This window comes from Mycolicibacter senuensis, assembly GCF_003284925.1.
Taxonomy (GTDB): Bacteria; Actinomycetota; Actinomycetes; order Mycobacteriales; family Mycobacteriaceae; genus Mycobacterium; species Mycobacterium algericum_A.
The window spans coordinates 1-41,196 of the sequence record NZ_QMEX01000023.1; the positions used below are offsets into that span (position 1 = coordinate 1).

The window sequence follows — 41,196 nt, forward strand, 5'->3', positions numbered from 1 at the left end:
CGGAGCCGCCGCCAGCACGCTTGCGACCAGGAACAACGCCGTGAACCGCACTGGGCCAGTTCACCCCGGCGGAGCCGAAACCGACCAGTCACCGCTGTGGACAAAGCACCTGCTCGGAGCGTGTAAACTCATTGACGCAGTTCGCGTAGGCGAGCTGACTTCGCGTGTCTGCGCCACAACCGGATGTCGACGGTCCCCGAGAGGGGTTCGGCATCTCAGCAGGCACCAGGGCCCGGCCTCACCCGACGCCGGGCGGCAACCGACAAAAAAGGATATGGCCAACCATGGCTGTTGTAACCATGAAGCAGCTGCTTGACAGCGGCACCCACTTCGGGCATCAGACCCGTCGCTGGAATCCCAAGATGAAGCGGTTCATCTTCACCGACCGCAACGGCATCTACATCATCGACCTGCAGCAGACGCTGACCTTCATCGACAAGGCGTACGAGTTCGTCAAGGAGACCGTCGCGCACGGCGGGTCGATCATGTTCGTCGGCACCAAGAAGCAGGCGCAGGAGTCGATCGCGGCCGAGGCCACCCGGGTCGGGATGCCGTATGTCAACCAGCGCTGGCTGGGCGGCATGCTGACCAACTTCTCCACCGTGCACAAGCGCCTGCAGCGCCTCAAGGAACTCGAGGCCATGGAGCAGACCGGCGGCTTCGAGGGACGCACCAAAAAGGAAATCTTGATGCTGACCCGCGAGAAGAACAAGCTGGAGCGCAGCCTCGGCGGTATCCGCGACATGGCCAAGGTGCCGTCGGCCATCTGGGTCGTCGACACCAACAAGGAGCACATCGCCGTCGGCGAGGCCCGCAAGCTGGGCATCCCGGTCATCGCGATCCTGGACACCAACTGCGACCCCGACCTGGTCGACTACCCGATCCCGGGCAATGACGACGCGATCCGCTCGGCGGCGCTGCTGACCAAGGTGATCGCCTCCGCGGTTGCCGAGGGCCTGCAGGCCCGCGCCGGTCAGGGCAACGGCGAGGGCAAGGCGCCCGAAGCGGTCGAGCCGCTGGCCGAGTGGGAGCAGGAGTTGCTGGCTTCGGCGACGACGACAGCCACCACCGCGGCCCCCGAGGCGCCCGCCGCTACCGGCACCACCACCACCGACGCATCGTAGGAAAGGCACACAACAGTGGCGAACTACACCGCTGCCGACGTCAAGCGGCTTCGGGAACTCACCGGCGCAGGCATGATGGACTGCAAGAACGCGCTGGCCGAGAGTGACGGCGACTTCGACAAGTCCGTCGAACTCCTGCGGATCAAGGGCGCCAAGGACGTCGGCAAGCGCGCCGAGCGCGCCACCGCCGAAGGGCTGGTCGCCGCCAAGGGCGGCGCGCTGATCGAGCTGAACTCCGAGACGGACTTCGTCGCCAAGAACGACGAGTTCAAGGCGCTCGCCGACGAGGTCGTCAGCGCCGCCGCGGCGGCCAAGACCTCCGACGTCGAGGAGCTCAAGGCCGCCAAGATCGGGGACCGCACCGTCGGGGAGGCCGTCGAGGCGCTGTCGGCCAAGATCGGCGAGAAGCTGGAGCTGCGCCGGGTCGCCTACTTCGATGGCGCCGTGGAGACCTACCTGCACAAGCGGGCCTCCGACCTGCCGCCGGCCGTAGGTGTCCTGGTCGAGTACAGCGGCGACAACACCGAGGCGGCCCACGCGGTGGCGCTGCAGATCGCGGCGCTCAAGGCCAAGTACCTGACCCGCGACGACGTGCCGGCCGACCTGGTGGCCAACGAGCGGCGCATCGCCGAGGAGACCGCCAAGGAGGAGGGCAAGCCGGAGGCCGCCCTGCCCAAGATCGTCGAGGGCCGGGTCACCGGTTTCTTCAAGGACGTCGTGCTGTTGGAGCAGGCGTCGGTGTCGGATTCGAAGAAGACCGTGAAGGCGCTGCTCGACGAGGCGGGCGTGACCGTGACCCGGTTCGCGCGGTTCGAGGTCGGCCAAGCCTAGGGCGGTTGCGGCGCTCTTGCTAGCGTCTGTGCATGCAACACGTCCATGCTTTCGGTGACGACGCGCTCGGCGACTGTGACGCGGTCGGTCTGGTTGAGCGGATCCGATCGGGCGACGTGTCGCCCGCCGAGCTCGTCGACGCCGCGATCGCGCGGACCGAGGCGGTCAACCCACAGCTGAACGGGCTGGCCTACCAGGCGTTCGACCGGGCTCGCGAGACGGCGCGCGTCGGCGCCAGCGGCTACTTCGCGGGTGTCCCGACGTTCGTCAAGGACAACGTCGACGTCGCCGGGATGCCGACGATGCAGGGCACCGACGCATGGCAGCCGCGGGCCGCCACCGCCGACGGCGATTTCGCCCGGCTGTACCTGGCCACCGGCCTCATTCCGCTGGGTAAGACCCAGCTGTCCGAGTTCGGGTTCAGCGCGGCCGCCGAGCATCCGCGGCTGGGTGCGGTACGCAACCCGTGGAACACCGATCACACCGCAGCGGCGTCGTCGTCGGGATCGGCGGCATTCGTCGCCGCCGGGGTCGTGCCGATCGCCCACGCCAACGACGGCGGCGGCTCCATCCGGATCCCGGCGGCGTGCAACGGGCTGATCGGCCTCAAACCATCGCGGGGCCGGTTGCCGCTGGACCGGGATATGCGCGCCATGCCGCTGCGCATCGTCTACAACGGGGTGGTCACCCGCTCGGTGCGTGATACGGCGGCCTTCTACGCCGAAGCCGAACGGATCTGGCGCAACAGCAAGCTCCCACCGGTCGGTGACGTCAAGGCTCCGGTCGCCGAGCGGCTCAGGATCGCGGTCATCACTCAGTCGATCGCGCGAGAGACCTCGACCGAGATGCGTGAGTTGACCCTGAAAACCGCCGCATTGCTTGAGGAACTCGGCCATCACGTCGACTACCTCGACCGGCCGCCGGTGCCGGCGTACTTCGCCGACGACTTCCTGCTCTACTGGGCGTTCTTGGCGACGGCGCTGGTGCGCGGCGGGCGGCGGATGTTCGGGCCGAGCTTCGATCGCAGCCGGCTGGACAGCCTGACGCTGGGGCTGGATCGTCACGCCACCCGGCGCCTGCACAAGCTGCCGTTGGCGATCGCCCGGTTGGCGAGCGTGCGCCGGCACACCGCCCGGATGTTCCGCGACTACGACGTCGCGCTCACCCCGACACTGGCCCACGAGACGCCGCGCGTCGGCCACCTGGACCCCACCGCCGGCTACGAGCAGGTCATCGACCGGCTGATGGACTGGGTGGCGTTCACCCCACTGCAGAACGTCACCGGTGATCCGGCAATCTCGCTGCCGCTGGCCCAATCCGCGGCCGGACTGCCGGTGGGCATGATGTTCAGCGCCCACCTCGGCCAGGACGCCCGGTTGCTGGAATTGGCCTACGAACTGGAGGCGGCGAAGCCCTGGCCCACCATCACCGACCGGGGCTAGCGGCGATCGCGAGCGCGGCGAAGCGGGCCGCCGCCATCAACCTGGCGTCACTGGTCGCCGATGCGCTCCAGCATCTGCCTGAACCGCTGTTGTTCGCCCGGACTCAGCGCGGCCAGCACCCGGCCGTCGGCGACCCGCACCGCGTCCTCGGCTCGGGTCAGCAACTCCCGGCCGGCGTCGGTCAGTGTCGCGGGCAGCGCCCGCCCAGACGGCACCGATTGCGGCCGGCTCACCGCGCCCCGGTTCTGCAGCCGGTGCAGCACGGTGTTCATGGCTTGCGGTGTGACGCTGGTGTGACGAGCCAATTCGGCGCTGGAGAGTCCCGGGCGCACGGAAAGCACTCGCATGCAGACGAATTCGGGCAGAGTCAGCCCCAACGGTCCGAGCACCGCGGACACCTGTGGGCGCAGCGCCGAGCTGACCCGGTAGAGCAGATAACCCAGCGGAGCCTCGTTCACGTCACCCATATCAAACATATTGACATATATCGGGTCTGCGCCGAGCCGCTATAAGTCGTTTCCCGCGTAAGACAGGTTGAAGCTTTTATTCGTCAGCGGGAAGTCCGGGACGATGGTGTCGGTCATGGTGAGCGGCAGCGCGGGCCAGTTGAACCAGGACGGGTCGACGATCTTGGCGCGGGTGATGGCTCCGTCGGCGCCGGTCTCCACCCGGTGCACGATGCTGCCGCGCCACCCCTCGACGATCCCGACCCCGTAGCCGGCCCCAGCCGGCCCGGGGACCTCCGCCCGAACATCGATCGGCCCGTGGTGACCGTCGATCAGAGTGCGGCACAACGCCACCGAGGCGGCGAATTCGTCGCGGCGGACGGTGTAACGCGCCAGCACATCGCCGGCTGTCGCCGTCACCTCCGTCACCGGCAGATCGGTGATCGGATGGTCGAGGCGGGCATCGGTGACCAGCCCGCTGGCCCGCGCCACATACCCCAGCGTTCCGAGCGCCTCCGCATCTGCGCGGCTCAACACCGAGGTACCGGCGAACCGGTCGTAGATCACCGAGTGGCCGAGCGTCAGCTCGGCGATCTCAGCGACGTCGTCGGCGAGCGCCTGCAGTCGATCCGGATCAGGCAGTGCTTGCAGCACCACGCCTCCCGGCCGGATCGCCTTACGCAGCAGCCGATCTCCGGTCGTTTGCGCGTTGATGCGCAGCAGCTGTTCACGGGCGCGTTGGGCGTGAGCGTTGGCCAGCCCGAAACCGACGTCGTTGGCCAGGGCGCCCATGTCGGCGACATGGTTGTAAAGCCGCTCAAGCTCGACGAGCAAGGCGCGCAGCCGGTGTGCCGGATCTGGCAGTTCGACGCCGAGGGCCTCCTCGACGGCGAGGCTGTGCGCCAGCGCGTGACCGGCGGAGGTGTCACCGCTGATCCGCTCGGCCAGCTCGACCGCGCCGACCGCGGACCGGCCGGCAAAAAGTCGCTCGATTCCGCGGTGCACGAACCACAGCCTCGCTTTGAGGCGCAACACCGATTCGCCGACCACCGAGAACCGGAAATGGCCCGGTTCGATCAGGCCGGCGTGCACCGGGCCGACCGGAATCTCATAGACACCGGCCCCTTCGACGTTGAGGAACGGAAAACCGCCCGCCGCAACGAAGTCCGGCGCCGGCCCGGCGTCGTTACGCATCGGGTGCCAATCCTGTGGCCAGTGCGCGTGCCGGACCAGCCGGCGGGGTTGCGGATGGCCGAGCGGGGTGATCCCGTACAGGTCCTGCATCTCGCGTTCGAAGCGGCCGGCCTGAAACGACAACCGGGCCAGCGAGGGAATCGACGGCCGCTGCGCCGGAATGGTCAGGGTCAGCTCGGTACGACGGTCGGGTCGGCCCGCCAGGAACAGATACACCACCCGCAAGCTGTCGTCGTCGTCGTGGGCGGCCACCAGCGCGAGCCGGAAACCGTCGGCCAGCAGGGCCGCGGCCGCATCGGGCAGCTCGGCAGCGGAGACCGGTTGGCAGTGCTTGATCGGAGCCATCACAGCGCCCCCAGTTGGGTTGCCGCGGCGGTGAACAATCCGGTCAGCGGACCGGCTGTCACGCCCAGCGCAAGGGAGACCAGCACGCCTGTCACCAGTGCGGCAGCGACGGTGGCCGGCACCAGGATCGTCGGGCCGTCGGCACTGGGCGTGCCCAGCAGGATGCGGCCGGACTTGGCCATCAGCGCGGCGAAGGCCACCAGCAGCGCCACCAGCGCCAGCCCCAACGCCCACGCCAGCCGGGCGTCGGCCAGTGCGGTCGCGATCGCCAGCTCGCTGGCGAACATCGCGAACGGGGGCAGGCCGAGCAGCACCAACATCCCCACCGCGAATGCGCCGCCGACCAGCCGTGACCTGCCGAGCACCCCGGTGATCTCGCCGATCGCGGTGGTGCCGTGGGCGGCCTGCAACTGACCGCCGGCCAAGAACAGCACCGTCTTGCCGACACCGTGCGCCAGCACGTGCAACAACAGCGCCGCGACCGCCAGCCGGGTGCCCGCGGCTGCGGCCACCGCCATCAGGCCCATCGTCTCCATCGACGAATAGGCGAGCAGCCGTTTGAGATCGGTGGTGACGGTCAGCAGCAGTGCGGCGATGAGCAACGTCGCCAGGCCGGTGGCCAGCAGCGCGGCCCGCAGGAAAGCGGGGCCGGTCGCGGCGTCGATGATCGGCTTGAGGCGGATCAGCACCGAGAACGCGACCGACAGCAGCACCCCGCTCATCAACGCCGAGACCGGTGCCGGGGCCTGGCTGTGGGCGTCGGCCAGCCAGGTGTGAAACGGTGCCAGGCCCATCTTGGCCCCGTAGCCGATCAGCAGCAGCGCACCGGCCAGCCGGGTCACCGCCGGGTCCAGTGCCGCCGCGTGGGCCGCCAGCACATCGAGGTGCAGCGCGTCGTCGCCGCCGGCGCCGGCGTGGCGGGCGGCGAAGTGCAGTAACACGGTGCCCAGGAACGCGATGGTGATCCCCACCGAACACACCATGACGTATTTCCAGGTGGCCTCCAGCGCGGCACGGCTGCGATGATGCCCGACCAGAAACGCGGTCACCACAGTGGTGGCCTCCACGGCGACCCACACCACGCCGATGTTGTTGGCCGACACCGCCAGAACCATTGCCGCGAGAAACGCCGGGGTGAGGACGCCGTACATGCGTGCCCCACGCCGATCGGTCACCCCGCGGGCCAACTCGGCGTCGACGTAGCCGATGCTTGCCCAGGTGGCCAGGCTGCCGACGACGCCGATCACGATCAGCATGGTCGCCGACAGCGCGTCGGCGCGCAGCAGGCCGTTGAGCGCCAGGTGGGCCCGATCGCCCACCCGGAACCCCAGCGCCACACCACATCCCAGAATTGTCAGTGCCGACGCCAGGGTCGCCACAGCGCTGAGCCGGCGCCAACCCACGGCGAGCGAGAACAGTGACGCCACGACGGGAGCCAGCAGCGGAAGCAGCATCAGCGGTGTCATCAGTCGCGCAGCTCCCGTAACAGGTCCAGATCCACTCCGCCGAAGGTGCTGCGCAGCCGTCCGGTCAGCACGCCGAGCACGATCAGCACGAACAACACGTCCAGTGACGCGCCGAGTTCGACGATCAGCGGAACACCGGCCGTCAGCAGGAAGGCGGTGGCGGCGATCCCGTTGTCCAGCATCAGCAGTCCGACCGCCTGCGAGATGGCATGGCGGCGAGTCGCCATCATGAACAGCGCGATCAGCACGGTGGCGATGGCCGCCGCGGCGGCGGTGGTCGCCGGGTTGCGCTGCAGATCGATGACGGGCTGGGCGATCATGAACGCGACTGCCACCAGGACGGTGACCACCAGCAGTGACGCGGCGGTGCCGACCAGGGGAGTGGCCTCGCGGCGTTCCCGTCGTTCGGCCCCGAGTGCGCGGGCCAGCAGCCACGGCAGCGCGACGGCGCGCACCGCCAACACCGCGATCGCCACCGCGATCAGCGCCCGGTCATGGTCGTGCACCCCGCGAATCAGCGGGATGGCGGCCAGCGCGGCGCCCTGGGCGACCAGCAACCGCTGTACGGTCACCGACAGGTCCCGGCGCCAGACCGCCAGCACCGCGGCCAACAGCACCCCGCCGGCGGCCAGGTCCAGCATGTTGTTGTAGGTCATCCGCCGGCTCCGCTGAAGAAGTTCGCCGCGGTCACCGCAAGCAACGCCAGCAGAAACGACCCGGCCAGCAGTTCGGGCACCCGGAACAGCCGCAACCTGGCGATGAACACCTCCACGGCGGCCAGGGCGGTCGCGAGTAGCGCCACCTTGATCGCGATCGCGCCGGCGCCCACCGCCACGTCGAGCAGGCTCGGGTGCGCCCCGGCGATACCCCAGGGGAAGAACAGGTTCGCCAACAGCGCCAGCAGCACCGTCAGCCGCATGCCGCTCGCCCACTCGACCAGCGCCAACTTGGGTCCGGCGTACTCCAGGACCATGGCCTCGTGCACCATCGTCAGCTCCAGATGGGTGGCCGGGTTGTCTACCGGCAGCCGGCCGGTCTCGGCCACGATGACGATCACCAACGCGACGAAAGCCAGCGCGCTGGCCAACGAGACCACGTGACCCGGGTGCTCGACGGTGTTACCGACGATGGCGCTCAGATTGGCCGACCCCGCCGGAATCGACAGCGCGAACACCGCCACCAGGATGGTCGGTTCGACCAGCGCGGCGATGGTCATCTCCCGGCTGGCGCCCATACCGCCGAACGCCGTCGCGGTGTCGATGCCGGCGAGCGCAAGCGCCACGGTACCGAGGAACAACAGGCCGACAACGGTGATCAGGTCGGCGACCGGGTCCAGCGGCGAATCCGTCGCCACCAGCGGTGCGGCGGCGACGATGACCAGCGTGGTGGCGGCCAGCGCCCCCGGGGCGGCGGCGAACGCCCAGGTGGTTCCCCGCGGATTGAGCAGCTGCTTACCCAGCAGCTTGCGCATATCCCGCCACGGCTGCCCGATCCCCGCGCCGGTGCGGCCTTCGGCCCGCGCTCGGACCTGGCGCATCAGGCCGATCACCAGCGGGGCCCCGGCGATGACACCGGCGACCTGTAGGAAACCGGCCAGATAGGTCATGGTGTTCATCGCGCCACCAGCAGGGCGATCAGCACGCCGATGGCGCCGTAGGCCAGATACAGGTGCACGCTGCCGGTGTGGGCGCGCCGCACCAGCTGCGCGGCGGCGCCGACAGCCCGCGTCACCGGTGTGTACCACCGGTCTTCGATGACGTCGGCGATGCGCGCCCGGTAAGCGATCCGGTCGACTATGTAGGTCGACGGCGCCTGCCCGCTCACCTCGACACCGGTGTCGAACCGCAGCACGTCGTCGAACACCTGCTGTAGCGGTTGGGCGAACGACGTCGCGGTGTACTGCATGCGCGGGGTCAGCTCGTCGGCGCCGCAGGCCCACAGCGGCACGGTGGCCGGCGCGGGCCGCCGCCGCGAACGCCACCGGGAGCCGATCAGCACCAGCAGGACGGCGGCGGCCAGCGCGACGGCCAGCAGGCCCGGGGCCATGGACGCATCCAGGCCGGGCAGGCGCACGAAGACCCCGAGCGTCGGGGAGTCCCCGAAGACCGGCACGGTGGCGATCACGCGGTTGAGCATCGGGGCCACTGCGCCGGGGGCGACGGCCAGCACCACGCACGCCGCAGCGGGCAATGCCATCGCGGCGATCATCGTGTCGGGCGATTCCCGTGCCGCCGCAGCGGCATCCGAGCGCGGGCGGGCCAGGAAGCCGACCCCAAACGCCTTGACCATCGCGGCCACCCCCAGCCCAGCCGTCAGCGCCACCGCGCCCACCGCCAAAGGTGTCACCAGCGCGATCGTGACGTCGTCCCCGGGACGGGCGTTGATCAGCGACTGGATCAGCAGCCACTCACTGACGAAGCCCGCCCCCAGCGGCAACCCGGCGGCGCCGAGCGCGGCCACCCCGAACAGCGCTGTGGTGAGCGGCATTCTGCGGACCAGGCCGCCGAGCCGATCCAGATCGCGCAGGCCGGTCGCGGCCAGCACCGATCCGGCGGCGAAGAACCCGAGGCTCTTGAACGCGCTGTGGGCGATCAGGTGCAGCAGCGCCGCGGTGAGGGCCACCGCGGCGGCCGGCTGCGATCCGGCGCCCGCCAACAACGTCGCGGCGCCCAGCCCCAGGGTGATCAGGCCGATGTGCTCCGTCGTCGAATAGGCAAGCAGCCGTTTGAGATCGGTCGCGACCGAGGCCTGCAACACCCCGTACACCGCCGACACGCCGCCGACGGCCAACAGCGTCAGCGCCCACCATCGTGGGCCGGGGCCCAACAGTTGCATGTCGATGCGGATGATGCCGTAGACGCCGAGATTGACCATGGCGGCACTGAGCAGTGCCGACACCGGACTCGGTGCTTCGGGATGGGCCCGGGGCAGCCACGCGTGTAACGGCAGCAGACCGGCTTTGGAGCCGAAACCGATGAGGGTCAACACGAAGACCGTGTTGCGCACGCCGTCGGGTACCGCGCCGATCCGGGCGAAGTCGTCATCGGCGGTCGCGGCCAGTATCACCATCCCCAGCAACAGCGTCAGGAAGCCCAGCTGCGTCATCACCGCGTAGATCAGGGCGGCCGAACGCACTTCGCTGCGTCGCTGATCGGTGAGCACCAGCACCAGGGAAGTCAGCGCCATCAGCTCCCAGGCGAACAGGAAGGTCGTCACCGACCCCGCCGCCGGAACGGCCAGCAGCGTCACGACGAACACCGGCAGCGCCGTCAGCGGGACGGCGCCGAAGCCCTCGTGTCGGCTGTAGCCGATCCAATACAGGCCGGCAGCCACCGCCACCGCGCCGGTCAGCACCATGAAGAAGCCGCCGAGCGGCTCGACCCGCAGCTGTACGCCCAGCAGCGGCAGCAGCCAGCCGATCCGAACCGCGGGCAGGGCGCCGAACAGCCCGGCCACTCCGGCGCCGAGTCCCGCGGCGCCCAGACCGGCCGTCGCCGCACCGCTGATCAGCGGCCCGAAGGCAGCGCGGGGCGACAACTGCGGAGCAGCGGTGCTCACCGTTCGGTCACCGACCGTAGCGCGGTGACGATCTGGTCGGGGGTGGGCGGGCAGCCGGGGATTGCGATGTCGACCGGCACGACGTCGCCCACCGCGCCCACGGTTCCGTAGGCCTGCGCGAAGACGCCGCGATTGAGCGCGCAGTCGCCGCAAGCGATGACCCGGCGAGGCTGCGGGGTGGCCTCGACGGTATTGCGCAGCGGCTCGGCCATGTTGCGGGTGACCACCCCGGTGACCAGCAGGGCATCGGCGTGCCGAGGTGAGGCGACGAGCCGCGCGCCGAACCGTTCGGCGTCGTACACCGGACCGAACGCGCTGGCGATCTCGACCTCGCAACCGTTGCAGGATCCGGCGTCGACATGGCGGACCTGCACCGAGCCGGCCAGCCCGCTGGGTCGATCGGAGGCCGGCGGCGGGCGGTCGCCGGCCGGTTCGGCGATGCGGCCGAGCGCAAGGATCCTGCTGAGCCAGCTCATCGACGGGCTCGTAGATCGTCGAGGATCGCGACCTGATCGCTGAGCAGCCCGGTCAATGCCTTGCGGGCCACCGCGAGCAGTTCAGTGATCACCGGTGAGGCGATCGAGTAGACCACCGTGTTGCCCTCCTTGGTCGCCGTCACGACTCCGGCGCGCCGAAGCACCCCCAGCTGCTGGGAGAGGTTCGACGCCTCCAGCCCGATCCCGGGCAGCAGTTCGCCGACGCTTCGGTCGCGTTCGGCCAACAGTTCCAGTATCCGGATCCGCGCCGGGTGACCGAGCGTCTTGAAGAACTCGGCCTTCAGTTGGTGCAACGAGTTCGGCACGGCCCCGACCCTAGCAGCGAAATCATCAATTGAAAATATTTTCACCTGTTGTGATGTTCGATTGTCTGCGTCCGCACCCCCGGGCACCGTCTGACCGGCCCGGTAGGGCAGGATGGCAACTGCCGTCGCGGACGTATCTCCGCGATGGCGCTGTCATGCGCGCCAGCCCCCGAGGAGCCTGATGACGGAGCCGACGAGTACCGATCGCGTCTCACCGACCGGCCGCCCCCATTACTCCCGGGTGTTACTCAAACTCGGCGGAGAGATGTTCGGCGGCGGGCAGGTCGGGCTCGACCCCGACGTCGTCGCTCAGGTCGCCCGCCAGATCGCCGAAGTGGTCCGTGACGGTGTGCAGGTCGCGGTCGTGATCGGCGGTGGCAACTTCTTCCGCGGTGCGCAGCTGCAGCAGCGCGGCATGGAGCGGATGCGTTCGGACTACATGGGCATGCTCGGCACCGTGATGAACAGCCTTGCGCTACAAGACTTCCTGGAAAAAGAAGGTATCGACACCCGAGTGCAGACCGCGATCACCATGGGTCAGGTCGCCGAGCCGTATATCCCACTGCGCGCCCAGCGGCACCTGGAGAAGGGCCGGGTGGTGATCTTCGGCGCCGGTATGGGGCTGCCGTATTTCTCCACCGACACCACCGCCGCGCAGCGCGCGCTGGAGATCGGTGCCGAGGTGGTGCTGCTGGCCAAGGCCGTCGACGGGGTGTTCACCGAGGACCCGCGGGTCAACCCCGACGCCGAACTGCTCACCGCGATAACTCACCGCGAAGTCATCGACCGCGGGCTGCGGGTGGCCGACGCCACCGCGTTCAGCCTGTGCATGGACAATGGCATGCCGATCCTGGTGTTCAACCTGCTGGTGGACGGAAACATCGCGCGGGCGGTCGCAGGTGAGAAGATCGGAACACTGGTCACCACCTGAGAGTTCGGTGGGGCACCACCCGCCCCTGGCGGGGGAGAGGAACGGCAAAGATGATCGACGAGGCTCTCTTCGATGCCGAAGAGAAAATGGAGAAGGCCGTGGCGGTGGCCCGCGAGGATCTGGCGACCGTTCGCACCGGCCGGGCCAACCCGGGCATGTTCTCCCGGATCGTCATCGACTACTACGGGTCGCCCACCCCGATCACCCAGCTGTGCAGCATCAACGTGCCCGAGGCACGGCTGGTGGTCATCAAGCCCTACGAGGCCTCCCAGCTCGGCGCCATCGAGACGGCGATCCGCAATTCGGATCTGGGTCTGAACCCCAGCAATGACGGGTCGCTGATTCGGGTGGCGGTGCCGCAGCTCACCGAGGAGCGACGTAAGGAACTGGTCAAGCAGGCCAAGTCCAAGGGTGAGGACGCCAAGGTCGCGGTGCGCAACATTCGTCGCAAGGCGATGGAGGAACTGCACCGTATCCGCAAGGACGGTGACGCCGGTGAGGACGAGGTTGGCCGTGCCGAGAAAGACCTGGACCGCTCCACCCAGCAGTATGTGAGCCAGATCGACGAGCTGGTCAAACACAAAGAAGGTGAGTTGCTGGAGGTCTAGCGACTTCGGCAACCAATCCCCGTGGCAGACAACGACACCGGTGCAGACACCGGTAAGAGGCAGTCGCGGGCGGGACGCAATCTCCCCGCCGCGATCGTGGTGGGGGCGATCCTCGCCGGGATGCTGGTCTACACGTTGCTGTTTGCCCCGCGGTTCTGGGTGCTGATCCTGGCGGTGGCCACCCCGGTCGCGACCCACGAGATCACCAGGAGGCTGCGGGAGGTCGGCTACGACGTCCCGTTCATCCCACTGGCCCTGGGCGGCCAGGCGATGCTCTGGCTGTCGCTGCCGTTCGGCGCCAGGGGGGTGCTCGGCGCGTTCGGCGCCACCGTGGTCATCTCGATGATGTGGCGGCTGGTACACCGCGGGCTGCACATCGCCCCGGTCAACTACCTGCGGGACATGTCCGCGATGGTGCTGATCGCGGTCTGGGTTCCGCTGTGCATGAGCTTCGCGGCGCTGCTGGTCTTTCGCGACGACGGCCCCGGCCGGGTGCTGTGTCTGCTGTTCCCGGTGGTCTTCTCCGACATCGGCGGGTACGCCGTCGGGGTGCTGTTCGGCAAGCGCCCGATGGCGCCGGCGATCAGCCCGAAGAAGTCCTGGGAGGGTTTTGCCGGATCGCTGGTGCTCGGTATCGCCGCGGCGGTGTTCGCGGTGACAATGTTCCTCGACCGGCCGTGGTGGGTGGGCCTGCCGCTGGGGCTGCTGCTGGTATTCACCGGGGTCTTCGGCGACCTGATCGAGTCGCAGGTCAAACGCGACCTGGGCATCAAGGACATGGGTCGGCTGCTGCCCGGACACGGCGGGATCATGGACCGGCTCGACGCGCTGCTGCCGGCGGCCGTGATGACCTGGGTCGTGTTGACCGTCTTGCCGTGAGCCACGGGCATACTGGTACCGATCATGATGCAACAGTTGGTGTTCAGCGCACCGCGACGGGCCCTGCCGCCGCGGCACTTGGCCGATCTCGACGCCGCCGGTCGTGCCGCCGCCGTTGCTGAACTGGGGCTGCCCGCGTTCCGGGCCAACCAGCTGGCCCACCAGTACTACGGCAGGCTGGTCGCCGATCCTCAGCAGATGACCGACCTGCCGGCCACGGTGCGCGCCTCGGTGGCCGAGGCACTGTTCCCCGCCCTGCTGACCGCCGCCGGCGAGATCGAATGCGACGCCGGCGAGACCCGCAAAACTCTGTGGCGGGCCCACGACCACACCAAGTTCGAGTCGGTGCTGATGCGCTACCCCCGGCGCAACACGGTATGCATCTCCTCGCAGGCCGGTTGCGGTATGGCCTGCCCGTTCTGTGCGACCGGCCAGGCCGGACTCACCCGCAACCTGTCCACCGCCGAGATCCTCGAGCAGGTGCGTGCGGCGGCGGTGACATTACGAGATCGAGGCAGTGTTCGATCTGCTGGGGACCGGCTGTCCAACATCGTGTTCATGGGCATGGGGGAGCCGCTGGCCAACTACGCCCGGGTGGTGGCCGCCGTGCGGCGGATCACCGAGCCGCCACCCAACGGGTTCGGCATCTCGGCGCGGTCGGTGACGGTGTCGACGGTCGGACTTGCGCCGGCGATCCGCAAGCTCGCCGATGAGGGGCTCGGAGTGACGCTGGCGCTGTCGCTGCACACCCCCGACGACGAACTACGCGACACGCTGGTCCCGGTCAACAACCGCTGGAAGGTCGACGAGGCGCTCGATGCCGCGCGCTACTACGCCGACGTGACCGGCCGCCGGGTGTCGATCGAGTACGCGTTGATCCGCGACGTCAATGACCAGCCGTGGCGGGCCGATCTGCTGGGCCGCAAGCTGCACCGGGCGTTGGGACAATTGGTGCACGTCAACGTGATTCCGCTCAACCCGACGCCGGGCAGCGACTGGGATGCCAGCCCGAAGCCGGTGGAGCGGGAGTTCGTCCGCCGGGTCCGGGCCCAGGGCGTGGAATGCACGGTGCGGGACACCCGCGGTCGTGAGATCGCCGCCGCGTGCGGGCAACTGGCCGCGGACAGCGAGTAGTTAGCGCAGCGAGCCGCGCTTGCGGCCGATGATGTCGCGCAGCACGACGAACAATGCCAGCGCCGCGAACCCCAGCAGGAAGTAGTCCTCGACGTGACCGATGTGGTTGCCGCGCAGCATCAGCAGCAGGAACCCGACGATCACCAGGCCGAAGATGTGCCAGGTGCGGTAGTTGATCGCGCTCCAACCCCACTCCGCCGACGGCACCTCGGCGGTGTCGACACTTCGGCGCTCCACCTCGGTACTGGCCACTTCGACTCCTTCAGTTCGGTCACCTGCGTAACATTCTGGCATACCGGGATTCAGCCGCCGATCTCGATCGTCGGACCCCGGCGATGCGCGGTCACGGGCCGGCTACCGGCATTACCGTGGACGTCATGGCTGACCAGCCGCTCTCAGAGTTCGCCGTGGCGCCGCCACACAGCGCGCCCGGTGTGACGTCGATGGTGGGCTACCGCGTGCGGGAGGACCCCGCCACCGTTCATCGGGGGATGCCGTCGTCGGCGTTGGTATTCATCGTCAGCCTCGACGACGGGGTGCAGGCAGCCGCCACCGCCGAGGCGTTGCCGGCCGCAAGACCGAGTCCGATCATCTTGGGCGGACTGCACACGCAGGCCAGCCAGGTACGGCAGCGTCGCGGGCAGACCGGAGTGCAGTTGGCCGTGCACCCGCTGGCGTCACGCGCCCTGTTCGGGGTGCCCGCCGCGCAACTCAGCGTGACCGACTTCGATGCGGCACCGGTGCTGGGGCGTGCAGCGGCCGAACTTCACGAACGGGCCGCCGAAGCGCGCGGGTGGCCCGACGCCTTCGCGCTGGTGGCGCATCACCTGCTGGATGCGCACCGTCGCCGTGACGGCGTCACCGTGCGCCCTGAAGTGGCGTACGCCTGGCACCAGCTGGAGCGCAGCCGCGGTACAGCGCCGGTTGGCGCGCTCGCCGAGCAGGTCGGGGTGAGCACGCGGCACCTGATCACGCTTTTTCGCCGCGAAGTGGGCCGAACACCCAAAACGGTGGCCATGCTGATGCGGTTCGAGTACGCGACCGCCTTGATCGCCGACGCTGCGCGCCGGTACCACCGCGTCGATCTGGCCGCCATCGCCGCCGCAGCCGGATACGCCGATCAGGCGCACCTGACCCGCGACTTCGTCCGGTTCGCCGGTGTCCCGCCGGGAGTCTGGCTGGCCGAGGAGTTCCAAAACATTCAAGACGGTGGCCACGGCATCAGGTCACAGTGGTGCTATGACCACTTTCAAGACCACTTCCAATCCGACCGTCTGGGTGACCCTGCAAGCGCATGACCCGATCAAACTCATCGACTATTACGTCGACACCTTCGGCTTCGTCGAGACAGCCCGCCACGGCGTGGACGGCGACACCGTCGCCCACGCCGAACTGATCTGGCCGGAAGGCTGCGGCGGCATCATGCTGGGCAGCCACAAGCCCGGCAACGAATGGTGCCGCGAGCCCGGCACGGCCGGTGCCTACGTCGTCACCGCCGATCCCGACGGTCTCTACCAGCGCGTCGTGAGCCGCAATGCCGATGTGGTGCGTCCGCTGGCCGGCACCGACTACGGCGCCCGCGAGTTCGTCGTCCGCGACCCGGAGGGCAACCTGTGGAGCTTCGGCGACTACACCGGGGAACCACGCGACTGATCTCGGGCACAATGAGCAGGTGAGTGTGTCTGCGGCGAGCCGGACCAGAGTTCTGCTGCTGGGCTCGACCGGCTCGATCGGGACCCAGGCGCTGCAGGTTATCGCCGCCAACCCGGACCGCTTCGAGGTGGTCGGGCTGGCGGCCGGCGGCGGCAACCCGAAGCTGCTGGCCGCTCAGCGCGCCCAGACCGGCGTCAGCAACATCGCCGTGGCCGACGCGCAGGTCGGTGAGGCGCTGGACGCCCCCTACCGCGGGCCCGACGGCGTCACCCGGCTGGTCGAGGAAACCGAGGCCGATGTGGTGCTCAACGCCCTGGTCGGCGCATTGGGGCTGCGACCCACGCTGGCCGCGCTGCGAACCGGGGCCCGGCTGGCACTGGCCAACAAGGAATCACTGATCGCCGGCGGCCCGCTGGTGCTGCAAGCCGCCGCGCCCGGCCAGATCGTGCCGGTGGATTCCGAGCATTCGGCGATCGCTCAGTGCCTGCGCTCCGGCACCGCCGACGAGGTCGCCAGGATCGTGCTCACCGCCTCGGGCGGGCCGTTCCGCGGCTACAGCGCCGCCGAGCTGGCGCACGTCACACCCGAGCAGGCGGGCGCGCATCCGACCTGGTCGATGGGCCCGATGAACACGCTGAACTCGGCATCGCTGGTGAACAAGGGGCTCGAGCTGATCGAGACCCACCTGCTGTTCGGCATCGCCTACGAGCACATCGACGTGGTGGTGCACCCGCAGTCGATCGTGCACTCCATGGTCACCTTCACCGACGGCTCGACGATCGCCCAGGCCAGCCCGCCGGACATGCGCCTGCCGATCGCGTTGGCGCTGGGCTGGCCCGCCCGGGTGCCCGGCGCGGCCGCGGCATGCGACTTCACCAGCGCCTCCAGCTGGGAGTTCGAGCCGCTGGACGACGCGGTTTTCCCGGCGGTGCAGCTGGCGCGGCACGCCGGTCAGACCGGTGGCTGCATGACCGCGGTCTACAACGCCGCCAACGAAGAGGCAGCCGAAGCGTTCCTGGCGGGCCGGATCGGTTTCCCCGCGATCGTCGGCACCATCGCCGAGGTGCTGGGCGCCGCCGACCAGTGGGCCGCGCAACCCGCTACCGTGGATGAGGTACTCGATGCGCAACGCTGGGCCCGCCAACGGGCGGCTCGCGCCGTCGAGGCGGTAGCTATGAGAAAGGTCGGAAGCACCCGATGATGTTCGCGGTCGGCATAGCGCTGTTCGCGCTGGCCATCCTGGTATCGGTGGCCCTGCACGAATGCGGCCACATGTGGGTGGCCCGGGCCACCGGGATGAAGGTGCGCCGCTACTTCGTCGGCTTCGGCACCACGTTGTGGTCGACGCGCCGTGGCGACACCGAATACGGCCTCAAGGCGATCCCGGCCGGCGGTTTCTGCGACATCGCCGGCATGACGGCGGTGGAGGAACTGGCGCCCGATGAGGTCGACCGCGCCATGTACAAGCAGCAGACCTGGAAGCGGGTGGCGGTGCTGTTCGCCGGCCCCGGCATGAACTTCGTCATCGGCCTGGTGCTGGTGTATGCCATCGCCACCATCTGGGGCCTGCCGAACCTGCACGCGCCCACAACCGCGGTCATCGGCGAAACAGCTTGCGTGGCACCGGAAGTCGTCAAGGGGGAACTGGGGAGCTGCTCGGGTCACGGCCCGGCCGCACGCGCCGGCATCCAGCCCGGCGACGTGGTGGTCAAAGTCGGTGACACGCCCGTGGCGACCTTCGAGGAGATGGCCGCCGCCGTGCGCAAACAGCACGGCACCGTCGGCATCGTCGTCGAACGTGACGGCCACCAGTTGACCAAGTACGTCGATGTGACGCCCACGCAGCGTTGGATCGCCGACGGGCGTGACAGCGAGGCGGTTCCCAGCACGGTGGGCGCCATCGGGGTGGGGGCCGCCCAGTTCGGGCCCACCCAGTACAACCCGATCACCGCGGTGCCGGCCACGTTCACCTTCAGCGGTGACCTGGCGGTGCTGCTGGGCAAGTCGCTGGCCAACATCCCTTCGAAAGTCGGCGCGCTGATGCACGCCATCGGCAACCCGAACGGGGAGCGTGACCCGGAGACCCCGATCAGCGTGGTGGGTGCCTCGATCATCGGCGGTGACACCGTCGACCACGGGCTGTGGGTGGCGTTCTGGTTCTTCCTGGCGCAGCTGAACTTCATCCTGGGCGTGCTCAACCTGGTGCCGCTGCTGCCGTTCGACGGCGGGCACATCGCGATCGCGTTGTACGAAAAGCTCCGCAACATGGTTCGCTCGGCACGCGGGAAGGTCGCGGCCGCGCCGGTGAACTATCTCAAGCTGATGCCGGCCACGTACGTAGTGTTGATGGTGGTGGTCGGTTACATGCTGCTCACCGTGACCGCCGACTTGGTCAACCCGATCAGGCTGTTTTGACAGGAGACCCCGCATGTCCGTCGGCCTAGGTATGCCGGCGCTGCCGGCGCCGACACTGGCGCCACGCCGTAAGACCCGCCAGTTGATGGTCGGCGGCGTCGGGGTGGGCAGCGACCACCCGATTTCGGTGCAGTCGATGTGCACCACCAAGACCCACGACGTCGACGCGACGCTGCAGCAGATCGCCGCGCTGACCACGGCCGGCTGCAACATCGTGCGGGTGGCCTGCCCGCGCCAGGAGGACGCCGACGCGCTGGCGACCATCGCGAAGAAGAGCAAGATCCCGGTGATCGCCGACATCCACTTCCAACCGAAGTACATCTTCGCCGCGATCGACGCCGGCTGTGCCGCGGTGCGGGTGAACCCGGGCAACATCAAGGAGTTCGACGGCCGGGTGGCCGACGTCGCCAAGGCGGCCGGCGCGGCCGGTGTGCCGATCCGGATCGGTGTCAACGCCGGCTCGCTGGACAAGCGGTTTTTGACCAAGTACGGCAAGGCCACCCCCGAGGCGCTGGTCGAGTCGGCGCTGTGGGAGGCGTCGCTGTTCGAGGAGCACGGCTTCGGCGACCTCAAGATCAGCGTCAAGCACAATGACCCGGTCGTGATGGTGGCCGCCTACGAGCAACTGGCCGAGCAGTGCGACTACCCGCTGCACCTGGGCGTCACCGAGGCCGGACCGGCGTTCCAGGGCACCATCAAGTCGGCCGTGGCGTTCGGCGCGCTGCTGTCCCGCGGCATCGGCGACACCATCCGGGTGTCGCTGTCCGCGCCGCCGGTCGAAGAGGTCAAGGTCGGCAACCAGATCCTGGAATCGCTCAACCTGCGTCCGCGGGGGCTGGAGATCGTCTCGTGCCCGTCCTGCGGTCGCGCGCAGGTCGACGTCTACAAGCTGGCCAACGAGGTCACCGCCGGGCTGGAGGGGCTCGACATCCCGCTGCGGGTCGCGGTGATGGGATGCGTGGTCAACGGACCCGGTGAGGCCCGCGAGGCGGATCTGGGGGTGGCCTCCGGCAACGGCAAGGGCCAGATCTTCGTCAAGGGCCAGGTGATCAAGACCGTCCCCGAGGCGCAGATCGTCGAGACCCTGATCGAGGAGGCGTTGCGCCTGGCTTCGGAGATGGGCGCGATGGGAGCCGATGCCGGGGACGGAACTCCCGGCGGTGCGCCCACCGTCACCGTAAGCTGAACTGAGCCGATCCGCCGACCGCGCGCGGCACGTCAGTTCGCAAGAAAGAGTCACTATGTCGGCTCCGCCGGATTTCCGCCTCGATCAGCGACGGGTGTCCGTCGCGCGCGACGTCGCCGCGGTGTGGCGAGTGCTCGACGCGGATCCGGTCGGCTCCTGCATGGTTGCGGCCCGCGTCGCCGACCACGGTGTCGATCCCCGTTCCATCGGCGGGGAACTGTGGACGCGCGGCGGCGTGGACGAATCGCTGTGCTACGCCGGGGCGAACCTGATACCGCTGCGCGGGACGCCGGCCGACCTGACCGCCTTCGCCGACAAGGCGGTGAGCGCCATCCGGCGCTGTTCATCGCTGGTCGGCCGTGCCGAGTTGGTGTTGCCGATGTGGCAGCGCCTGGTAGATGTCTGGGGTCCGGCCCGCGACGTGCGCGAGAGCCAGCCACTGATGGCATTGCGCACCATGCCCGAGTGCCCGATGGACCCGGAGGTTCGTCAAGTGCGCCCGGACGAACTCGACGCCTACCTGGTGGCGGCCGTCGACATGTTCATCGGCGAAGTCGGGGTGGATCCGCGGCTCGGTGACGGTGGCCGCGCCTACCGCCGCCGGGTGGCCAACCTGATCGCGGCCGGCCGGGCGTGGGCTCGGTTCGAACGTGGCGAGGTGGTGTTCAAGGCCGAGGTGGGCTCGCAGTCACCGGCAGTGGGGCAGATCCAGGGCGTCTGGGTGCACCCCGAACGACGGGGCCAAGGGCTGGGCTCCGGGGGCACCGCGATGCTGGCCGCGGTGATCGTCGGCACCGGCCGCGTCGCCAGCTTGTACGTCAACGATTTCAACGAGGTGGCTCGGGCCACCTACGAGCGGGTCGGATTCACCCAGGCCGGCACCTTTGCGACCGTGTTGCTGGACTGAGCGGATGCGCGCTGCCGCGAACTTCTCGCCGAAGCTCGCGACCTTCTCGCCGAAGCTGTAGTTGGCGCGGACAAGTTCGAGTAGCGGACACGCTAGCTACAGCCTCGGTGCGCCTCCGCGCCTCAACCGTTTCCATTTCGTAACATCTGCCTCAATGACAACTGCAAACTCACTAGCCACACGAGTCACAGGCCTGTTCGCGGTGCTGCTCACCGTGGCCGGCCTGTCGGCGTGCACGCCCCGCCCGGACGGCCCGGGGCCCACCGCCGAGCGGTTCTTCGCCGCGCTGGCCACCGGTGACACCGCGACCGCCGCCGAGCTCAGCGACGACCCGGCCACCGCCCGCAGCGCCCTCAACGCGGCCTGGGCAGGATTGCAGGCCGAGCACCTCGACGCCCAGGTCATCGGTACGCGCTACAACGACGACACCGGCACGGTGTCCTACCGCTACACCTGGCGGCTGCCGAAGAACCGCGCCTGGTCCTATGACGGCCAGCTCAAGATGGTGCGCAACGAAGGGCACTGGGCGGTCCGCTGGACGGCGACCGGCCTGCATCCCAAGCTCGGGGAACACCAGACCTTCGCGCTGCGGGCCGATCCGCCGCGCCGCGCCTCGGTCAACGAGGCCGGCGGTACCGACGTGTTGGTGCCCGGCTACGTCTACCACTACGAACTCGACGCCGGCCGGGCCGGGCGGAACCTGATGCGCACCGCGGGTGCGGTGATCGAGGCGCTGCGGCCGTTCGACGACACTCTGGGCGACCCGCAACGGCTCGCCGAGCAGGCCAGTTCGTCGGTCACTCCGCTGGGCCTGATCACGCTGCGCAAGAACGACCACGATCGCGTCGAGGCGGCGATCGGCGCGCTGCCCGGGGTGGTGATCACCCCGCGTCCGGAGCTGCTGCCCACCGACGACCGGTTCGCGCCGGTGCTCGTCGGTGAGGTGAAGAAAGCCGTTGCGAACCGACTCGACGGCGAGGCGGGCTGGCGCGTCGTGAGCGTCAACCAGAACGGTGTCGACGTGGCGGTGCTGCACGAAGTCGACCCGTTACCGGCACCGTCGCTGACGATCAGCCTGGACCGATCGGTTCAGCGTGCCGCCCAGAACGCGGTCAACACCCGCGGCAACCAGGCGATGATGGTGGTGATCAAACCGTCGACCGGCGAGCTGCTGGCGGTCGCGCAGAACGCCGCCGCCGACGCCGACGGCCTGGTCGCGACCACCGGTCTGTACCCGCCCGGCTCGACGTTCAAGATGGTCACCGCCGGCGCGGCGATCGAACGGGACATGGTCTCGCCGAATTCGATGGTGGGCTGTCCCGGCAGCCTTGACATCGGCCAGCGCACCATCCCCAACTACGGCGGGTTCGACCTGGGCATGGTGTCGATGTCGCGGGCCTTCGCCAACTCGTGCAACACCACGTTCGCCGAGCTGGCCAGCCGGATGCCGCCGCGGGCGCTCTCCCAGGCGGCCAGCCGGTACGGGATCGGGGTCGACTACCTGGTGGACGGCATCACCACCGTCACCGGTTCGGTGCCGCCGACGGTGGATCTGGCCGAACTGACCGAGGACGGATTCGGCCAAGGCAAGGTGCTGGCCAGCCCGTTCGGCGTCGCGCTGGCCGCCGCGACGGTGGCCGCCGGCAAGACGCCGGTGCCCCGGCTGATCGAGGGCCGGCCGACCACCGTCAACGGCCCGGTGGGCCCGCCGGTGAGCGACGAGATGCTCGACGGCCTGCGTCAGATGATGCGGCTGGTGGTCACCGACGGCACCGCCCGGGCACTGGCCGGATGCGGACCGGTATTCGGTAAGACCGGCGAGGCCGAGTTCGCCGGCGGGTCGCATTCCTGGTTCGCCGGCTACCGCGGCGACATGGCTTTCGCGGCGCTGATCGTCGGCGGTGGGAGCTCGGAGTACGCGGTGCGGATGACCAAGGTGATGTTCGACTCGCTGCCGGACAACTTCCTGCTCTGACCGCACTCTGGGGCACGCGCCGGCCGGCGGCGGTAAATTGAGAAGCCATGACCGGTCTCGATGACGTGGCCCTGCGTATTTCCGATGCGGACCGCAACGGCACGCTGCGTCGCCTGCACAACGCCGTCTCGCTCGGGCTGATCGACATCGGCGAATTCGAGGAGCGTGCCGCCCAGGTGTCGCAGGCGCGGATGCGCTCAGAACTCGACACGCTGATCGGAGACCTGCCGGGACCGCGGGCGATAGTCAGCTCGGCGGCCGACCGGGTCGAACTGCGTGGCTGGGCCGGCTCGCTCAAGCGGCACGGGGAGTGGATCGTGCCGACCCGGCTGGCCCTGGTGCGCCGCCTGGGCTCGGTGGACCTCGATCTCACCAGGGCGCGGTTCGCCGGGCCGGTGGTCGTCATCGAACTCGACATGCGATTCGGTTCGGTCGCGATCCGGTTGCCCGACGGCGCGAGCGCCTCCATCGACGACGTCGAGGTCTACTTCGGCAGCGCCAAGGACCATCGCAGGGACGCCCCCGCCGAGGGCACGCCGCATGTGGTGCTGGCCGGACGCGTGGTGTGCGGCTCCGTGGACATCAAGGGCCCCCAGCGCAAGCTGCGCTGGCGGCGCTGAACAGCTCCGTTAAGCTGGCGTGATGGCCGTCCGTACCCCGCTTTCCCCCGGTGTGGTGTCCCCGACGCTACCGGTGCCCAAGTCGATCCCGCGGCCGGAATACGTCGGCAGATCCACCGTCGCCGAGGGCAGCGAGCCGTGGGTGCAGACACCCGAGGTGATCGAGAAGATGCGGGTGGCTGGCCGGATCGCCGCGGGCGCGCTGGCCGCGGCGGGCAGTGCCGTCGCCCCCGGGGTGACCACCGACGCGCTGGACCGCATCGCCCACGACTACATGGTTGACCACGGCGCCTACCCCTCCACGCTGGGCTACAAGGGCTTTCCCAAGTCGTGTTGCACCTCCCTCAACGAGGTCATCTGCCACGGCATCCCGGACTCGACGGTGATCGCCGACGGGGACATCGTCAACATCGACGTCACCGCCTACATCGACGGTGTGCACGGCGACACCAACGCCACCTTTCTGGCCGGGGAGGTCTCCGAGGAGCACCGCCTGCTGGTCGAGCGCACCCGGGAAGCCACGATGCGCGCGATCAAGGCGGTCAAACCGGGCCGGGCGCTGTCGGTGATCGGCCGGGTCATCGAGGCGTACGCGAATCGGTTCGGCTACAACGTGGTCCGCGACTTCACCGGTCATGGGATCGGCACCACCTTCCACAACGGACTGGTGGTGCTGCACTACGACCAGCCCGAGGTGGACACGGTCATCGAACCGGGCATGACGTTCACCATCGAACCGATGATCAATCTCGGGACGTTGGACTACGAGATCTGGGATGACGACTGGACGGTGGTCACCAGCGACGGGCAGTGGACCGCGCAGTTCGAGCACACCTTGGTGGTCACCGATGACGGGGCCGAGATCCTGACACTTCCGTGACGTCACCGCCGTTTCTGTTGAGCTGCTGAAGGCCTGTCAAAATCGCCCCATGTGGCCCCGCTGGCGGTAGCGTTGCGAAAATGCCGGGCACGATGATGACCATCGACGGGTTTCCGATCCCGATCGATGTCGCCGGCCCGCACAACGGGCCGGTCGTGGTCATGCTCGCGGCCGCCCAACACCCGCTGACCGCCTACGAGGCGGTCTGTCAACGGCTGCATACCGCGTCGTTGCGCACCATCGTGATCGGCGCCGACTCGCGACTGACACCCAAGGCCGTGGTGGGCATCCTGGATTCGCTGGGAGTCCAATGCGGGGTGCTGGTGGGCGACCGCAGTGGCGGTGACAACGCCTGGGAGCTCGCGGCCACCCGCCCGGACCGGTTCACCGGCTTGGTGGTACTCGACCGGGGACATCCGCGGGCACCTGATCTGGGCGGGTCGATCCGCGACGAACGCTGCCCGCCGGTCGAGATCAACACCACCGTGCTGGTCAGTTCCCGCGCCGCCGCTTCGGTGGCCGAAGCCAGCCAGCGGTTCGTCTACGGCGAACACCGGCTGGTGATGCTTCCCGGGCGCCGCAGCGCCCAAGAGTTCACCGCGCAACTCGCGATGGAGATCGTGTTGCGGGCCAGTACCTGGTAGGGGCTGGCGACAAGAGTAAGTTCGGCATCGCCGTGCGGCATAGCGGGCCGCCGCGTTCAGAAAAATCGAATAGCACAAATCGGGGGGTAAGAAGTGTTGTCGTGGGGGCATTCGATACCGGCACTGCTGCGCGAACGGGCTCAGCAATGGCCGGACCGGTCGGCGTTCACCTACATCGACTACGACGTCGATCAAGCGGGCTACGCAGAGACCCTGACGTGGCCGCAAATCCTGCGGCGCACCGAGTCGGTCGCCGTCGAGGTGGCCGCGGTGGCCTCGCCGGGCGACCGCGTCGCGTTGCTGGCACCGCAGGGCCTGGAATACATCGCCGCCTTCTTCGGCGCGATGGAGGCCGGCTGCATCGTGGTCCCGCTACCGGTGCCGGCGTTCGGCAGCCGCGACGAACGCGTCACCGCGGCGCTGAAGGACTGCGCCCCGGCCGCGGTGCTGACCACATCGGCCGTGGCCGGTGACATCAACACCTGCGTGAGCGCCGTCGGGGGCAACCCGCCGGCGATCATCGAGGTGGATCTGCTCGACCTCGACTCGCCGGCCGGCTGGAACGGTGCCGGCGCGCTGACCACCAAGACTGCGCTGCTGCAGTACACCTCCGGTTCGACCGGCTCACCGCGCGGCGTGGTGGTCTCGCACCGCAACGTGTTCGCCAACATCGAGCAGGTGATGGCCGACTACTTCGGCGACGACGGCGGGGCCCCGCCGCTCGACACCACCCTGGTCTCGTGGCTGCCGTTCTACCACGACATGGGCTTGTTGCTCGGCGTCATGGGCGCCGTCACGTTGGGCCGTCCCTCGGTGATCATGAGCCCGATCGCCTTCCTGCAGAAGCCGGCCCGGTGGATGCAGCAGCTCGCCGGCAACCCCTGTTCGTTCACCGCCGGGCCGAACTTCGCGTTCGAGCTGGCCGCGCGACGCACGACCGACGACGACATGGCCGGACTCGACCTCGGCGGGGTGCACACCATCCTGTCCGGCAGCGAGCGTATCCACGCGGCGACGATCCGTCGCTTCACCGAGCGATTCGCCCGCTTCAACCTGCCGCCCAACGCCCTGGCACCCTCCTACGGGCTGGCCGAGGCGATGGTCTACGTGGCATCGGCGCCGCGCACGAATCGGCCGGTGACGGTCCGGCTCGACTACGAGAAACTGGTGGCCGGCACCGCCCAAGTCAGCCCCGCCGGCGCCGACCTGGTCAGCATCGGTGCCCCACGCGCCTGCACGGTGCGGATCGTCGACCCCGACACCCGTACCGAGAACCCCGCGGGCAAGGTGGGCGAGATCTGGATCCACGGGCCCAACGTCGCCAGCGGCTACTGGCACAACCCGGAGGCGACCGAACGTACCTTCGGGGGGCGGCTCGACGTTCCGACCCCGGGCACCCCGACGGGACCCTGGTTGCGCACCGGCGACCTCGGCGTCATTCACGAGGACGAACTGCTGGTCGTCGGCCGCATCAAGGACATGTTGATCGTCGACGGCCGCAACCACTACCCCGACGACATCGAGGCGACGGTGCAGGAGCTCACCGGCGGCCGGGTGGCTGCCGTCCCGGTCAGCCGGGACGGCCGCGAGCAGCTGGTCGTCATCGCCGAAATCAAAAGCCGGGGAAATCCCGGCGAGGAATCTCAGCGGATGCAGACCTTGAAACGGCAAGTGGCGGCGGAAGTGTCGCGATTGCACGGGGTGCGGGTGGCCGATCTGGTGCTGGTGGCACCCGGCTCGTTACCGATCACCACCAGCGGCAAGATCCGCCGATCGACCTGTGCCGACTGCTACCGGTCCCAGCAATTCCGTCGGCTGGAGGCCATCGGCTGACGGTGGGCGGGTAGCCTGACAGCACTCAACTGTCAGGGGGATCGTCGTCGGCGAAGGAGCACTATGACCCGGCCAGCGATGCTGTCCCAGATCGAGCTGCAGCAACTGGTCGGGTCCGGCGACATCGACACCGTTGTGGTGGCGTTCACCGACATGCAGGGCCGGCTGGTCGGCAAGCGGGTCGCGGCGCAGCACTTTCTCGACGAGGTCGCCGGCCACGGCGTGGAGTGCTGCAGCTACCTGCTGGCGGTCGACGTCGAGATGAACACCGTTCCCGGCTACCCGATCGCCGACTGGGGCACCGGCTACGGCGATCTGGTGCTGCGACCGGACTTCGCGACGCTGCGGCGCATCCCGTGGCTGCCCGGCACCGCCCACGTGCTCGCCGATGCCTACTGGCCCGATGGCAGCCAGGTCGCGGTGTCGCCCCGCCAGATCCTGGCCGCTCAGCTCGCCCGGTTGGCCGAACGCGAGCTGGTCGCCTACGCCGCAACGGAACTGGAGTTCCTGGTCTTCGACGACAGCTACCGGCAGGCATGGGCCGCCGGCTATCGCGGCCTGACAGCGGCGACCGACTACAACGCGGACTACGGCCTGGTCGCCGGTGCCCGGCTGGAACCGCTGCTGCGTGACATCCGGTTGGGCATGGCCGGCGCCGGAATGCGCTGCGAGGGCGTCAAGGGAGAGTGCCACACCGGCCAGCAGGAGATCACTTTCCGATACGAGGAGGCGCTGGTCGCCTGCGACAACCACAGCGTCTACAAGAGCGGCGCCAAGGAGATCGCCGACCAGCACGGCAAGAGCCTGACGTTCATGGCCAAATTCGACGAACGCGAAGGCAACAGCTGCCATGTGCACCTGTCGCTGCGCAGCGCCGACGGCGAGGCGGTGTTCGCCGATCCGACGTCACCGCACGGCATGTCGGGGTTGTTCGGCAGCTTCCTGGCCGGTGTGCTGGCCACCTTGTCCGAGCTGACGTTGTGCTACGCGCCGAACATCAACTCCTACAAACGATTCGTCGGCGGCAGCTTCGCTCCCACGGTGATCGGCTGGGGTCTGGACAACCGCACCTGCGCATTGCGGGTGATCGGCCGCGGCGACTCGCTGCGGATGGAGTGCCGGGTCCCCGGCGGCGACGTGAACCCCTACCTGGCGGTGGCGGCGCTGATCGCGGGCGGCCTGCACGGGATCGACAACGACCTGGAATTGCCCGACCCGGTCGACGGTGACGCCTACCACGCCGGGTTACCGCACCTGCCGTCGACGCTGGCCGAGGCCGCCGAGGGGTTCGCCAAATCGGCAGTGGCGCGCAAGGCCTTTGGTGACGACGTGGTCGAGCATTACCTGCACGGCGCCCGGGTGGAGTTGGACGCCTTCCGCACCGCGGTGACCGACTGGGAAAGGGTTCGGGGCTTTGAGAGGTTCTGAACCGCCTGAACCAGCCGGCCCGGTGGTCGGCCTGACCAGCTACCTCGACCGGGCGCAGTTCGGGGTGTGGGATGTGCGGGCGGGGCTGCTGCCCGCCGATTACCTCGAGGGCATCACCGCCGCCGGCGGTATCGCGGTGCTGCTGCCGCCGCAGCCGGTGACGCCCGAGGTCGCCGCACGGGTGCTCGACGGTCTTTCCGGCCTGGTGATCACCGGCGGCAGGGATCTCGACCCCGCCGGTTACGGCCAGCCGCCGCACGCCGAGACCGATCGGCCCGACCCCCGGCGGGACGCCTGGGAGTTTGCGCTGCTGGCCGAGGCGCTGCGGCGCGGGCTGCCGGTGCTGGGTATCTGCCGCGGCGCCCAGGTGCTCAATGTCGCGCTCGGCGGCACGCTGCACCAGCATCTGCCCGACGTGCTCGGCAACAACGCGCACCGGGCCGGCAACGGCGTGTTCACCCCGATGCCGGCGCGCACCGTGGCGGGCACCCGACTGGCCGAGCTGCTGGGCGAGACCTGCCAGGTGCAGTGCTACCACCACCAGGCGATCGCCGAGTTGGGGGACAAGCTGGTGGTCAGCGCGCGCGATGACGACGGTGTCATCGAGGCGATCGAGCTTCCCGGGGCGGACTTCGTGCTCGCGGTCCAGTGGCATCCGGAAGCGTCGCTGGATGATCTGCGGCTGTTCACCGCGATCGTGGACGCGGCGCGCCACTATGCGGCGGCGCGGGTGAGGCGATGACGACACACGACCTCATCGACCCGGCCACCGGGGCGGTGTTCACTACCGTCGAGCATGTCGATACCGCGGCCGTCGACGACGCGGTGCGCCGGGCGCAGGCAGCGCAGCAGCGGTGGGCGCGACTGGCGCCGGCTGACCGCGCCGCAGCGCTGCGCGCCTTCGCCGCGGCAGTCGACGCCCACGTCGACGAGCTGGCCGCCCTCGAGGTGAGCAACGCCGGCCATCCGGTGTCGGCCGCCGAATGGGAGGCCGGGCATGTCCGCGACGTGCTGCAGTTCTACGCGGCCAGCCCGGAACGGTTGTCCGGTCAGCAGATACCGGTGGCCGGCGGGCTGGACGTCACCTTCCACGAGCCGCTCGGCGTGGTCGGCATCATCACACCCTGGAACTTTCCGATGCCGATCGCGGCGTGGGGGTTCGCCCCGGCGCTGGCCGCCGGCAACGCGGTGCTGATCAAGCCCGCCGAGTGGACCCCGCTGACCACGATCAGGTTGGCGGAGTTGGCCGTTCACGCCGGCTTGGACCCCGATCTGCTGCAGGTGCTGCCCGGACCCGGCGCCGAGGTGGGGGAGCGCCTGGTCACCCACCCGGGTGTGGCCAAGATCGTGTTCACCGGTTCCACCGTCACCGGCACCCGGGTGCTGGCGGCCGCGGCCCCGGGCGTCAAACGGGTCACGCTGGAGTTGGGCGGCAAGAGCGCCAACATCGTGTTCGCCGACTGCGACCTGGAGCAGGCGGCGGCCACCGCGCCCTACGGGGTGTTCGACAACGCCGGGCAGGACTGCTGCGCCCGCAGCCGGATCCTGGTGCAGGCAAGTGTTTACGACCGTTTCATGGAGCTGCTCGAGCCCGCGGTCGCCGGTGTCGTGGTGGGCGACCCCGCCTCGCGTGACACCGAGATGGGCCCGCTGGTCTCGCGACCGCACTGGGAGAAGGTGGCCTCCTACGTTCCCGACGACGCACCGGTCGCCTTCCGCGGCCGGGCGCCCGACGGCCCGGGATTCTGGTTCCCGCCGACGGTGCTGACCCCCGCACGTGATGACCGCTGCGTCACCGAGGAGATCTTCGGCCCGGTGGTGACGGTACTGCCGTTCGAGGATGAAGCCGACGCGGTGGCGCTGGCCAACGACACCGTCTACGGGCTGTCGGGTTCGATCTGGACCGACGACCTGTCGAGGGCGCTGCGGATGTCGCGCGCGGTGGACGCCGGCAATCTGTCGGTGAATTCGCACTCGTCGGTGCGGTTCAACACCCCGTTCGGGGGTTTCAAACAATCGGGATTGGGCCGGGAGCTGGGGCCGGACGCCCCGCTGGCCTTCACCGACACCAAGAACGTGTTCATCGCAGTGAAGGAGATGTGAGTGACCGACCTGACCCAACGCCTGGCCGGGCGCGTCGCCGTGGTGACCGGTGCCGGCGGCGGAATCGGCCTTGCGGCCGCCCGGCGGATGCGCTCCGAGGGCGCCCGCATCGTGGTCGGTGACCTCGACCCCTCGGCGGGTGCCGCGGTCGCCGAAGAACTGGACGGTCTGTTCATCCCGGTCGACGTCTCCGACCAGGAGCAGGTCGACGCGCTGTTCGACACCGCGGCGCAGACCTTCGGCTCCGTCGACATCGCCTTCAACAACGCCGGCATCTCGCCGCCGGACGACGACCTGATCGAAACCACCGAATTGCCGGCCTGGCAACGTGTTCAGGACGTGAACCTGAAATCGGTCTACCTGTGCTGCCGGGCTGCGCTGCGGCACATGGCGCCGGCCGGACGCGGCTCGATCATCAATACCGCATCGTTCGTGGCGGTGATGGGTTCGGCCACCTCGCAGATTTCCTACACGGCTTCCAAGGGCGGCGTGCTGGCCATGTCGCGGGAGCTCGGCGTGCAGTACGCCCGCCAGGGCATCCGGGTCAACGCACTGTGCCCCGGACCGGTGAACACTCCACTGCTGCAGGAGTTGTTCGCCGCCGACCCGGAGCGCGCGGCGCGCCGGCTGGTGCACGTTCCGGTGGGCCGGTTCGCCGAGCCGGAGGAGATCGCCGCCGCGGTGGCATTCCTGGCCAGCGACGACGCCTCGTTCATCACCGGTTCGACCTTCCTGGTCGACGGCGGCATCAGCTCGGCCTACGTCACTCCGCTGTAGGAGCCCGCGGCGCGCCTGTCAGAACCACTCCGGACGCATCTGAATCGTGGTGCGGTCCAGGCTTTCCAGCAGGTCGAGCTGCGGTCCGGTTCGGGGTAGTTCATAGCGGAAGAAGTACCGGGCGGCCTGGCGCTTACCGTCATAGAAGTCCCCGCTGCGATCGGCGACGGCCAGCAGTTGTTCCAGCCACATCCAGGCGATCACCACATGGCCGAACACCTCCAGATAGATCGCACTGTTGGCCATCGCGGCGTCGATGTCGCCGGCGGCGAACATGCCGGCGGTGACATCGACCAGCCGCTGGATAGCCGCATCGAGTCGATCCGCGAGGTCAGCCGATTCGGCGCCGGCCCGGCGGGCGGCGGTGATGGTGTCGGTCATGACCCGGTGCAGGGCGGCCAGACTGGCTCCATCGCGTTGAACCACCTTGCGTCCCAACAGGTCCAGGCTCTGGATACCGTGGGTGCCCTCGTGGATCGGGTTGAGCCGGTTGTCCCGGTAGTGCTGTTCGACGTCGTACTCGCGGGTGTAGCCGTAGCCGCCGTGCACCTGGATGGCCAGGTCGTTGGCGGCCAGACACCACTGCGACGGCCAGCTCTTGGCGATCGGGGTGAGGATGTCCAGCAGCGCGGTGGCCTGCTCGAGTTCCTGATCGGATTCTGCGGTGTGGGAGATGTCGACCAGCCGCGCGCAGTACAGCGCCAACGCCAACGCGCCCTCGACATAGGACTTCTGCGCCAGCAGCATCCGTTTGACGTCGGCATGCTCGACGATCGGAATCTGCGGCGTCGCCGGGTCTTTCGCCGTCACCGGGCGGCCCTGCGGCCGGTCCCGGGCGTGGTCGAGCGACTTGAGGTAGCCGGTGTAGCCGAGCGCGATCGCACCCATGCCCACACCCAGCCGGGCTTCGTTCATCATGTGGAACATGTAGGTCAGGCCGCGGTGCTGCTCACCGACGAGGTAGCCGACCGCGCCCGATTCGCCGCCGGGCCGGTGGCCGCCCTCGCCGAAGTTGAGCACGGTGTTGGTGATTCCGCGATAGCCCATCTTGTGGTTGAGCCCGGCCAGCACCACATCGTTGCGCTCACCCAGCGTGCCGTCGGGATTCACCAGATACTTCGGCACGATGAACAGCGAGATCCCCTTGGTGCCCGCCGGACCGCCGGGGATCTTGGCCAACACCAGGTGGACGATGTTTTCGGTCAGTTCGTGTTCCCCACCGGAGATCCACATCTTCGACCCGAACAGCCGAAATGTGCCGTCGGCGCGCGGTTCCGCGCGGGTGGTGATATCGGCCAGCGACGACCCGGCCTGGGTCTCCGACAAGCACATGGTCCCGAAAAAGCGGCCGGCGAGCATGGGTTTGACGAAGGCGGCGAGCTGTTCTTCGCTGCCGAACTTGGCGAGCAGGTTTGCGTTCGCCATGGTCAGCATCGGGTAGCCCGCGGTGCTGACGTTGGCGGCGAATAACCAGGCGAACCCGGCCTGGGCCACCGTCGCCGGCAGTTGCGCACCACCGAGGTCATAATCCATGGCCATGCCGATCAGCTCAGCGTCGGCGCAGGCGGCCAGTGCCTCCTTGACCTCCCCGATGATGGTGACTTTCGTCCCGTCGAAGGTGGGTTCGTGGGCGTCGCTCTTCTTGTTGTGCGGGGCGAAATAGCGGGTCGCCAGCTGTTGGCACAGATCCAGCGTGTCGGAGAAGGTCTCTCGGGAGTGCTCGGCGAACCGGCCACGGCGGGTCAGCTCCTCGATCCGCAGCCAGTCGAAGAGCAGAAAATCCAGGTCGGGGCGGGACAGCAGGGTGGACTTCATCGCTCTCTCCTATCGGCGCACCGGGGCTCATTGAAGGCCGAGCAGCGCGTTCTCGACGACCTCCGGCAGTGCCGGGTGGATCCAGTATTGGCCGCGGGCCATATCTGCCGCGGTCAGCCCGAAGCTCATGGCCTGGATCAACGGCTGGACGATCGACGATGCCTGATGGCCCATGATGTGCGCACCGAGTAGCCGCCCGGTGCCGCGTTCGGCGATCAGTTTGACGAACCCGGTGGTGTCCTCCATGGCCCAGCCGTAGGCGACGTCGCCGTAGTCCTGGATCTTCACCGAGATGTCGAGTCCCTTTGCCCGCGCTTGGCTCTCGGTCAATCCGACGGCGGCGATCTGCGGGTCGGTGAACACCGCGAACGGCACGTAACGGTGATCGGTGATCCGCATCGCGTCGACGTCGTCCCAGTCGCACAGCAGGTTGTGCTGTACCACCCGGGCCTCGTGGTTGGCGACGTGTTTGAGCTCATACGGGGAGGAGACATCGCCGAGCGCGAAAACACCGCGCGCCGTGGTTCGTTGGTACTTGTCAACCACCACCCGGCCGCCGGCAATGTCGATGCCGGCCTGCCCGGCCTCCAACAGATCGCCGTTGGGAACCCGGCCGGTGGCCACCAGCAGCGCATCGGCCCGCAGGATCGACCCGTCATCGAGTTCCAGAATGACGCCGGTGTGGGCGGGTGTTTGCTGCCGGGCGGCGACCACGTTGCGCTGCGAGCGCACCTCCCACTTGCCCGCGGCCATCCGGGTGAACCGCTCGGCGACGGTCTCATCGCAGTGCCGCAGCAACGTCGAGCCGCGGATCACCACCGTGACCCGGACACCCAAGGCGGAGAAGACGTGCGCGAATTCGGCGGCGATGAAACCACCGCCGATGATCACCAGGTGCTCGGGCAACTCGGCCATCCGCATCACGTCATCGCTGGTGTAGTAGTGCACCCCGCTGTCGGCGATCACCGGCGGAATCCACGACCGCGCGCCGGCGGCGATCACCACCTGCGCGGCGCTGAACTGCTCGCCGCCGGCGGTGGCCAGCACGTATCCGCCATCGGAACCGACCGGGGCGAACCTGGTGTGCTGGTCGTAGACGTCGACGTTCGGCAGGCTGCGGCGATACTGCTCGCCGCCGGCGGCGATCGGGTCGATGCGGCCGAAGACGCGCGAGACGATGTCGGGCCAGCGGACCTTCTCGATGCGGGCGTCCACTCCGTAGCGCGCCGCCTGGGTCACCGTCGCGGCGACCTCGGCGGCGTAGACGAACATCTTCGTCGGGATGCACCCCACGTTCAGGCAGGTGCCGCCGAAGGTGCCCTGCTCGCAGATCGCCACCCGCTTGTCGGCGTAACGCTCGTCGAGAATGCTGTTGCCCGAACCGGTTCCGATGATCGCCAGATCGTAGCTTTCCATGGCGTCAGCCTAAACCGTGTGGGCGATACGCTCAGTGGCGTGTCCACATCGGATCAGACCGACATCGCGCTGATCGGTGCGGGCATCATGAGTGCCACGCTGGGGGCGATACTGCGCCGGCTGGAGCCGGGCGCCTCGATCACCGTGATCGAGCGGCTGGACACCGCCGCTGCCGAGAGCACCGACGCGTGGAACAACGCCGGCACCGGCCATGCCGGCCTGTGCGAGCTGTTCTACGCGCCGGAGAAGGCGATCCGCGTCAACGAGCAATTCCAGGTGACCCGCCAGTTCTGGGCCTACGCGGTGCAACATGGGCTGCTCGGCCAGCCGCGTGACTTCGTGCACCCGGTCCCGCACGTCAGCTTCGTCCACGGCGCCGACGGCGTCGATCAGCTGCGTCGCCGCCACCGCGCGCTGGCCGGAAACCCGCTGTTCGCCGGAGCCGAGTTCATCACCGACTTCGATGAGTTCGCGGCGCGGCTGCCGCTGATGGCGGCCGGCCGGAATCCCGGCGAGCCGGTGGCGCTGGACTGGTCGCCCCACGGCACCGACGTCGACTTCGGTGCGCTGTCCCGGCAACTGATCGGCTACGGCGTGCGCCACGGCACCGAGACGCTGTTCGGCCACGAGGTGCGCGCGATCCGCCGAGAACCCGACGGTGGCTGGATGCTGGGCCTCATTGACCGCCACAGCGGCGAAAGACGCGGGCTGCGAGCCAAATTCGTCTTCGTCGGGGCGGGCGGAGCCACGCTGGGACTGCTGCAGCGCTCGGGCATCTGCGAGATCCGTGGCTTCGGCGGATTCCCGATCGGCGGGGCGTTCCTGCGCAGCGGGGTCGCGGAGCTGGTCGCCGCCCACCGCGCCAAGGTGTACGGCACCCCGGCGCCCGGCGCGCCCGCGACGACGGCCCCGCACCTGGACGTCAGGGTGGTCGACGGTGCCCGGTGGCTGCTGTTCGGGCCGTTCGCGGGCTGGTCGCCGAGATTCCTCAAGCACGGCCGGGCCACGGATCTGCCCCGATCGCTTCGCGTGGACAACGCCGCGTCACTGCTGGGCGCGGGGATCCGGGAGCGGAAACTGGTCGGCTACCTCCTCGGTCAACTGCGGCGAGGCCCCGCCGCGCGGCCGGCTGCGCTGCGCGACTTCGTCCCGGATGCCCTCGATGGGGACTGGTCACCGATCCGGGCCGGCCAGCGGGTGCAGGTGATCCGCCGTGGCCGTCTGGAGTTCGACACCACGATCGTGCATGCCGCCGACGGCAGCATCGCGGGCCTGCTGGGCGCCTCGCCGGGAGCGTCGACCGCGGTGCCGGCCATGCTGGACGTGCTGGCGCGCTGCTTCCCGAGCCGGTTCGCGGGCTGGCTGCCGACGTTGAAGGAGATGGTCCCGTCGCTGGGCGTGCGGCTCGCCGAAGAGCCCGCCCTGTTCGAGCAGGTGTGGGAGTGGGGGACCCGACAGCTTGCGTTGCATCCGGCCTCCGACGGCCAGCCTTAGAGTTATCGCGTGACCGAGAACCCATATCTGGTCGGGCTGCGGCTGGCCGGACGCAAGGTCGTGGTGGTGGGCGCCGGAGGCGTCGCACAGCGGCGGCTGCCGTTGTTGGTGGACAGCGGCGCCCAGGTGGTGGTGATCGCACCCGGCGCGACCCCGTCGGTCGAGGCACTGGGGGAGCGCAAGCCCGGCATCACGCTGGTGTCGCGCGCGTACCGGGATGGAGATCTCACCGACGCCTGGTATGCGATTGCGGCCACCGATGACCCGGATGTCAACGCCGCCGTGGTCGCCGAGGCCGACCGTCGCCGGATCTTCTGTGTGCGCGCTGATCTCGCCGTCGAGGGATCGGCGGTCACCCCGGCCAGCTTCAGTTACGCCGGCCTGTCGGTGGGGGTGCTGGCCGGCGGCGAGCACAGTCGGTCGGCGGCGATCCGTTCGGCGATCCGGGAGGCGTTGCAGTCCGGTCTGATCGCCCTGGACATCGAGGCGACCTCCGACGTGGTCCGCGGCGGCGTGGCCCTGGTCGGCGGTGGCCCCGGCGATCCGGAACTGATCACGGTGCGCGGCCGGCGCATGCTGTCGCACGCCGACGTCGTGGTGGCCGACCGGCTCGCGCCGCCCGAACTGCTCGCCGAACTGCCGCCGCACGTCGAAGTCATCGACGCTGCCAAGATCCCCTACGGCCGGGCGATGGCCCAAGACGCCATCAACGGGCTGATGATCGAACGCGCCGCGGCCGGCAAGTTCGTGGTGCGACTCAAGGGCGGCGACCCGTTCGTGTTCGCGCGCGGCTACGAAGAAGTCCTGGCCTGCACCGACGCCGGGATTCCGGTGACGGTGGTGCCGGGTGTGACCAGTGCCATAGCGGTGCCGGCGCAGGCTGGCGTCCCGGTCACGCACCGGGCGGTGAACCACGAATTCGTGGTGGTCAGCGGCCATATCGCCCCCGATGACCCGGAATCGTTAGTGAATTGGGATGCACTGGCCGCGATGCGCGGCACCATCGTGTTGCTGATGGCCGTCGAACGTATCGAGCAGTTCAGCGCGGTACTGCAAAAAGGCGGCCGACCTGCGGATACACCGGTGCTGGTGGTTCAGCACGGGACCACTCCCGCCCAGCACACGCTCCGAGCCACGCTGGCCGACGCGCCCGAGAAGATCCGCGCGGAGGGCATCCGACCTCCTGCGATCGTCGTTATCGGGGCAGTCGCGGGCTTCGGGGTTTAAACATCTCTTAATATTACTGTAGGGTAGCCCGTTATGACTGCTCTCGACGATGCAGGCCGGGCGGCCACGCAGTGGCCGGCAGACGCCACCGGAGCGGCTTCCCCGACTCGTCAGGGCTCGGAATTCGTCAGCCGCACGAGCAGGTATATGTCATCCATGCTGCCCTCTCGTCGTTTCATCTACGCCGTGATCGCCATCGGGGGCATGCAACTGCTGGCCACGATGGACAGCACCATCGCGATCGTCGCGCTTCCCAAGATCCAGAACGACCTCGGTCTGTCCGATGCCGGCCGCGGCTGGGTGATCAGTGCCTACGTGCTGACCTTCGGCGGCCTGATGCTGCTCGGTGGTCGGCTCGGCGACACCATCGGCCGCAAACGCACCTTCATCAGCGGCGTCGCGCTGTTCACCATCGCCTCGGTGCTGTGCGCGGCGGCCTGGGACGCCCCCACGCTGGTGATCGCCCGGCTGCTGCAGGGCGTCGGTTCGGCCATCGCCTCGCCCACCGCGCTGGCGCTGATCGCCACCACGTTTCCGAAGGGGCCGGCCCGCAACGCCGCCACCGCGGTGTTCGGCGCCATGACCGCCGTCGGCTCGGTGATGGGTCTGGTGGCCGGCGGTGCACTGACCGAGGTGTCGTGGCGGCTGGCGTTCGGGATCAACGTGCCGATCGGCCTGCTGATGATCTACCTGGCCCGGACTGCGCTGACCGAGACCCAGCGCGAGCGCATGAAGCTGGATGCCGCCGGGGCGCTGTTGGCGACGCTGGGTTGCACCGCCGCGGTGTTCGCGTTCACGATCGGTCCCGAGAAGGGCTGGATCTCGGCGGTCACCATCGGCTCGGGGGTGGTGGCGGTAGTCGCGCTGTTGGCCTTCGCGCTGGTGGAACGCACCGCGGAGAACCCGGTGGTGCCGTTCAGCCTGTTCCGGGACCGCAACCGGTTGCTCACCTTCGCGGCCATTTTCCTGGCGGGCGGGGTGTTGTTCACCTTGACCGTGACCATCGGGCTGTACGTGCAGGATCTGATGGGCTATTCCGCGTTGCGCGCCGGCGTCGGGTTCATCCCGTTCGTCATCGGGCTGGGCGTCGGCCTCGGGGTGTCGTCGCAGCTGGTCCGGTTGTTCCCGCCCCGGGTGCTGGTGATCGCCGGTGGCGTGGTGTTGCTGGGCGCGATGGTCTACGGATCGACGATCGACCGGGACATTGCGTACTTCCCGAACTTCGTGACGTTGATCGTGCTCGGTGGACTCGGGATCGGCGTGATCGTGGTGCCGTTGACCCTGTCGGCGATCGCCGGCGTGGGCTTCGACCAGATCGGGCCGACCTCGGCGATCGCACTGATGCTGCAGAACCTCGGCGGCCCGATCGTGCTGGCGGTCGTCCAGGCCGTCATCACCTCGCGCACGCTGTATCTGGGCGGTACCAACATGCCGGTCAAGACCATGAACCCCACCCAGATCGCCGCGCTGGACGCCGGCTACACCTACGGGCTGCTGTGGGTGGCCGGGGTGGCCGTGCTGGTCGGCGCCATCTCGCTGCTGATCGGCTACTCGGCCAAGCAGGTCGCGCATGCCCAGGAGGCCCAGGACGCGTTCGGCGCGGGCAACCTGTAACTGCCGACGGACCGCCGTGAACAGGGTGCTTCCCGGAGCGCCCGCACCGCCAGAAGTTAGGCTCTCGGCCTGTGATCACCCGGATGTCCGAACTGTTCCTGCGCACGCTGCGCGACGACCCCGCCGATGCCGAAGTCCCCAGCCACAAGCTGCTGATCCGGGCCGGCTACATCCGGCCGATCGCGCCGGGCCTCTACAGCTGGCTGCCGCTGGGGTTGCGGGTCCTGCGCAACATCGAGAACGTGGTGCGCGAGGAGATGAACGGCATCGGCGGCCAAGAGATCCTGTTCCCGGCGCTGTTGCCGCGCGCACCGTATGAGACCACCAACCGCTGGACCGAGTACGGCGAGGGCCTGTTCCGGCTGAAGGACCGCCGCGACAACGACTACCTGCTCGGCCCCACCCACGAGGAACTGTTCACCCTGACGGTCAAGGGGGAGTACAGCTCCTACAAGGATTTCCCGGTGGTGCTCTACCAGATCCAGACCAAATACCGCGACGAGGCGCGGCCACGGGCGGGCATCCTGCGCGGCCGCGAGTTCGTGATGAAGGACTCCTACTCCTTCGACGTCGACGACGCCGGGCTGCAGGCCGCCTATGACGCGCACCGGGTCGCCTACCAGCGCATCTTCGACCGGCTGGGCGTGCGCTACGTGATCGTCTCGGCGGTCTCGGGCGCGATGGGCGGATCGGCCTCCGAGGAGTTCCTGGCCGAAAGCGAGGTCGGCGAGGACACCTTCGTTCGCTGCCCGGAGTCCGGCTACGCCGCCAACGTCGAGGCGGTGATCACCGCTCGCCCGCAGCCGCAGCCGATCGAGGGCCTGCCGGAGCCGGAAGTGCACGACACCGGCAACACCCCGACCATCGCCACATTGGTGGACTGGGCCAACAGCGCCGGACTGGGCCGCAGCGTCACCGCCGCCGACACGCTCAAGAACGTGCTGCTCAAGGTGCGGCTACCGGGCGGGGAATGGCATCTGCTGGGCATCGGGCTGCCCGGCGACCGCGAGGTCGACGAGAAGCGGCTGGGCGCGGCGCTCGACCCCGCCGAGTACGCCTGGGCGTCCGACGACGACTTCGCCGAACACCCGTTCCTGGTGAAGGGCTACATCGGCCCGAAAGCCCTGCAAGACAACGGTATCCGCTATCTGGTCGACCCCCGCGTGGTGGACGGCACCAGCTGGATCACCGGTGCCGACGCTCCCGGCAAGCACGTCGTCGGGTTGGTCGCCGGCCGTGACTTCACCGCCGACGGCACCATCGAAGCCGCCGAGGTCCGCGACGGTGACCCCTCCCCGGACGGGTCGGGCCCGCTGGTCAGTGCCCGCGGCATCGAGATCGCCCACATCTTCCAGCTGGGCCGTAAATACACCGACGCGTTCGCCGCCGACGTGCTCGGCGAGGACGGCCGGCCGGTGCGGCTGACGATGGGCTCCTACGGGGTCGGGGTGTCGCGGCTGGTCGCCGTCATCGCCGAACAACAGCACGACGAGCTGGGGCTGCGCTGGCCGGCGCAGGTCGCGCCGTTCGACGTGCACCTGGTGATCGCCAACAAGGACGAGGCCGCCCGCGCCGGCGCCACCGAGCTGGCCGCCGAGCTGGACCGGCTCGGTCTGGACGTGCTGTTCGATGACCGGCAGGCCTCGCCGGGGGTGAAGTTCAAGGACGCCGAACTGCTTGGTGTGCCGTGGATCGTGGTGCTGGGACGTGGCTGGGCCGACGGGGTCGTCGAACTGCGGGACCGCTTCTCCGGGCAGACCCGCGAGCTGTCGATCGACGCCGGGCTGGCCGGACAGGTCCTGGCGGCCGTCCGCGCCGAGGCCGGCTGACCGGGCGGTCGCCACCGGAAAAGTCGCGCCTCAGTCCTGGCCGCCGGGGAATGCCCGGGTGATCGGCCAGTTCCCCAACGCCCGGTTCCAGTGCGCGGCGAATACCGCACTTTGGCCCAGCGCGGTCGCGGCGAACTCGCGATCCGCAGGTTCGCGGGCCTGCTCGACGACCGCGCGCCAGGCGGTCGCGGTGTCGTTCTCCATCCGGACCGCCAGTCGCAGCGCGTCGTCAGAGGTGGTCAGCGGCATGGGCAACTGATACCCGGCGGCGGGTTGCGGGACCGGAACGGAGCGAGCGGCCAGCATGGCGATGGTGCGATCCCGGCGCTCGCGGTGCTGACGGATGGTGGGAACCACCAGGTCGTTGAGCTCCGGCAGCGAGTACGCCGACACCAGCCCGTAGCCGTAGACGACGCCGTACTCGGTGGCCAGCGCATCGCAGAGGGCGGCGTCGGGCGCGCTGAGCTGACTGGGCTCGGCCGAGGTCATGACTGCACCACCAATGCGACGGCGTAGGAGGCCGTGCAGGCCGCCGCGACGGAGGCAAGCAGCCCGGCGCGGTATCCCGTGGCGATGGTGGCCAAGCGGCCGGCGCTGTCGGCCGCCGCGCGCAGTGCGCT

The 41,196-nt window shown here is 69.0% G+C and carries 38 protein-coding genes; 26 read left to right on the forward strand and 12 right to left on the reverse strand.

All coding sequences use genetic code 11. The annotated features are described in order from the left end of the window. Window positions 1-284 precede the first annotated feature (284 nt). From rpsB to DQP56_RS08690, 3 genes are read left to right on the forward strand one after another with little or no spacing between them, the layout of a single operon-like run. Window positions 285-1,124 (forward strand): 30S ribosomal protein S2, encoded by an 840-nt coding sequence (rpsB, locus tag DQP56_RS08680; protein ID WP_112684550.1) that lies wholly within the window; start codon window positions 285-287, stop codon window positions 1,122-1,124. 15 nt (window positions 1,125-1,139) lie between these two features. After that, window positions 1,140-1,955, forward strand: coding sequence for a translation elongation factor Ts (gene tsf, locus DQP56_RS08685; RefSeq protein WP_112684551.1), 816 nt, complete (start codon window positions 1,140-1,142; stop codon window positions 1,953-1,955). Between the two features lie 32 nt (window positions 1,956-1,987). Continuing rightward, complete coding sequence (locus tag DQP56_RS08690; RefSeq protein WP_112684552.1) at window positions 1,988-3,397, forward strand: amidase; 1,410 nt, start codon at window positions 1,988-1,990, stop codon at window positions 3,395-3,397. 47 nt (window positions 3,398-3,444) lie between these two features. Here the strand turns inward: DQP56_RS08690 and DQP56_RS08695 are convergent, their stop codons facing one another. From DQP56_RS08695 to DQP56_RS08730, 8 genes are read right to left on the reverse strand one after another with little or no spacing between them, the layout of a single operon-like run. Beyond that, the gene (locus DQP56_RS08695; RefSeq protein ID WP_112684553.1) at window positions 3,445-3,864 is read right to left on the reverse strand and encodes a MarR family winged helix-turn-helix transcriptional regulator; all 420 of its coding nucleotides are present in this window, start codon (window positions 3,862-3,864) and stop codon (window positions 3,445-3,447) included. 39 nt (window positions 3,865-3,903) lie between these two features. Then, complete coding sequence (locus tag DQP56_RS08700; protein ID WP_112684554.1) at window positions 3,904-5,382, reverse strand: hydrogenase large subunit; 1,479 nt, start codon at window positions 5,380-5,382, stop codon at window positions 3,904-3,906. Then, window positions 5,382-6,848, reverse strand: a complete 1,467-nt coding sequence (locus DQP56_RS08705; protein ID WP_112684555.1) for a proton-conducting transporter transmembrane domain-containing protein — start codon at window positions 6,846-6,848, stop codon at window positions 5,382-5,384. Before DQP56_RS08705 ends, DQP56_RS08700 begins: the two co-directional genes overlap by 1 nt. Beyond that, on the reverse strand, window positions 6,848-7,504 hold the full coding sequence (locus tag DQP56_RS08710) for a hypothetical protein (protein WP_112684556.1): 657 nt from the start codon (window positions 7,502-7,504) through the stop codon (window positions 6,848-6,850). The genes DQP56_RS08705 and DQP56_RS08710 overlap by 1 nt, the downstream gene beginning before the upstream one ends. Continuing rightward, window positions 7,501-8,454, reverse strand: a complete 954-nt coding sequence (locus DQP56_RS08715) for a respiratory chain complex I subunit 1 family protein (RefSeq protein WP_112684585.1) — start codon at window positions 8,452-8,454, stop codon at window positions 7,501-7,503. Before DQP56_RS08715 ends, DQP56_RS08710 begins: the two co-directional genes overlap by 4 nt. Before the next feature lie 5 nt (window positions 8,455-8,459). Then, a complete protein-coding gene (locus DQP56_RS08720) occupies window positions 8,460-10,406 on the reverse strand; it encodes a proton-conducting transporter transmembrane domain-containing protein (RefSeq protein ID WP_112684557.1) in 1,947 nt (648 codons plus the stop codon). Continuing rightward, window positions 10,403-10,882 (reverse strand): NADH-quinone oxidoreductase subunit B family protein, encoded by a 480-nt coding sequence (locus DQP56_RS08725; protein ID WP_112684558.1) that lies wholly within the window; start codon window positions 10,880-10,882, stop codon window positions 10,403-10,405. Before DQP56_RS08725 ends, DQP56_RS08720 begins: the two co-directional genes overlap by 4 nt. Next, window positions 10,879-11,208: an ArsR/SmtB family transcription factor gene (locus DQP56_RS08730; protein ID WP_112684559.1), complete on the reverse strand. Its 330-nt coding sequence runs from the start codon at window positions 11,206-11,208 to the stop codon at window positions 10,879-10,881. The genes DQP56_RS08725 and DQP56_RS08730 overlap by 4 nt, the downstream gene beginning before the upstream one ends. Before the next feature lie 181 nt (window positions 11,209-11,389). On the opposite strand from DQP56_RS08730, the gene pyrH reads away from it, so the two are divergent. The 4 genes from pyrH to rlmN are packed head-to-tail and all read left to right on the forward strand — an operon-like array spanning window position 11,390 to window position 14,760. Next, on the forward strand, window positions 11,390-12,139 hold the full coding sequence (pyrH, locus tag DQP56_RS08735; RefSeq protein ID WP_112684560.1) for a UMP kinase: 750 nt from the start codon (window positions 11,390-11,392) through the stop codon (window positions 12,137-12,139). Between the two features lie 50 nt (window positions 12,140-12,189). Further along, complete coding sequence (gene frr, locus DQP56_RS08740) at window positions 12,190-12,747, forward strand: ribosome recycling factor (protein ID WP_112684561.1); 558 nt, start codon at window positions 12,190-12,192, stop codon at window positions 12,745-12,747. 21 nt (window positions 12,748-12,768) lie between these two features. Then, window positions 12,769-13,626 (forward strand): phosphatidate cytidylyltransferase, encoded by an 858-nt coding sequence (locus tag DQP56_RS08745; RefSeq protein WP_112684562.1) that lies wholly within the window; start codon window positions 12,769-12,771, stop codon window positions 13,624-13,626. Window positions 13,627-13,650: 24 nt separating this feature from the next. Beyond that, complete coding sequence (gene rlmN / locus DQP56_RS08750; RefSeq protein WP_112684563.1) at window positions 13,651-14,760, forward strand: dual-specificity RNA methyltransferase RlmN; 1,110 nt, start codon at window positions 13,651-13,653, stop codon at window positions 14,758-14,760. Here rlmN and DQP56_RS08755 read toward each other — a convergent pair whose 3' ends face one another. Then, entirely contained in the window at window positions 14,761-15,012 is a 252-nt protein-coding gene (locus DQP56_RS08755) for a DUF2631 domain-containing protein (protein ID WP_112684564.1), read from the reverse strand. 191 nt (window positions 15,013-15,203) lie between these two features. Here DQP56_RS08755 and DQP56_RS08760 point away from each other — a divergent pair, with 191 nt between their 5' ends. The 15 genes from DQP56_RS08760 (at window position 15,204) to DQP56_RS08830 (ending at window position 31,181) form a co-directional block, all read left to right on the forward strand. Then, on the forward strand, window positions 15,204-16,058 hold the full coding sequence (locus tag DQP56_RS08760; protein WP_165824951.1) for a helix-turn-helix domain-containing protein: 855 nt from the start codon (window positions 15,204-15,206) through the stop codon (window positions 16,056-16,058). Next, window positions 16,000-16,413 carry a VOC family protein gene (locus tag DQP56_RS08765; protein WP_112684565.1) on the forward strand — a complete coding sequence of 138 codons (414 nt, stop codon included), beginning with the start codon at window positions 16,000-16,002 and terminating at the stop codon, window positions 16,411-16,413. Before DQP56_RS08760 ends, DQP56_RS08765 begins: the two co-directional genes overlap by 59 nt. Window positions 16,414-16,432: 19 nt before the next feature. Continuing rightward, window positions 16,433-17,614 carry a 1-deoxy-D-xylulose-5-phosphate reductoisomerase gene (gene dxr / locus DQP56_RS08770; RefSeq protein ID WP_205868827.1) on the forward strand — a complete coding sequence of 394 codons (1,182 nt, stop codon included), beginning with the start codon at window positions 16,433-16,435 and terminating at the stop codon, window positions 17,612-17,614. After that, a complete protein-coding gene (locus tag DQP56_RS08775; protein ID WP_112684566.1) occupies window positions 17,611-18,828 on the forward strand; it encodes a M50 family metallopeptidase in 1,218 nt (405 codons plus the stop codon). The genes dxr and DQP56_RS08775 overlap by 4 nt, the downstream gene beginning before the upstream one ends. Before the next feature lie 13 nt (window positions 18,829-18,841). Next, window positions 18,842-20,014: a flavodoxin-dependent (E)-4-hydroxy-3-methylbut-2-enyl-diphosphate synthase gene (ispG, locus tag DQP56_RS08780; RefSeq protein ID WP_112684567.1), complete on the forward strand. Its 1,173-nt coding sequence runs from the start codon at window positions 18,842-18,844 to the stop codon at window positions 20,012-20,014. Window positions 20,015-20,069: 55 nt separating this feature from the next. Beyond that, window positions 20,070-20,921 carry a GNAT family N-acetyltransferase gene (locus tag DQP56_RS08785; RefSeq protein ID WP_112684568.1) on the forward strand — a complete coding sequence of 284 codons (852 nt, stop codon included), beginning with the start codon at window positions 20,070-20,072 and terminating at the stop codon, window positions 20,919-20,921. 154 nt (window positions 20,922-21,075) lie between these two features. Next, window positions 21,076-22,896 carry a penicillin-binding transpeptidase domain-containing protein gene (locus DQP56_RS08790; RefSeq protein ID WP_112684569.1) on the forward strand — a complete coding sequence of 607 codons (1,821 nt, stop codon included), beginning with the start codon at window positions 21,076-21,078 and terminating at the stop codon, window positions 22,894-22,896. A 47-nt stretch (window positions 22,897-22,943) separates the two neighbouring features. Continuing rightward, window positions 22,944-23,516 carry a DUF1707 SHOCT-like domain-containing protein gene (locus DQP56_RS08795; RefSeq protein ID WP_112684570.1) on the forward strand — a complete coding sequence of 191 codons (573 nt, stop codon included), beginning with the start codon at window positions 22,944-22,946 and terminating at the stop codon, window positions 23,514-23,516. Between the two features lie 22 nt (window positions 23,517-23,538). Further along, the gene (gene map, locus DQP56_RS08800; protein WP_112684571.1) at window positions 23,539-24,396 is read left to right on the forward strand and encodes a type I methionyl aminopeptidase; all 858 of its coding nucleotides are present in this window, start codon (window positions 23,539-23,541) and stop codon (window positions 24,394-24,396) included. Between the two features lie 80 nt (window positions 24,397-24,476). After that, window positions 24,477-25,040, forward strand: coding sequence for an alpha/beta fold hydrolase (locus DQP56_RS08805; protein WP_112684572.1), 564 nt, complete (start codon window positions 24,477-24,479; stop codon window positions 25,038-25,040). 93 nt (window positions 25,041-25,133) lie between these two features. After that, window positions 25,134-26,873: an AMP-binding protein gene (locus DQP56_RS08810; RefSeq protein WP_112684573.1), complete on the forward strand. Its 1,740-nt coding sequence runs from the start codon at window positions 25,134-25,136 to the stop codon at window positions 26,871-26,873. Between the two features lie 63 nt (window positions 26,874-26,936). Beyond that, window positions 26,937-28,301 (forward strand): glutamine synthetase family protein, encoded by a 1,365-nt coding sequence (locus tag DQP56_RS08815; protein WP_112684574.1) that lies wholly within the window; start codon window positions 26,937-26,939, stop codon window positions 28,299-28,301. Beyond that, window positions 28,288-29,043, forward strand: a complete 756-nt coding sequence (locus tag DQP56_RS08820; RefSeq protein ID WP_286167726.1) for a gamma-glutamyl-gamma-aminobutyrate hydrolase family protein — start codon at window positions 28,288-28,290, stop codon at window positions 29,041-29,043. Before DQP56_RS08815 ends, DQP56_RS08820 begins: the two co-directional genes overlap by 14 nt. Next, on the forward strand, window positions 29,040-30,404 hold the full coding sequence (locus DQP56_RS08825; RefSeq protein WP_112684576.1) for an aldehyde dehydrogenase family protein: 1,365 nt from the start codon (window positions 29,040-29,042) through the stop codon (window positions 30,402-30,404). Before DQP56_RS08820 ends, DQP56_RS08825 begins: the two co-directional genes overlap by 4 nt. Further along, window positions 30,405-31,181 (forward strand): 3-oxoacyl-ACP reductase, encoded by a 777-nt coding sequence (locus DQP56_RS08830; RefSeq protein WP_112684577.1) that lies wholly within the window; start codon window positions 30,405-30,407, stop codon window positions 31,179-31,181. Between the two features lie 18 nt (window positions 31,182-31,199). Here the strand turns inward: DQP56_RS08830 and DQP56_RS08835 are convergent, their stop codons facing one another. Next, a complete protein-coding gene (locus tag DQP56_RS08835) occupies window positions 31,200-32,996 on the reverse strand; it encodes an acyl-CoA dehydrogenase (RefSeq protein ID WP_112684578.1) in 1,797 nt (598 codons plus the stop codon). 27 nt (window positions 32,997-33,023) lie between these two features. After that, window positions 33,024-34,412, reverse strand: coding sequence for a mycothione reductase (mtr, locus tag DQP56_RS08840; RefSeq protein WP_112684579.1), 1,389 nt, complete (start codon window positions 34,410-34,412; stop codon window positions 33,024-33,026). A 39-nt stretch (window positions 34,413-34,451) separates the two neighbouring features. On the opposite strand from mtr, the gene mqo reads away from it, so the two are divergent. The 4 genes from mqo to DQP56_RS08860 all read left to right on the forward strand — a co-directional run bounded on the left by mqo (window position 34,452) and on the right by DQP56_RS08860 (window position 40,576). Further along, the gene (gene mqo, locus DQP56_RS08845; protein ID WP_112684580.1) at window positions 34,452-35,906 is read left to right on the forward strand and encodes a malate dehydrogenase (quinone); all 1,455 of its coding nucleotides are present in this window, start codon (window positions 34,452-34,454) and stop codon (window positions 35,904-35,906) included. A 9-nt stretch (window positions 35,907-35,915) separates the two neighbouring features. Continuing rightward, window positions 35,916-37,133, forward strand: a complete 1,218-nt coding sequence (gene cobA, locus DQP56_RS08850; protein WP_112684581.1) for a uroporphyrinogen-III C-methyltransferase — start codon at window positions 35,916-35,918, stop codon at window positions 37,131-37,133. A 33-nt stretch (window positions 37,134-37,166) separates the two neighbouring features. Beyond that, on the forward strand, window positions 37,167-38,747 hold the full coding sequence (locus tag DQP56_RS08855; protein WP_112684582.1) for an MFS transporter: 1,581 nt from the start codon (window positions 37,167-37,169) through the stop codon (window positions 38,745-38,747). A 71-nt stretch (window positions 38,748-38,818) separates the two neighbouring features. Beyond that, window positions 38,819-40,576 (forward strand): proline--tRNA ligase, encoded by a 1,758-nt coding sequence (locus DQP56_RS08860; protein ID WP_112684583.1) that lies wholly within the window; start codon window positions 38,819-38,821, stop codon window positions 40,574-40,576. Between the two features lie 30 nt (window positions 40,577-40,606). On the opposite strand, the gene DQP56_RS08865 is transcribed toward DQP56_RS08860, so the two are convergent. Continuing rightward, window positions 40,607-41,065, reverse strand: a complete 459-nt coding sequence (locus DQP56_RS08865; protein ID WP_112684584.1) for a ferritin-like domain-containing protein — start codon at window positions 41,063-41,065, stop codon at window positions 40,607-40,609. Window positions 41,066-41,196 lie beyond the last annotated feature (131 nt).

Excerpts from the sequence above, each read along its gene's own strand:
- DQP56_RS08700 (WP_112684554.1), bottom strand. The coding sequence starts at position 5,382 with ATGGCTCCGATCAAGCACTGCCAACCGGTCTCCGCTGCCGAGCTGCCC.
- frr (WP_112684561.1), top strand. The coding sequence starts at position 12,190 with ATGATCGACGAGGCTCTCTTCGATGCCGAAGAGAAAATGGAGAAGGCC.
- DQP56_RS08835 (WP_112684578.1), bottom strand. The coding sequence starts at position 32,996 with ATGAAGTCCACCCTGCTGTCCCGCCCCGACCTGGATTTTCTGCTCTTC.
- DQP56_RS08765 (WP_112684565.1), top strand. The coding sequence starts at position 16,000 with ATGACCACTTTCAAGACCACTTCCAATCCGACCGTCTGGGTGACCCTG.
- DQP56_RS08695 (WP_112684553.1), bottom strand. The coding sequence starts at position 3,864 with ATGGGTGACGTGAACGAGGCTCCGCTGGGTTATCTGCTCTACCGGGTC.
- DQP56_RS08760 (WP_165824951.1), top strand. The coding sequence starts at position 15,204 with ATGGTGGGCTACCGCGTGCGGGAGGACCCCGCCACCGTTCATCGGGGG.
- DQP56_RS08690 (WP_112684552.1), top strand. The coding sequence starts at position 1,988 with ATGCAACACGTCCATGCTTTCGGTGACGACGCGCTCGGCGACTGTGAC.
- DQP56_RS08805 (WP_112684572.1), top strand. The coding sequence starts at position 24,477 with ATGCCGGGCACGATGATGACCATCGACGGGTTTCCGATCCCGATCGAT.
- DQP56_RS08795 (WP_112684570.1), top strand. The coding sequence starts at position 22,944 with ATGACCGGTCTCGATGACGTGGCCCTGCGTATTTCCGATGCGGACCGC.
- DQP56_RS08865 (WP_112684584.1), bottom strand. The coding sequence starts at position 41,065 with ATGACCTCGGCCGAGCCCAGTCAGCTCAGCGCGCCCGACGCCGCCCTC.
- DQP56_RS08725 (WP_112684558.1), bottom strand. The coding sequence starts at position 10,882 with ATGAGCTGGCTCAGCAGGATCCTTGCGCTCGGCCGCATCGCCGAACCG.
- DQP56_RS08715 (WP_112684585.1), bottom strand. The coding sequence starts at position 8,454 with ATGACCTATCTGGCCGGTTTCCTACAGGTCGCCGGTGTCATCGCCGGG.
- mtr (WP_112684579.1), bottom strand. The coding sequence starts at position 34,412 with ATGGAAAGCTACGATCTGGCGATCATCGGAACCGGTTCGGGCAACAGC.
- DQP56_RS08710 (WP_112684556.1), bottom strand. The coding sequence starts at position 7,504 with ATGACCTACAACAACATGCTGGACCTGGCCGCCGGCGGGGTGCTGTTG.
- rlmN (WP_112684563.1), top strand. The coding sequence starts at position 13,651 with ATGATGCAACAGTTGGTGTTCAGCGCACCGCGACGGGCCCTGCCGCCG.
- DQP56_RS08815 (WP_112684574.1), top strand. The coding sequence starts at position 26,937 with ATGACCCGGCCAGCGATGCTGTCCCAGATCGAGCTGCAGCAACTGGTC.
- pyrH (WP_112684560.1), top strand. The coding sequence starts at position 11,390 with ATGACGGAGCCGACGAGTACCGATCGCGTCTCACCGACCGGCCGCCCC.
- rpsB (WP_112684550.1), top strand. The coding sequence starts at position 285 with ATGGCTGTTGTAACCATGAAGCAGCTGCTTGACAGCGGCACCCACTTC.
- DQP56_RS08790 (WP_112684569.1), top strand. The coding sequence starts at position 21,076 with ATGACAACTGCAAACTCACTAGCCACACGAGTCACAGGCCTGTTCGCG.
- DQP56_RS08825 (WP_112684576.1), top strand. The coding sequence starts at position 29,040 with ATGACGACACACGACCTCATCGACCCGGCCACCGGGGCGGTGTTCACT.
- DQP56_RS08705 (WP_112684555.1), bottom strand. The coding sequence starts at position 6,848 with ATGACACCGCTGATGCTGCTTCCGCTGCTGGCTCCCGTCGTGGCGTCA.
- DQP56_RS08785 (WP_112684568.1), top strand. The coding sequence starts at position 20,070 with ATGTCGGCTCCGCCGGATTTCCGCCTCGATCAGCGACGGGTGTCCGTC.
- DQP56_RS08775 (WP_112684566.1), top strand. The coding sequence starts at position 17,611 with ATGATGTTCGCGGTCGGCATAGCGCTGTTCGCGCTGGCCATCCTGGTA.
- map (WP_112684571.1), top strand. The coding sequence starts at position 23,539 with ATGGCCGTCCGTACCCCGCTTTCCCCCGGTGTGGTGTCCCCGACGCTA.
- DQP56_RS08855 (WP_112684582.1), top strand. The coding sequence starts at position 37,167 with ATGACTGCTCTCGACGATGCAGGCCGGGCGGCCACGCAGTGGCCGGCA.
- ispG (WP_112684567.1), top strand. The coding sequence starts at position 18,842 with ATGTCCGTCGGCCTAGGTATGCCGGCGCTGCCGGCGCCGACACTGGCG.